This window comes from Priestia sp. D3YE.R1 (genome assembly GCF_049199565.1).
GTDB lineage: Bacteria > Bacillota > Bacilli > Bacillales > Bacillaceae_H > Priestia > Priestia aryabhattai.
In genome coordinates this window covers 1-57,671 of record NZ_JBLTHW010000006.1, presented here as the reverse complement: position 1 = coordinate 57,671, position 57,671 = coordinate 1, and the positions used below count along the sequence as shown (strand labels likewise).

Sequence of the window (57,671 nt, the reverse complement as noted above, 5' to 3'; positions counted from 1 at the left end):
TTGTACAACCCACATACTACATACTAGGCTATAAAAATGAATTAAAAGACCAGTTATACGATTTATATAAAAATTACAGCCAAGGCGGCCTTCCAATAACTGAAAAAGTACCTCAATTGGAAAAGCAGTTATTAAGTAAGGATGCTTCTCTGCAAGTTATTAACAACCAAGGCAAAGTTATCTCTTCCTTTCGAATGCCCAAAACAAAACAGCAGTATGAGCCTTTAGACATTATTTCCCGAAAAATTGAAAAAGACAAATATGAATCTACAGCTACAATTTTTCATAATTCAAAGAAAAATTATTCATGGATTTTTCATACCCCTAACAAACATCAAACTATTTCTGACTACTCAATTATTAGAAAACTAGTAATTGGCGCAGTTGTTGTTACTGCTTCAGTTCTTTTAGCAACTATATCTATTTCAATCTGGAACGCTTTTCGCTACGGCGGGCCCTTACTTCTCTTCACCAGCTGGCTCGGACGTATGGGAAGCGGAAACTATTCAGAAGTGCTAACAGAAAAAGAGCGGAAGCGCGTCTTTCGGAAGAATGGAAAAGTACGTTTTCAATATCGCCTCTATTCAGAAGTAATTACAGCCTTTTATGAGATGGCAGAGCAGCTTAGCTTGGCTGAAAAAGAACGAAAGCAGCTAGAGACCACTCGTGAAGAATGGATGACGGGAATATCTCATGATTTGCGGACACCTATTTCAACAATTCAAGGATATGGGCATATGCTGGAAAGCGGCCATTACAATTGGGACGAAGAAGAGCTAAAAGAAATTGGCCAAACGCTGCGTGACAAAAGTGAGTATATGGTGGGGCTTGTAGAAGATTTTTCACTGGCCTTTAAGCTTAAAAATAATGTCGTTGTCTTAGAAACAAAAAAAGTGGACGTTCATCAATTACTTCAGCATATTGTTTTAAAATTCGTTAACGATCGAACCATTAAAAATGTTCAATTCTCTTATGTGCCTGTTCATCTTCAACCTTTTATTCAAGCTGACACGCGCTGGTTTGAGCGAATGGTTGATAATTTAATTTTTAATGCTATTAAGCATAACCCTGATAACACCACTATTACAATTTCGACGGCCATAAAAAATGACCACATCTTAATTATGATTCAAGACGATGGAATTGGAATGGATGAAGAAACGCAGAAAAATTTATTTGACCGCTATTACCGCGGCACAAATACAACCGAAAAAACAGAAGGTGCTGGACTTGGCATGAGCATCGCAAAGGCCATTTGCGAACTTCATAAAGGGCATATCGAAGTGAAATCTACTCTTCACCAAGGAACTGCCATTACCCTGCATATTCCTCTTTCAACCAATCAGCAGCCGGACTAAACTCCAGCTGCTTTTATACACCTCAATCATCCCCGTGCTATAATGTACGCAACTATACATAGACACAAGGGGGAATTTTTTTGAGTAAAGGCAGAATTTTAATTGTAGAAGATGAGCGCAAAATTGCTCGTTTGATTCAGCTCGAGCTTGAACACGAAGGGTACGAAACGGGCATGGCTTATACAGGGACGGAAGGGTTAGCAGAGTTTCAAGAACACGATTGGGATTTGCTGCTTTTAGATGTGATGCTTCCTGAACTGAGCGGTCTCGAAGTACTTCGTCGTATTCGAACAAATGATGATCAAACGCCCGTTATTTTATTAACGGCTCGGGACGCCCTTCCTGATAAGGTAAGCGGACTAGATTTAGGAGCGAACGACTACATTACAAAGCCTTTTCAAATTGAAGAGCTTTTTGCACGCATTCGCGTATGGCTTCGCCATCCTGCATCAACATCGCCTGCTGAACAAGAAACGGCCGCTCTCCAACTAGGCAATTTAGTGGTTAACGAAAAAACGCGAGAAGTCACGCGTGAAAATAAAGCCATTGAGCTGACTCCGAAAGAGTATGATTTGCTTGTCTATATGCTTCAAAACAACAATCAAGTGCTAAGCTTTGAACAGCTTCTTACAAACGTATGGGGATTCGATTACTACGGAGACACGAATATTGTATACGTATACATTCGATATTTGCGCAAAAAAATTGATGCTCCATTTTCAATACCCTACATTCAAACAGTGCGCGGCGTTGGCTATATGCTTAAGGAGTAGCTCATGAAACTGCAAACAAAGATTATCCTTACATCAACTGCGCTGCTTTTTATTCTGCTAGTAATTGCAAACAGTTCGGTTTACTTTATTTTCAAGAAAACCATGGAAGACAATGCAATTGAACGTTTGCAAGCAGAAACAAGCAACGTAACAAATGGTCTCAAACAAACAAGTTCGACAGTTAAACAATCCAATTTGCTTCGTGCTTATTTGCCTCCTAACGGAATGATTCGTATTTTACCTAAGTCGGGCAGCCCTTTAGTTGTATCCGTTACTGATCAAACGAAAAAGCTTCAGGCCCTGCCTTATTCCTATTATTCAAATGAACAAACAACAATCAAAGAAGACGACGGCCATCTATACGCGATTTCACATACTCCCGTCATTTGGACGAACGGTGAAGTCGTTTCTTTGGAAGTCACGGAACAACTCGAAGACGTGGAACAATCTTTACAGACGTTAAAATTTATCTTGCTTATTGCCTCTCTTGTTATATTGATTCCAACTATATTTGCGGGACGGCTTTTAAGTAAAATTATTTTGCTGCCTATCAAATCTCTTATTCATACTATGGAAGAGATTCAAGTGTCTCGCACGTTCAAAAAAATTGACCTTTCTTCTTCTTCTAAAGACGAGTTAGATCAAATGGCCAATACCTTCAATAATATGATGGATTTATTAGAGGAAAACTATAAAAAGCAAGAGCAGTTTGTATCGGATGCTTCTCATGAATTAAAAACACCCCTTACCGTGGTAGAAAGCTATGCCAATATGCTAAAACGCTGGGGAATGAAGCGGCCAGACATTTTAGAAGAAGCCATCGAAGCCATTCACTCGGAGTCTTTGCGGATGAAACAGCTTACGTCTCAAATGTTGGTACTCGCGAAAGATGAATCTCAGTGGGAGCTTCACATGGAACACGTAGATGCGGCCGCCATATGTACACAAACAATCAAGCATCTAGAACAAGCCTTTGAACGAACCATTTATTTAAGCGTAAAAACTGATCATCCAATTGTAACAGCCGATGAAAAACGGTTAAAGCAGCTGCTATACATCCTGTTAGATAATGCCATTAAATATAGTGAAAAAGCGGTAGAAGTAACTATAGCAAGAAACGAAAGCTTTATGATTACGGTCACAGATCAAGGAATTGGTATTCCAAAAGAAGACTTATCAAACGTGTACGAACGCTTTTTTCGCGTAGATAAAGCAAGAAATCGAGAAACTGGTGGTTCAGGACTCGGATTATCCATTGCTCGAAAGATTGTAGAAGCCCATAGCGGACGTATTGAGATTAGCAGCGATGAAGGAAAAGGGACATCCGTAACGGTTTGCTTTCCTCTTTAATTTCTCACCGTTTCTTAGAGATTTTTAAGAATTGCCTGCTATACTACTTTTTAAGATACTGGAGGTGAATGTATGAAGAAAACGGTGCTTTTTATACTTATCTTTCTTGCCGTTGGCTCAGCTTGCTTTTACGGAATCGCAAAAGCAATGAATCGATCTGATACTATTTTATCCGAATCTGACGTCAGCAGTATGATTCAGCAGAAATACGGCGGCACGATTGAAAATGCAAGCTTTTCTCAAAAAGATGATGAACCGATTTATCGAATCACTTTGCTTAAAGATGATATTCCATACCACATCACAGTAAATGGAGAAAATGGAGAAGTCCAGTCATTAATCAAACAAAAAGTAGAGAAACAAACGTCTACTCAAACTAAAAATGATACAGAAGAAGAACAAAAAAAGAGCGAGCAGCCACCAGTTTCTCCTACATCCGACGAGCCTCTCATTTCAATGGAACAAGCAAGAGATATTGCTTTACAAAAAGTAAAAGGAACGTTTTCCTCAGTTGAAATAGAAGAGGAAGAAGATCAGACCTTCTACGAAGTCGAAATTGATCAGTCCAAAACAAGAGAAGCTAAAGTGATGATAAATGCTTACTCTGGGCATGTAGATTCCATCACCTATGAAAATGACGACGATTAAAAGTACAGCGGAAAGCTGTGCTTTTTTTATACACCTTTATTTATTTCTAAGAAAATTTTAAACTTCTTCTTCTTTTCCTTTAAAGTTCATTGGCTAAGATAGTCTTAACAACAAACTAAGGAGGCCGTAACATATGAAAGTTATTACAACCGTTTTAGCCAGTGCAGTATTAGTCGGTGGATTAGGTGCAAGTGCATATGCCATGACGGATCAGCCAAAAAGCAATGACAAGAAGCAAACCACAACGATTGAAGAAGCAAAGGCAAAAGACATTGCTCTTCAAAAAACAGACGGCGGTGACATTACAAATATCCAATTAGCCGTAGATGACGGCGTTAAACAATATGAAGTAGACATCACAAAAGGTAATAAAGAATACGATGTAGGTATTGACAGCAGCAGCGGTAAAATCATTGAATTTGATGAAGATCAAAAAGACGATGAAGATGAGAAAGAAGAGAATCTCCAAAACGCTTCCCCTGCTATTTCATTAGATCAAGCAATCAAAACAGCTTTAAAGAGTGCTAAAGGAACCGTCAATGAAACGGATTTAGACCAAGAAAACGACCGTTTAGTATATGAAATTGAAATTGACACAGCCGATAAACGTGAGGCAACTGTTTCAGTAGATGCCAAAAACGGTGAGGTAATCAGTGTAGAAATAGATGATTAATAGAAAAAGCACGCTCCAAAAGGAGCGTGCTTTTTTATACCGCTAATTTAATAACCGTTAACACAATACCAATCAAGAATCCACATAGAGCGCCGTTCACTCGAATCCACTGCAAATCCTTTCCGACATTGTTTTCCATCATATCAACAAGCGTTTCATCATCTAACTTGTCTAAGTTTTCTTGAACAAGCTGTCCAATTTTCGAATGATTATCTTCTACAAAGCTCATGATTTGCTTTTGAATGGCCGTATCAATTGCTTCTTGACGCTGTGCATCCGCTTCAAGAGCATTCAGCCAGCTCTCCACGTAAGGAACGGCGTAGCTTTTCATAAATTCAGGGCTTTCAATGAATGCCGTCACTTTCGCTTTCATTTTATCGACGATTTCTGTTAATTTATTCGTTACATTTAATTCATTAATCGTTTTTTGTTTCCATGCTTCTAATTTTTCAAGAAGTTCTTCATTCTGCTCCAAGCCTTTCAGCTCTTTTCTAATTCCATTTACCAAAGCAAGGCGGTATTCATCATCTTCGTTACGAAGACGACCTGTAATAGAAAGCAGTAGATTTTGCAAAATAGACCCTAGCTTCTCTTCGTTAATCATACTTTGAAATGATTTTAGAGCAAATTGTAAAATACCGTCAAGCTCAATATTATCCAGCGCTTTTTTAGCAATACTTCCGAGCTGATACTGCGTTTCTTCTTTTTGAATCCAGCTCTCTCCTTTATTCAAAAGAACATCAAGCGCTTTTTCATCATACTGATTTTTCACCACTTCTCCGACAATCGAATGCACGATAGGTTTTAACTCTATTGCTGAAAGCGATGATTTAAGCTCTTTTTCAATAATAGGAACTACTTTGTCTGTATCCACACGATTAATCGCATCAACAAGCAGTGCTGTTCCTTTTTGTTGAATCGTTTCCGAATGAACGCCTTTTCGAACAATCGGAAGCAAACGTTTTGTAAACGCAATTCTTTTTACTTTTTCTTGAATGCTTTCCTTTGACAGCCAGTCGTTTTCAAGCGTTGAGACTAACCCTCTTGTAATACGCTGTCTGTTTTTAGGAAGCAGCGCAGTGTGCGGAATAGGAATGCCTAAAGGGTGACGAAAAAGAGCCGTAACGGCAAACCAATCCGCTAAGCCGCCGACTAATCCAGCTTCGAATCCACCTTGAAGCAACCGACCCCAAATTGAATCACCAAAAGGCATTGTGGCAACGAAGCCCACTCCCATAATCGCCAAAGAAATCGTGGCTAAGTGCTTTGATTTCTTCTTTGAGTTTGTTTTTAATACATTATTTGATTCCATTGTAGTCCTCATCCTTTATTTATTTAACTAAACATTTCATCTAGAAATATGTAACGTGATGCAGAAATTTCCGCAAAAAAAGAAAGACAAGTTTTTACCCTCGTCTTTCTAGTATATTGCCTTTTTGCTATACTTCAAACTTTTTTTCTTTTCGGCTTTTATTAATAAATGAAAAAATAAGGAGTACGACTAAGATAACCGCACATACGCTTGATCCAATCACATTGTTTTTGTTAAACATGAACGATACAAAAATAACAAGCAGTGCCGCTGTTGCAAAAAGCGTTGTATAAGGGAACCACTTTAATGCGAAAAACGGCTTTTCTTTATACCCTTTACGCAGCTTTAATTGAGCTAAACAAATGCTTACCCAAATAAGAATAATCGTGAAGCCAGGAATAGTCATTAAATAACTAATTACATTATCCGGCGTTTTATAGGCTAAAAACACACCTATTAAAATACAAGCAGCTGTAATCATCAACCCATTAATCGGAATACCGTTTTTCGAAACTTTCAAGAAGCGCTTTGACGCTTCTCCGCTTTGAGCCATAGCATAGAGCGTACGAGACGTTGCATACATGCCTGAATTCGCTGCTGATAAAACGGCCGTCAATAAAACAAAGTTCATAATATGAGCCGCACCCGGAAGTCCGGTGATACTAAACACTTGCACAAACGGACTCTCTTGCCCTGATACAGAATTCCAAGGCATAAGGCCGCAAATAATTAAAATAGGCAAAATATAAAAACCAATTACTCGCCATACTGTGCCTTTGATTACTTTCGGTAACACATTTTTTACATCTTTTGTTTCGGTTACGGCCACACCAATTAGTTCAGCTCCGCCGTAAGAGAACATTACAATTAAAAAGGCACTTAGCACACCGCTCATGCCGTGAGGGAAAAAGCCTCCATGAGCCGTATAATTTGCCCAAGGGTTTTGCACTTCACTCGGAATCACACCGAATAAAATAAAAGCTCCCAAGATGATAAAAGCGGTAAGAGCAATTACTTTAATACCCGCAAACCAAAACTCAATTTCTCCGTAATACTTCACTTGAAATAAATTCATCCCTACAATCAGCACTGCACAGAGAAAGCTTAAGAGCCAAAGAGGTACAGAAGGGAACCAAAACTTCAAAAAGCTTCCTCCCGCAAGCAGTTCAACAACTGTCACGACAATCCAGTTCACCCAGTACAGCCATCCTACAATAAAAGAAGTTTGCGTACCAAATGCCTTATGCACTAAATTTTGTACGTTCATATTCGGATAGACAATTGCCATCTCCGCTAGTGCTGTCATTACAATAAATAAAATAAGACCGCCAAATAAATACGCTAGTACAACACTTGGTCCTGCAATACCGAGCGTATCAGCACTACCTTTAAAAATTCCTGTCCCAATCATACCGGCAAGTGCAATGAGCTGCACATGACGAGGCAACAGACCTTTTTTTAAATTTTGATCTTGTTTTTCCATGATGCCCGTCCCTTCTGGTTATTTTACGTGTTAGTTTAACCAAATCACTTCTTGCTCAAAAACCCCTACCGGATGTTCAGTAGGGGTTTTACCAACACTGTTTTTTTCTTCTATATAATGAATGAAAATGATTCCGTTTAACCACTGTTACTTTAGTCATTTTATGCGTTGAATCGATACATTGTCAATGTTATTTATTTTCCAAAAATAAAGTCAAAAGAGCCTCTATACTCTTTTGACTTCTAATTTTCGTGCAATGATTGATAAAGCATAATTCACAATAAAATACATCATGGCGATGATCAAAAACATCGGCACCACGTAACTTTGTTTCTGTCCGTAAATAATTTGAGCGTTGTGGAGCAAATCAGGAAGTGCGATGACCACTGCAAGCGATGTATCTTTTAATAATGAAATGAATTGACTAACTAAAGGAGGTACCATTCGTCGCAAAGCTTGTGGCAGCACAACGAAACGAAGCGTTTGATAATAGTTTAAACCGGATGAACGAGCTGCTTCAATTTGTCCTTTTTCAATTGATTTTAATCCGCTTCGGATAATCTCTGAAATCATAGCAGATTCAAATACAGTGAGGGCCACAATCGCTGCTGACGTAATTTCCATATCAATTCCGATCTCAGGTAAAGCAAAGTATGTAAAAAAGATGATTAAAAGCAGCGGCAAATTCCGGATAATTTCTACGATAAAAGCAAGCGCATGAGACAAAACGGGAATACGAGCATACCTTAAAATACCTACTATACTGCCAATAAGAAAACTTAATACAATTGAAATAAATGCTACTTTTAAAGTGACCCAAAACCCTTCCATTAAGAAGGAAAGGTGATCAGGAGAATAAGCACCCATAAAATCCATCACTTTCACTCCTTTCAGCTTATTTTACCAAGACGTTTCTCAAGATAACCAACTCCTAAACTCAACGGAATGGTTAAAACCAAATAGAACAGAGCCGCAAAAATATACACATCAAACACTACGTAAGTTCGAGAGGAAACGAGATCTGCCTGATACATTAAATCAAAGCCAGCAACAATCCCTAACACGGATGAGTTTTTTACTAAATTAATAAATTGATTCCCAAGAGGAGGAATGACGATTTTAATCGCTTGAGGTAATATAATGAACCGCATCGCCTGACCGTACGTAAGGCCAGATGAACGAGCCGCTTCAAGCTGCCCTTTCGGAACAGCCATAATTCCTGCTCGTATGGCTTCGGCTATAAAAGCTGCCGTATAAATAGTTAGTCCCAGCACTCCAGCTGCTGTACCGCTGATTCCTGCCACAATAAAAATAAAAAAGACGATAACCACGAGTGGAATATTTCGAATGAACTCTACATAGACCGTACCAATTACATTTACTATTTTGAGAGGGGCTATTCGCATTACCGCAATGATCGTACCAAGTACAAAACTGGCCACTAAAGCGATCAGACTGGCGATAATGGTGTACTTAAAACCTTCTAAATAAAGATCCATATTGTTCGTCAGAATTGAAAAATCCAACAATTTTCTTCCTCCTTTCAACTAAACAAGCAGGATGAGCATAATGCTGCTCATCCTGAGAAAAGAAAACTGTACGCTTATTGTTTGATCCACTTGTCGTGAATTTCATCATATTTTCCAGAGTCTTTCATCTTTTTAAGCGCATCGTTTAATGCATCTACAAGCTCTTTGTTTCCTTTTTTCACAGCAATGCCATAAGGCTCTTCTGTGAACGGCTTTCCTACTAACTCATAAGAAGGATCTTCATCAGCCATTCCATAAAGAATAGCATCATCAGTTGTTAAAGCATCTCCTTGTTTAGATTTTAAAGCGGTAAATGCTTCTGCATAGTTTTCAAACTCTAATACCGTTGTCTCTGGTGCTTTTTCGCGAATATTAATAGCTGAAGTTGATCCTTTAACAGCCAACACTTTAGTACCTTTCTTCAAATCATCGATGCTTTTAATTTTACTGCCTTTTTTCACAAGCAGAGACTGTCCGGCTTGGAAATATACATCCGTAAAATCTACTTCTTTTTTACGTTCGTCTGTAATAGTCATTGTCGCAACAACAGCGTCAATATCTCCTTTTTGAAGAAGAGGAACCCTTGTTTTGGACGTAACTTCTTTAAATTCTACCTTGTTTTCATCTCCTAAAATCTCTTTAGCCAGCTGCTTAGAAATATCAACATCAAAACCTTCTACTTCACCCGTCTTTGGATTCTTCAAGCCAAATAAACGCGTATCATTTTTAACTCCAATGACAATTTTTCCTCTGTCTTTGATTTCAGTGAGCGCATCTTTTTTAGCTGATGATCCACTCGTTTCTTCACTTTTCCCTCCACAAGCCGCTAACATCATAGCCGCTGCTAATGAAAGCACAGCTGCCTTTAAAAACGTTTTTGATTTCTTCATATTACTCCCCCTATTAAACAATTAATGATTTAAAATACGGCTAAGAAATAAACGTGCCCTTTCTTCTTGCGGGTTTTCATAAAACTCAGCCGGAGTTGCCTCTTCTAAGATTTTTCCTTGATCCATAAATACAATCCGGTCTGCTACTTCTTTCGCAAACCCCATTTCATGAGTTACAACTACCATCGTCATTCCTTCTTTAGCCAATGTTTTCATGACATCCAGCACTTCTCCAATCATTTCTGGATCAAGGGCAGAGGTAGGCTCATCAAAAAGCATAATCTCTGGTTTCATCGCAAGTCCCCTCGCAATCGCTACACGCTGCTGCTGACCGCCTGAAAGCTGGGATGGGTAGGCGTTGGCTTTTTCACCGATTCCTACTTTATCTAAATAGTATAGAGCTGTTTTCTTAGCTTCTTCTGACGACTGTCCCAGTACTTTCATAGGTGCTAAAGTAATATTTTCTAAAACCGTTTTGTGCGGATATAAATAAAAATGCTGAAACACCATACCTATATTGCGGCGCAGTTTATTAATATTTGTTTTTTTATCCGCAACCAATATATTATTTACCGTCAATTGTCCGTTAGATATTGTTTCTAAATAATTTATACATCGCAGCATCGTGCTTTTACCCGAACCCGACGGCCCAATTACGACGACAACTTCCCCTTTTTTAATCGTTAAATTGATATCTTTTAATACGTGAAAATCACCGTAATACTTGTTCACTCCGTCAAAAACAATCATTTTCCTCCTCCTAATCTGCGAACAACAATAAATATTTAAATTTTTAAAATATTTAAAATATGTTAAAAATTATATTCTTACCCTTAAAGCAAAGTCAACAGTTGACAAATTATCTCTTTTTTGTAATCAAAATGAACTATCTTCAAATAAAATATGCTAGAAAAATAAAAGGTTTTGTTGGCATTTGCCGATATGTAAGCATACGTTCGCTAGGCTGAAGGTACTTGTATAAGCTTAATCAATAGATTATATTAGTTAACGCATATCTTTATACGAATTGTCTTTCATTTTTATGGGGCAGTTCTCTCTAATCACCCCTCTTTCTAATTATTTACCTATAATTTTATTATATTGATATACCTAATTCCCTTAACGGTAAATTAATAAAAAAAGTAAATACAAGCTTCTATTCTTGTTAGAGGTTCTGACATAAATATAGTGAAATTATATTACCCCTCTAAAAAAACACACGCTTTATTAGCGTGTGTGGTCTTTTATATTTTCCGGACTCATTTGAAAATGCGGATAGTCTTTAAAACCTTGCCAATCTCCTCCCCATTCAAACTCTAAACCTTTTGCGATATCTACAACTTCCATCCAATCAGATTGATTGTTATGATTACCGTCATATTCCATGTCCCAAACAACTCGTCCATCTTTCAACCGAATAGCAAAATCAATAGCTAATCCATAGTTATGATAAGACTGCCCGCCCTTTGAATAAGTCACAATATTACCTTCTTCCGTTCTGCCTTTTGCATAAAGCTTATCTTGTTCTTCTTTTGAACGGAAACCTTCCGTAATTACAATCGAGATTCCTTGGTCGTTTGCTTGTTGAACAAGTTTATTTTTCTTTTCTTCTACGACAGGATGTAACTCAGTTGCTCCTGAAAAATCTTTTAACGTTGGACCCGGCTTCAACTCATCGCGAAACAAAAATAACAGGCTTACCGCTATCGCAACTATCAAAGCTATTGCCAATTTTTTACGAACGTTCATCTATATAAAATCTCCATTCTTTTTTGCTGTTACTTAAATAAAATCATATCGAATTTCATTTTGTTATCCAATAAAAGAGCCGTAGTGTTCAACAAACGTCTATATTTTTTCGTTTTTTATCTATTTTCACCATTTTTTCACTATTGGTGGTTACATTAACAATTGTGGACAGCTCTGTACCACACCCCTATAACTTTTAAGGAGTGACAACAGCATGAAAAAGAAACTATTCGGTTATATCATGGCAAGCGGTTTAACACTAGGAGTTATGGCCGCTGCAAACTCCACGGCATTTGCAGCAAGCAAAAATGAAACAAGCTCTTCAACAGTTGTAGAGCGAACAAATGGCATTACAACAAATACGGATGATGCAACACAACAAAAAGTTGATGATATTATGAAAAAAGCACAGGAAAATTTACAGAAACTCGGCGTAAGCTTACCTCAGCACAGAGAAGGCCCCTTCAGCAATTTAGATGCGGCTACAAAGGAAAAAGCCAAAGCTATCATGGATCAGCTTCGCGACGGCACCCTGACTAAGGAACAAGCTGAAACCAAATTAAAAGAACTTGGCGTTAATTTTCCTGAACATAAAGGCGGCCCTTTTAGCAATCTCGATGCAGCCACTAAGAAAAAAGCCAAAGCTATTATGGATCAGCTTCGCGACGGCACCCTGACTAAGGAACAAGCTGAAGCCAAATTAAAAGAACTTGGTGTTCAACTTCCTGCTAAAAAGAAAGATTTTCTCAATGGTTTAGATGCTGAAACAAAAGCTAAAGCCGAGACTATTTTAGAAAATGCAAAAAAAGAAATTCAAAAACTCGGTGTCACAATGCCGTTTGAAAAGAACGAGCACAAAGCTCAATAACTAAAAAAAGCTACTTGGCTGTTGAGAGCCAAGTAGCTTTTTTATGATGCAGTTTTCCGTCTGACTAACGTCATGTACACACCTAATGCTAATAAATCACAGACCATAATCACAATGCCCATCGGCAGAGCATTCTGCCCTCCTCCAAGTCCAACAAGAGGGGCTACGGCTGCTCCGAGCAAGAACGGCAGCAATCCTAGAAGCGCTGAAGCACTCCCTGCATTAGAAGCTTGATTTTGCATAGCAAGTGAAAAAACGGTTGTATTCACAATTCCTACGCTTGATACAACAAAGAAAAGCAAGATGCAGACCAAAATAACGGACGTGTGAGTAGCAATCACAGCCACTAAAAGCACGCTTCCAACGGCTGCTTGAAGCAATCCATACACAAGAAGAGTAGCTTCCTTTACTTTACCCGCTAAACGTCCTGTCACTTGAGTAGCTATAATGAGACCAAAACCGTTAATAGCAAAAACAAAGCTGAACATCTGCGGAGACAGTCCATAAATGTCTTGAAGAACAAACGTAGAACCTGAGATATAAGCAAACATAGCGCTCATAATAAAACCTTGCGCCAGCGCATATCCCACGAAGACACCATCTTTTAGCAATACGCCAAATGTACGCAGTACTTCTGTTAATCCACCTTCTTTACGGCGTTCAGCCGGCAGCGTTTCTTTCAAGCCAAATAAAACGGCAAAAAACATTAGTGCACCAATTACAGCTAACACGCCAAATACTCCGCGCCACGACATGACCGTCAGCAGCTGACCACCGGCAACCGGAGCCAAAATAGGAGCTAAACCATTTACGAGCATAAGCATGGAGAAAAACTTTGTTAAATCCGAACCTGAAAACAAGTCTCGCACACTTGCTCTTGAAATAACCATTCCTGCTGCTCCCGCCATGCCTTGAATAAATCGTAAAACGATAAAAATCCAAATAGAAGGCGCAAACACGCATAAAACAGAGGCAACCGCATAGGTGATTAATGCTGCTACAAGCGGCTTTTTCCTTCCGCGGATATCACTGAATGGCCCCATTACCACTTGCCCAAATGCCAAGCCCAATAAGCAAGCCGTTAGACTGACCTGTGCTAAAGAAGCTGAAGTATGCAATTCTTTCGCAAGCGTCGGCAGCGCTGGCAAATACATATCGATTGATAACGGCCCAAATGCGCTTAGTGAGCCCAAGATTAAAATAAATAAAATTCGATTTCCTCGGCTTAAAGACATTCCTTGGGAAATACTTTGCTGATTCATCTATTGTTGTCTCTCCCTTCAGCGGTTTTACAATAGTCTCATCTTAAACCCTCCAGCTACTGGATAGTCAAGACGTAATTCGAATTTGAATTTCCGTCAGCCGCTCTTCTTCATGATGAGAAATAAATGAATCTACAATCCGCCGAATTAAGAAAGGACCTTCTGCTTTGTATCCTTCCGCATGGATAAAGCTTAGTAACGTATCGTAATAGACTCCTGTGGTATCTCTCTTTTCTCTCATATAAATAGATGCGTAATCACCTTCAGGTATTAACGTAACGAGCTCATGCTTAAAAGAAATATCGCTTTCGACTAATAAAAAAATGCCATCGTAATCTGTAAATTGGTGTTTTTGGGTGTTTTCCACCGACAGCATAAATCCTACTTTTCCAATCATAATCGGAGTAATATGGCTGATTTTCTTTTTTAAATCACGGAGAACACTTTCAGTCCCATCTAACGTACCTACCTCCGCTTTTACTTGCACAACTTCACGAGAAGGAAGGTGTTTGATGAACGGGACTCCTATTTGGTTAATATGTCTCGTCTTTTCTAATTCCCTCATTCGAGTTGTTAACTGCGCATTCACTCTTTGAAGGTGACGAATTTTTTCTTTTGTTACCTTCTGATATTCCGCTAAGGTTTCAATAAATTCATCCAAGCTGCTGTGCTCCATCTTTCTTTTAATTTCTTTTAACGGAACTCCCATAAGCTTTAAATAGACAATAATATCTAATTTCTTAAATTGTTCTAACGTATAATAACGATATCCGGTTTGCGGATCAACTTCATGAGGCTCAAATAGACCAATTTCATCATAATAACGAAGTGTTTTAATCGGAATATCGTGCAGTCTGGCCATTTGCCCAATTGTAAATTTGTTTTGCACTATGAGTTCACCTTCTTTATGTAAAGCTGCTTGTACTTAAAACAAGCAACTCCGTAATTCTCATCATTTATTTAATTCTTGTACAAGCTCTTCCACAATAAGATGTGCCGGCAGTTCTTTTGCCATCCCAAACCCGGTTCCTGCCCACAAAGAAGTGTACTCTGGATTATTCATTCTTGTAGCTTTTGTTCGAATAGGCTTTGTCATGTAATGAATATGAGGGTAAGCGGATGGTGCCGATTTATCATAGGAAATAAAAAAAGAATTCACAAATCCTCTAGCACGCTTCCCTGTAAAAGCGCATGTGATACCTGTTTCATTAAAACTCTTTTGAAGAATGCTTTCTTTATGAAGAGCACTCGCTCCGCTTTCTGGACAACAAATAAAAGCCGTACCTAACTGTGCAGCAGAAGCTCCTTCTTGTAGCACGCGCTTGATGTCAGACCCCGTCATCAACCCTCCCGCAGCAATCAATGGCTTTTTAGTGATTGAGCGAACTTCTTTTAGCAAATTCATAAGCGGATAGTCCATCGAACTCTCTAAAAAAGTAGACCGATGGCCACCGGCTTCAATGCCTTGCAAACATAGCGCATCCGCTCCTGCTCTCAAAGCCACTTCGGCTTCTTGAGGTGTTGTAATCGTAACGAAAACACGGCTTCCAATTCCTTTTAAACTTGCTACAACCTCTCGATCCGGGCACCCAAATGTAAAGCTCACAGCAGGTACTCGATGTTTTTGAATGATGTCGAGCTTGGCGCTCCATTCATCATCATCATTCTTTGGTATACCAACTTGACACTCCAAATATTCAGCTACTTTTGACAGTTCTTTTTGATAACAATCAAGTGTATCAACTGCTACTTTTTCATTTGTCGGAACAAACAGATTCACTCCAAAAGGTTTTTTCGTAAGTGAGTGCATCTCTATAATTTCCTGCTCCAATTCACACGCATTTTTATATCCCGCAGCTAAAAACCCTAGCCCTCCGCTATTAGATACCGCTGCAGCTAGTTTAGGCGTCGAAACTCCTCCTGCCATGGGAGCCTGTACAATTGGATACTCACATATATTTTCCACACTTATCACCTCAGCCTTTCATGCTTTCTCTCTTCATTCTACTATAATCCCAGAAAAAAAAGCCCTCCAAAAGGGCTTTTCTTCCATATATAGATAGATTATAAAGGATGCTAAGAAACACACACTACCTGACTATTCCCTCAAAGGTTCACCTAAGCGGATGGCACTAAACCCGCAAGGGAAGTGACAGGCGCTTAGGTCTAGACAATAAAGCATAATCGTTCTTTGATTATGCTTTATTGTCTACATCGATTACTTATAATGGAGGAACTTTACGCACACAGCTTCTGGAACCGTAACGTTAGATTGAAGAAGCGTTAGCTTTCCACTTTCTTGGTCTCTTTCAAACAGCACCAAGTTTCCTGTCTCTTGATTAGACGCCACAATAAATTGTTCGGTTGGATCCAAAACAAAATCGCGCGGCCAGTCGCCTTCAGTGCCTGTCCATTCTACAAATGTTAACTGTCCAGAATCCTGATCTACTTTGAATGTTGCAATTGAGTTATGTCCGCGGTTTCCTGCATAGACAAAGCGGCCGTCTGAAGAAATGTGGATCGCACTCCCTTGATTATTTTCTGTAAAATCAGCCGGGATCGCTAAATTAGCTTGTTGTTGAGTAAAGCTTCCTTTGCTTTCGTCATAAGTTAAAAATAAAACTTCAGAGCTGAATTCTGTCATGGCATAGGCATAGCGGCCATTTGGATGGAACGTTAAATGTCTAGGGCCCGAACCAACGGATGTAGAAAGGCTGTTGACTTCTTTTAATTTATTCTCTTCCACTTCATATGTCACGATTTCATCAATACCTAAGTCCACAACGGCCACGTGCTTTTCTCCAGGAGTAAAATCGGCATAGTGTACGTGTGGTTTTCCTTTTTGTCCTTTTTTGAGGTCTGAATGAGGATGTTCCACTACGGATGCTACATATTCAATTTCTCCTGTTTCTTCATTAACAGAATACGTCTCAACGCTCCCTTTATGAAAGTTAGCAGATAAAACAAGCGTATTATCTTCATTCACTGAAACGTAGCAAGGAGGCGCGCCGTCTAGCAGCTGTTTGTTTACAAACTTTAGTTGCCCCGTGTTTGGATCAACCTTAAAAGCAGCTACTCCGCCTTTTTCTCCTTCTTTAATAACTGTATAAAGATGTTTGTTGTCTTTGCTTGCATTTAAGTATGTAGGATTTTCAATTTTAGCCACGGCTTTTACTTCTACAATCTTTTTAGCCTTCGTATCTAAAGTAAATGTATAGACACCTTCACTGCCTGCTTTTGTATATGTACCTGCAAATCCAATAAATTTTCCATGTTCACTCATTTTCCTATACCCCTCCTAAAGAATTGTTTTGTTTCATTTATTTTACTATATCATACCGCATTTGTTATAGAGAATGCTCCAATTCAACGTTCATTTATCAGTTTTCCCTACATGCCTATCGTCAAACCCTTCCTTTTTAAGCCTGCATCTTGCATTTTCCTACTATTGGGCGTTATGATTAAGGATGATTTTATATCGCCCAATAGCAGACGGTTCCTGTATTTCTTAGATTTTCAAATAAAGAAGAATCAACTGATGAATAGTCGACTTTCATCGCTATAACCGCTGCTCAACTTTTTTCTTAAAGTTACATCAAAAAAGGAGTGAACAACAATGATCACATTAAAAAGTGAACGCGAAATTAATTTAATGCACGAAGCAGGTAAACTATTAGCTTCTTGTCATAAAGAAATCGCTAAAATGATCAAACCAGGCATAACAACAATGCAAATTGATACATTTGTTGAAGAGTACTTAGCAAAGCACGGAGCAACGCCGGAACAAAAAGGATACAAAGGATATCAATATGCAACGTGCGCTTCTTTAAATGATGAAATTTGCCACGGTTTCCCAACAACTAAACCGTTAAAAGACGGGGATATTGTAACCATTGATATGGTTGTAAATTTAAACGGAGGCTTAGCAGATTCCGCATGGACTCATACCGTTGGAGACATTTCAGACGAAGCACAGCGTCTAGTAGATGTTACATACGAAGCGCTTTTAAAAGGAATCGAGCAAGCACAGCCAGGAAATCGTACAGGTGACATCGGCCACGCTATTCAAAGCTATGTAGAAGGTGAAAGATTCTCTGTGGTACGTGACTTCACAGGACACGGAATTGGAAATACCATGCACGAAGCGCCTACAATTCTTCACTACGGAAAAGCTGGCAAAGGTACACGTTTAAAAGAAGGTATGGTTATTACAATTGAGCCAATGGTAAACGCTGGTACATGGCATTCTAAAATGGATAAAAACGGTTGGACTGCTCGTACAACAGACGGTAAATTATCCGCTCAATTTGAACATACGCTTGCGATTACGAAAAACGGTCCTCTTATTTTAACAGCACATTAAAAAAACAGCCCTTTTGAGGCTGTTTTCTTAATGTAGAGGAAGTTTAATAACAAAAACTGTGCCGCGGGAAGAAGTAGATAATAATTTAATCTGTCCTCCGTGGCTTTCTAGAATACGCTGAGCAATTGGCAGACCAAGACCTGTTCCACTATCTTTTGAAGTGGAAAACGGCTGGTACAGCGACTGCTGCATATGCAAAGGAATTCCTTTTCCATTATCTTCAATATACAGATAATAATTATCATCATGAACCTGAGAGTAGATTGTAATGACTCCTTCTCCATCCATAGCTTCCATACTGTTTCGAATTAAATTATGAAGAACTTGTTTGATTTGTTTTTCATCTACCTTTAGTATATGCGGCTGCAGTTTCACATCAAAGATAAGCTTATCTTTTTCTGTAAATTTACTTGAGTGAGTAATCAAAGGCAATAGCTCATTAATAATATCCTGCATGCTGACTTTTTTCATTACCGGAGTCCCTGGTTTTGATAACAACAGCATTTCTTCAATGATGTAATTAATCCTCTCTAGCTCTTTCATAAGCAGAGGCAGGTAAAAACGCTTTTTCTCCTCATCAGAAAGAGACTGATTCATAAGAGATATAAATCCATGAATCACGGCAAGAGGATTACGAATCTCATGAGCAGCTCCGGCTGCCACTTCTCCAACCAGGGCAAGTTTCTCAGACTGATGCATTCGCTTTTCTAATTCTTCGGTATCCGATATATCAATAAAATAAAAAATTCTTCCGATGCTCTCGTTCTTCTCATTAAACAGCTGCGTTTGAGAGACTAAAAAGCAATAGCACGTCTTTTTCGTTCCAAATAACACTTTTTTATTTTCGTGAATTTCTCCCGAATTCAACATGCTCCAAAATTCAGTATTATATTCAGGACATTCCTCCATATACCCGCAAATATCCTTTTCGTCGAGATCTAAAAACTGCTTTGCTGAGGTATTGGCAAATATACTATTTGTCTCATCTTCCATTGTGATAATTCCAACAGGCAGTGAATTTAAAATCTGCTGGCGATACGCTTTATCTTTAATGATTTTCCAAAATGAATCTTCTAAACTAACCGACATTTGATTGATAGAAGCCGAAAGCTGCTTCAGCTCAATTTGCTTTGTGTCTTGAAGAACAAGACCGTATTCTCCGTCTGCAATGTCATTCACTTTTTCAATCATTTGTTCAATTGGTTTCGTAAGGCTTGCACTCATACGATAAGAAACATAAAGAGAAGCCACAATAGCACTTACTGTTAAAATCAATAGTAAAATTAATGAATCTTTAATAATGACAGACAGTGTATCTGATAGTGTATCAAGTGAATCAACCGTCTCTTCTTTTGAACTATTAATATCTTTTTTTATCTGATGCAGATCCGGCAAATAATTTCTATTAAGATACTCTTTTGCTCCCTCTATATCTCCGTACTTCAGCAGTCCCTGCACGTTATTAGAAATCTTAAAATCAAGCAGCTCAATTTTTTCCTTCAGTGGAATCAACGATTTTGGCACAGGCTGCTTATACTTTTCATTGTCTTCAATAACTCTTGTATCATATGATTGATATTCTTCTATCAAAGAGACAGTGGGGTTCTTTAGATTATTTTTCACAATGTATTCTTTTATGTTCAGCTGCTCTTCCCAATAAGAAAGCCACACCATTTGAGGAACATCTTCATCTTTAATTTCGTTGCTTACATGATTCATTTTATCAATGGCATGCACTAAAACTAAAGAGAACCCGCTTAACATAAATGTAATCAAAAGAAGAATCGTTAATATTTGGCTACGGAATGACATGTTGCGAAATAATTGATTCATAATCATCTCTTTCTTTTTCATAGTTACTTCGGCTGTGTAGACATTCTAACTTTCGAATATAAAATTTGTTTTTCCCGTTTACTGTACATCGGTCCAAAAGGCGCTAGTTTATAAACACCGTCCCTGGCGTCAAGTTTGACTTCTCCAGATGGAAGACCTTTTTTACTGAAATAGTCTTTCATAATCACGTTGTAAGCTTGAGGAACATCATTTATCACACTTGTTAAAATAACAGACCTACCCATGTACGCCTGATCATCTAAATACCCTATTACGTACATTCCTTGTGTTTTCGCTTCTTGAATAACTTCTTGATTATACGAATTTCCTTTAGCATAGACGATATCGACACCTTGATCTTTTAACTCACGGAGCAGCTTTACTGCTTTTGCTCCATCGTCTCGGCTGTTTACAACTCGATAATAAAAAGCAATCGATGAATCATACGCTTTGATTCCTTGTTCAAATCCTAGGTTTTTTTCTTTTGCAAATGTATCGAGTAATCCAATTTTTTTCGTTTTTGTCTTCATGGCAGCTGCCGTGCCTGCCAGGTGCTCTATTTTTGTTTGATCAAATGTATATACAGTTTGGTTTTTATACATTGAAGTACCGTGAATGGTGACGAAATGAACATGAGGATACTTAGGAGCTAGTTCTGTAAAAACGGTAGAAAATTCTCTTCCATGTCCAATTACGACTTTTGTCCCTTTTTGAATAACTTTTTCAGCAGCTTCTTTCATTTTTTGGTTCGTATTTACTTCGCTAATAACTTGAGCCGAAACAGGATACTGCTGCTCAATGTTGATTTTTCCTTTATAAGCTAGACTGCCCCAGCTTTGATCCGTCAGTACATCAGAGGTGAGAATTGCAACGCTTGTGTGTTCTACTTTTTTTGTCGTTTGCTGACTTATAATCCCATGTGTTTTCGAAATAATAATAATTAAAAACGAAGCGACAACAATCAGGGCAAGCAATAAAATCAGCCTTAACTGTCTTGATCGTTGCATAGACCTTCTCCTTTTTGTTTAGCATACTTTCATTATATAAAAAAAGCATCTAAAAAGACTACATCTTTAACGAAATTCCAACTTTTTTCGACATTTCTTTCATATCTTACCTTTTTTAACACCTTCACTCCAAAAGAAAAAAGCAGAAAACATCTGTTTTCTGCTTCTGCCTTCAATCTTCATCTTTTACGTCCATATCTTCAGGGATAGGCTCATTTAAGTATTCTTCAATTTGTTTTTTGTACTTTTCCATTTGCTCTAAATGGGTGTTAAACTGCTCTTTATTTAATAAGTAGTTTTCACCATCAAATATAGCTCGTACTTTTCCTTCTTGAATCAATTTCTGCACATATTCTTCAGGAAAAGATAGATACTCTGCTGCTTCTTTTATCGTTAAATACATCCTGCTCCACCTTTTATACGTTGTAGTGTACTTCTTCTGTAGCTTTAACCATTAACTCATACTGACGCAAGCGAAGCTGGAATAATGTTAACGGATCATAGTAAGCTTCAGGATTGGCTTTCATATGACTTAACACGTCTTGATTTTCATTAATATGCGCCTGTGTTTCTTCAATCGTTTCTTTTAAAACCTCTTTTGGCTTTTCAAAGAATAGTTCAATATCAACTTCTAAATTTTTCTCAAATAAATTAAACTGCATAAAAAACTTGGCCAGCATAGATTCTGTAATATCTTGATAGTCTTGACTTTCAATGTACTTTTTATATTGATTATAAAGCAGCGTTTGGTTTTGAAGAATGGAAGAAAACAGCTTTCCTGCTCCTTTTAACAAGAGCTGCGTTGGATTAACGCGAAGTAAAATATTTTCTTCATCCAGCTGAACCCGATTAGCCATACGATTAACGTCGCGGCGCCAGTCGTCCAGCACTTTAAAATCGCAGGCTAACGTTAATTTTTGCTCATTGTACATCTTATTTAATGACTCTGCTACTTCTTCAATATCTACTTGACTCGCAATCAGCTCTTCATTTGATGTAGCAATCCAGTCCTTTAAAGAAATGCGGAACTTAGGTAGGACATCTTGCTGCAAGTGCTCTTCCACGCGCATATTCATTTGTTTATTCAGCTCAATATGAACCGTACTAAAATCACTGTCTTCCTTCACTAATTCTGAAGACTTTTTGAGTAAACGAGGAATTTTATTTTTTAGCTTTTTGCTAATATCCTCTTTGATGCCGTGATAAGCCGAAACAATACTGCTTGCTTTTTCTTGTTCTAAGTCATCCACTCGATGCAAGAAGCCATTTAATCGCACAAGCATATCTTCGTTCCATTTAATACTTTCGATCAAATGATTTTCTGTTTGATTTCTCTTCTCCACTAAGCTCTTTAGCATGTTTTGAATGAAGAACAGCAGTCTGCGCGCACGCTCTTCTACTCCAACGTCGTTTGGATCATAATAGAAATTAGCTTTAATAAACTGAGCCAAGTCTCCGTGGTGCTGACTCGAGACGTAGTGAGGCGTATAGGCTAATACATGTGCCTGCGGGAAATCAGCTCCAATGCTTGCTTCAAATTCTTTTGTAATTCGCTCAATTGTTGCTTGATTATAAAGACTGTCCATATTGTTAATGACAAAATGAACGGGCGTATTTGGCGCATGCTCTTTAATCTCCAGCAATAATTCTCTTTCTTCATCAAGCAGCGATTCTTTTGCATCAAGCACAAACAGTAAACCATCTGCTAAAGGAGCATATTTAAATGCATCCTGCTCACGTGCCTCTTGTTCTGTAAAGCTTGGCGTCACAATGCATGAACAATTATGCTTATCAAGGAACGCAAAAGGTTTTTTCACTTCTACAAGTGCATGATCAGGAGATTGTTCCGCTCCATCAATCGTTTCCATCGGAATGATTTCTTGATCAGCGATTTGCTGGATGGATTCTTCATCATCATGAATGAACACAAAGGTTGTTTCGTGATTTTGCGGTACCTTTTCTTCTGTAATCGATCCCACAAATGACGAAGTTGCGGCATTTGTTCCTGTAATTAATAAGTGTGTCGTATGAGCATCTAATAGAAAATCTACCCACCATTTAAATGTGTGTCCCACTTCTAAGCCATTTTCATTGGCCCATTTAATAATGCCATGGCAAAGCTTGTAGTGATATTCGAGACCATCAATGTCGTTACGCGCCTCAAAAATTAATCTGCCCGCATTTTCGATGGTGATTGTATCGATAGTTGATGGAAATTTTTCATTCCATGAAAGCACGGCTGCAGACGGAAATAATGCACGTGACTTATTTGTAATTTTAAGCCAATTTGTCAATACGTTTGGAATGACTTCATGCAATTCTTTTACAGAATGGTCACTTTCCATTAAGTCGGTGTACGTTTCTTGATAAAGAGTTGAAATCTCTTGCCAATAATCATAGAGGCCAACTTCAATATTCAAGAAAATATCATTGATGGTTTTAATCCAAGCAAGATAAGGAGGCTGGCTCTTATATTGTTTCCATAAAGCTGAGACAAGCTGTTTGAAATACACTTGATCTACTTTGTAAAATGCAATCATCACTTGATAAAAATAGTTCGGGATAAAGTTTGCTGTATATCCTTTATCTACATAAGTCTTTAATATCGCAAACCAATTCAGCGATTCCGTACGAATACACTCATCTACCGCAAGCTCCACTGCGCTGTTAAAATCTTCTTGCTCTTCATAAAATCTGCGTGCAATCGCCGTGACGTTTGGATAATCCGGCTGAGAAGCAACCAGCTCGTTAATGACTTCATAAGCTCGTCCAATATTATTATGATCCGTATAAAGTAAAAACAGCTTTAGCGCTATTTCAGCTTTCAATACTTTTGAATCTGTTTCAATGGATAGGTAAAGCTCTTCAGCTTGAGTAGACAACCCTAATTCATAATGCGCGTCGGCTGTATTTTTCTTCGCCCACAGCTTAAATTCACCATCTACATTCTCCCACTTATAAATCGCGGACTCGAAATCTTGATTATGGAAGTATATTTCTCCCTGTGCTAAGCGAATGAGCGATAAGTCGTACCACTCTTTTTGCTGCTCTTCGTAGTAAGCTTGTCCAAGGACTTTTACAGGCGGCTGATTTTCATTTTCTTGCATAAACGTTTCGTAATATTTCTTTTTCGTTAACTGATATTCTACCGTCATATAGTCTCTCCTTTTTGATGTCAATATTTTATGTACTCTATCAAATTCCCTTTTTTATACTTTTCATACACGATATTTTCTTACTCATATTTTACGCAAAAAAAGCCTCAAGAACTACTCTTAAGGCTTTTTTTATAACTTTTATACTATAAAAATGGCTATTTATCATAAATCGGCGCTGAAATAACAAATATATTAATAAGCATCCCGTCGAAACAGCCCCATTACTTCTACCGTTTCTGTAATATTTACGAAAGCTTCAGGATCAACCGATTGAATTAACTGCTTGAGGTTTGCAAGCTCATAGCGTGAAATCACCGTCATTAATATTTTACGGTCTTCTCTTGAATAAGCTCCTTCACCGTTCATTAACGTCACGCCGCGCACTAAATTGGTAAGAAGCTGCTGCTTCATTTCTTCGCCTTTTCTCGTAATAATGGTTAACGTGAGCTTAATATGGCGAGTATGAATCGCATCCACTACTTTTCCTGTGACGAAAATCGAAAGCATCGTATATAAAGCCGCGTCCCAATTCACAAAGAAGCCTGAAACAAATACAACTACGGCATTCATCGCTGATAATATAGCGCCAAGAGGAAATTCTTTTTTATGCGTAAGAAGCATCGCAATAATATCAAATCCACCTGTCGAAGCTGACTGACGAAAAACAAACCCTACGCCAATTCCAGTTAAAACTCCTCCAAAAACAGCTGACAGAATAGGATCTGTACTAACAGCTCTCAAGGGAATCACGTATAAAGCAATTGATAAAGCCACAACGGACAGCAGCGTATGTAAGACAAACCGCTTTCCTAACTTCATAAAACCAATAATTAAAAGGGGTAAATTCAACAAAAAATTCATTGTTCCCGTGCTTGCAGGCGTTAAAATTCCTATAATCATAGCAATACCGCTAATACCGCTGCTTAGCACTTTATGGGGGATTAAAAACCAATTGTATGCAAATCCAATTAACACAGAACCTGCTATAATAGCAATTGCTCTATACATGATGTCCCTTCACCTCTTACCACAAATATAATGTTTTCATTTATTGCTTCTTTATTATAATTCCTAAAATATTGAAAACCTTAAAAAAAGTATATTCAGAAATTTGCTGTGTTGGTGGGGTGGACAAACGGCAAAATAAAACGGACATACAAGCGGATAATGCTTTTATATCAAGCTTTTGCTGCTTTTGGTATAGAAATGCTAACTTTACCTTTTCCGTACTTATTTAACCTAAAAGAGGTTGAGACATCATAATGAAATGAATCTAAATTAAAGGCGAACAACTAGTATAGATGAGCTTGTATGGAACCGCAGTTGATTTCCGTGCAAGACTTCGCTTTCCGCGGGCGGCCGCTGAGCCTCCTCGTCGCTTGCGCTCCTGCGGGGTCTCACCTGCTCCGCTTTTCCCGCAGGAGTCTTCGCCTTGCCCTCCAATCAACTGCTAGAAGGAACGAAACAGACGACACTTATTTGCCCTAACAAAAAAATAAACCACGAATCAAACATGTTGATTAATGGTTCGTCTTTTACTTGGGTTAAAATACTTTTGTCCCAGCCTCTTGATGGAAAGTTATTTTAATTTTATTCTTCTTCATATAGACCATTAATAAATTCTTCAAGTGAATGGGCGACGAAAAACATACCGCTTTCAGGATTCTCTTATGCTAGTTCATGATCTATAAAAACGATAATAGGCCGCTGAGAGTTAGAACGGTAGTCAAAACATACATGATTATCCGCTATGTCATCTCCAAATGGGTAAATACCATCAACTAGCTAGTATTTAATATCATGATACTTTGTTACACATTCAATAAAGTCGATTGGAAATAATACATCCCATGCTTTTTCTACATCAAATGGTTTCTAAACTTACCTCTTTTTCATCCGTTTCCCACGTAATCAATTTGCTTCCTCCATTTTGCCTTATGTATATTTAGGAATCTTTTTACTCCCATTTATATTTGCTTTTATTTGTTTCTCTATAAATTTTTTAGCAGATTCCGTACTGTATTAAAAATAAAAGCCAATATAAAACCCACTACCATTCCCAGTGATAGTGGGTTTTATAAAGTCCTCTTATTTTAATGTAAGCACCGCCACATTCTCCACATGCGTCGTATGCGGGAACATATCAACAGGCTGAACTTCAACCGTCTCATAGCCGCCTTTTTCTAGAATAGCTAGATCACGCGCAAGAGTTGCTGGTCCGCATGAAACATAGACAACTTTTTTCGGTTTCATGTCAATGATGGTATTCAAAAGAGCTTCGTCGCATCCTTTTCGCGGCGGGTCTACGACGATGACGTCCGCTTTGATGCCTTGTTTGTACCAGTTTGGAATGACGACTTCAGCTTCGCCTACTTCGAATTCTGCATTGTGAATACCGTTTAGCTCAGCGTTGCGCTTTGCATCTTCAATCGCTTCAGGCACGATTTCAACGCCATATACTTTTTTCGCTTTTTGAGCGAGAAATAACGAGATTGTTCCAATTCCACAATACGCGTCAATGACCGTTTCTTCTCCTGTTAAATCTGCATACTCAAGCGCTTTATCATAAAGCACTTTCGTTTGCTCAGGGTTTACTTGATAGAATGATTTTGCTGAAATGGCAAATTTAACATCGCCGATATAGTCGTAAATATATTCTTCTCCCCAAAGTACGTTCGTTTGGTTCCCTAAAATGACGTTCGTGCGCTTGTTGTTTACATTTTGAACAATTGATTTCACGTTCGGCACGGCTTCAATAATGTCTTCTATAATACGCTTTTTGTTTGGCAGCTCAGCTGTACGAGTCACAATGACAACCATGATTTCACCCGTTACAAGTCCGTAGCGCGCCATGATATGACGAAGCGATCCTTTATGCTTTTGTTCTTGGTAAGGAGAAACCCCATGCTTTTCACAGATTGATTTAACAGCTTGAACAACATCATCATTTGCCTGCTGCTGAATCAAACAGGCATCCATGTTAATGATGTCGTGGCTTCGCTGCTGATAAAACCCAGCGACCAACCCGCCTTCTCGCTCTGCTACGGGAACTTGAGCTTTGTTTCGATAGCGCCAAGGATCGTTCATTCCTAACGTCGAATGTACCGGAACGTCAGGTAAATGACCAATTCGCGCCATGACGTCTTTTACTTGCTTTTGCTTGAATTGCAGCTGCCCTTCATAGCTTACATGCTGCAGCTGACAGCCTCCGCACTGCTTGTAGACCGGACAGGGTGCTTCAACACGCTGCTCACTAATTGTATGGTGCTTAATGAGCTTGCCAAATGCATAGCCTTTTTTTACTTTAATGATTTTTACTTGGCCGCTTTCGCCAGGCAGCGCATTTTGAACAAAAATAGGAAATCCGTTCACTTTCGCTACACCCGCTCCGTCATGCGTTAAATCTTCAAACGCAACATCTATATATTCATTTTTTTCTACAGGTGGTTTTAATTTTTCCATTTATCGTTACATCCTTTTAGTCATTTGAAAATGCTGAACTGATTGTACCATAAGAGCGAAAGCCAAACAAAGAAAAGCATGAAAAAAGATCGCAATTAGGCGATCTCATTTTTTTCCATCAATTCAGCTGTTGCTTTTGGAACAAAGATTTCTACATGGCGATATAAGTTTACAAATTCCCCAGGCAATAACCCTCCGTACTCGCCATCTAGATTTAGCTGCATTTTATCATTCGTATGAATTTTAACACGGTTCGCTTTTGTATAAATAATGTGAGGATCATTGATATGTTCTCCTCGCAGCGCAAGTGTCGCAATTCGAATAAATTCAGCTAAATTTGCTTTCTTTAAAATAATTAAATCAAACATGCCGTCATCTAAAGAAGAATCTGGTGCCAGCTTTTCAAAACCGCCGACTGAGTTCGTTAAGGAAACGAGGAAGAACATAATCTCGCCGCCAAAGAATTTTCCATCATACTCAATTTCAACAGATGTTGGTTTAATAGAAGGAAGCATTTCCATACCTTTTAAATAGTAAGCTAGCTGTCCAAGCATTGTTTTTAACTTGCTTGGCACTTCATACGTTAACTCAGTTAAACGGCCGCCTCCGGCGATATTTACAAAGTAATGCGTTTCTCCGTCGTTTGTTACACAGCCTAAATCAATTGGCTTCGTTACGCCTTCTACAATAACATCAACAGCGCCTTCAATTGTACGCGGAACATTAATGGCACGAGCAAAGTCATTGGTTGTTCCAACAGGAATAATACCTAGCTGCGGACGATAGTCCTGTCCGGCAATACCGTTTACGACTTCATTGATGGTACCGTCTCCACCGGCTGCGATTACAACGTCAAAGCGGCGCTCTACTGCTACTTTGGCAGCTTCTGTTGCATCGCCAGCGCAAGTTGTAGCATGACAAGATGTTTCGTATCCTGCTTGCTCTAGCTTTTGCAAAACTTCCGGTAAGTTTTTCTTAAAAATTTCACGGCCCGATGTCGGGTTATAAATAATTCTCGCTCTTTTCATATTCATCATCCTAATAATGATAATTTGTCACAAATCTTTGCCTACTTTTATCAGTGAAAGAATGCCCCCTCACATTACATCATCAACAAGAGGGGGCATGAACAAACATATTATAAAGAAATTAACCTTGATATACAATATTCACGTTTCGGTTTTTATTCATACCTTCAGCGCGATCGCCCTTACTCATAATAAATGTGAGATGGATACCCACCTCACATTTAGTTATCAAATTTAGCGTTTATTAATTTCTTCTAAAAGAATTTTATTAACCATCGGTGGGTTCGCTTGGCCTTTTGAAGCTTTCATAATTTGACCAACTAAGAAGCCAATTGCACGATCCTTACCATTTTTGAAATCTTCAATAGATTGAGGGTTTGCATCTAATGCATCTGTTACGAATTTACGTAAAGTTGCATCATCAGAAATTTGTACAAGACCTTTTTCTTTTACAATTTTCTTTGCATCTCCGCCATTTTCAATTAACTCTTTGAATACTTTTTTCGCAATTTTAGACGAAATTGTACCTTCTTGAATTAATTGAATCATACCAGCTAGGCCTTCAGGTGTTAATGCTACATCTGAAAGTTCTTTTTGGTTTGAGTTTAAGTAAGCAGAAACTTCACCCATTAACCAGTTAGAAGATAGCTTCGCATCTCCGCCCGCAGCAAGCGTTGCTTCAAAGAAATCAGACATTTCTTTTGTTAGCGTTAATACCATTGCATCATAAGCAGGTAAGCCAAGCTCTTCTACATAGCGCTTTTTACGAGCATCTGGAAGTTCAGGAATCGAAGCACGAACGCGTTCTTTCCACTCTTCGTCGATGTATAATTCTAATAAATCAGGCTCTGGGAAGTAGCGGTAGTCGTCAGATCCTTCTTTTACACGCATCAGAATTGTTTCACCCGTAGACTCATCAAAACGGCGTGTTTCCTGCTCGATTAAGCCACCAGACAATAACACTTTTTCTTGACGAATTTCTTCGTGTTCAAGACCGCGGCGCACATAGTTAAATGAGTTTAAGTTCTTTAACTCAGCTTTTGTACCAAACTCTTCTTGTCCAACTGGACGTAAAGAAATATTGGCATCACAGCGAAGTGAACCTTCTTCCATTTTACAGTCAGATACGCCTGTATATTGAATGATTGATTTTAGTTTTTCTAAATAAGCATATGCTTCTTCAGGAGAACGCATATCTGCTTCCGATACAATCTCAATTAGAGGTGTACCTTGACGGTTGAAGTCTACTAGTGAATAGCCATCGCCTGTATGCGTTAACTTACCAGCATCTTCTTCTAAATGAAGTCGGTTGATACGAATGCGCTTCGTTTCACCTTTAACTTCTACTTCAATCCAACCGTTCTCACCAATTGGTTTATCAAATTGAGAGATTTGATAAGCTTTTGGGTTATCCGGATAGAAATAGTTTTTACGATCAAACTTTGTATCTGTTGCGATTTCACAGTTTAGCGCAAGCGCTGCTTTCATTGCAAAATCAACTGCTTCTTTGTTTAACACAGGTAGTACGCCAGGATAACCTAAGTCAATTACACTTGTGTTAGCATTTGGAGCCGCACCAAATGCGTTTGGACTTGCTGAGAAAATTTTAGATTTTGTCTTAAGCTCAACGTGTACTTCAAGACCAATAATCGTTTCAAAGTTCATCTTTATCTCACCCCTTACAGTGCTGGTTTCGCTTTATGATGCTCAGTTGCTTGTTCGAATGCATGAGCAACACGATAGATTGTGCGTTCGTCGAAATGCTTACCGATAATTTGTAACCCTAATGGCAATCCATTTGATAAGCCGCAAGGCACAGAAATACCAGGTACTCCAGCAAGGTTTACTGGGATTGTTAAAATATCGTTTGCATACATTGTTAATGGATCATCTGTTTTCTCACCAATTTTGAATGATGGAGTTGGTGTAGTTGGTCCAATGATAACATCATAGTTTTCAAATACAGACTCAAAGTCTTGCTTGATTAACGTACGTACTTGCTGTGCTTTTTTGTAGTAAGCATCATAATAACCAGAGCTTAACGCAAATGTTCCAAGCATGATACGGCGTTTTACTTCGTTTCCAAAGCCTTCGCTTCGAGACTGCTTGTACATTTCGATTAAGTTCTCAGCATTATCTGTACGGTATCCGTAGCGAACGCCGTCAAAACGAGATAAGTTAGCAGACGCTTCAGAAGAAGATAATAGATAATACGTAGCTAATGCGTATTTAGAGTGTGGAAGCGATACCTCTTCCCAAGTCGCGCCTAGTCCTTCTAACACTTTTAGTGCATCTAAAACAGACTGGCGAGCTTCTTCGCCCACACCTTCGCCTAAGTATTCTTTTGGAACAGCAATTTTAAGACCTTTTACGTCACCTGTTAAAGCAGATACATAATCCGGTACATCAACATTAGCAGAAGTAGAATCCATTGGGTCTACGCCTGAAATTGCTTGAAGTAAGTATGCATTATCTTCAACAGAATTTGTGATCGGTCCGATTTGATCTAAAGAAGATGCAAATGCTACTAATCCGTAACGAGATACGCGACCATATGTTGGTTTTAATCCGACAACACCGCAGTAAGCAGCTGGCTGACGAATTGAACCACCTGTATCAGAACCTAAAGAAAACGGAACTTCGCCTGCTGCTACAGCTGCAGCTGAACCACCGCTAGATCCACCTGGTACATAATCTAAATTCCATGGGTTGCGCGTTAACTGAAGACCTGAGTTTTCAGTTGAAGAACCCATTGCGAATTCATCCATATTTAATTTACCGATTGTTACCGCTTCAGCTGCCTGCAATTTTTGAACAACTGTTGCATCATAAATCGGATCAAAGTTTGCTAGAATTTTACTAGAGCAAGTTGTACGTAAATCTTTTGTGACAATATTATCTTTTACACCGATCGGCATACCAAATAATAGGCCAAATTCATCTTTTGTTTGTAATGCTTCATCTAGCTCTTTTGCATAAGCACGAGCATTGTCTTCATTAAGCGCTAAGAACGCACCTACTTTATCATCTACTTCATTAATACGTTTGTATGATTCGTCTACTAAATCTTGTACACGTACTTCTTTCTTGTGTAAAAGGCTATGTAGTTCTGAAAGTTTACGATCGAATAAAGACATCGTAAAGCCTCCTTCCTTATTCTAAAATAGTTGGTACTCGAATGTAGCCATCCTTGTGGTCTGGCGCATTTTTTACTACGTCTTCAATTGGTAAGCCTTTAGCTGGCTTATCTTCACGCATTACGTTTTTCATATCCAATACGTGAGAAGTTGGTTTTACATTTGTAGTATCTAACTCATCTAATTGTTCTGCATATGTAATAATAGCATCTAATTGTTTTGTAAATAGTTCTGCTTCGTCATCCGTCACCGCAAGTCTCGCTAAGTTTGCAACGTGTTTCACTTGATCAACAGAAATTCTTGACATGTTCCTTCACCTCCGAATATTCGTCCCACTACAATATACTGATAATACCAAACTTCACTAGCAACAGGCAACATTTCTGAGACTAGTTCCTAAAATATTAAAAACCCCGCCAGACAAGACAGGGCTTACATTTATCACTTCTATTTTATACCAAATCTATTTCATTCAAACAACATTCCATACTTTTCCTTCGTCATAAAATATTTCTCTCTTGCATAGGTATAAAATAACCTTCTTTTTAGAAAAGATAGATAGAAAGAGAAACATGCTTCAGATGAACACACCACCATGTTTTAATTTCACTAGTCTTTGGGAAAGTAAAGAAAACGAATAACTACTTTACCGTAAAAGAGGTGCTATAAAAATTGAATAAAATACTTATACAGTCAGTCATCCACCAGCGCCCTGTGTATCAGCAAAACGGAAGATGGTTTGTATTAGATGAAGAATTCAAGTGGGATTTGCCCACCTTGCAAAAAGATGTTTTTGCTTGTTTAAATAAAGCCTTTCATATTCCTATAATTTTTTGTGATTCATGCGAAGCCAATAAAATTGTCTCTGCTCTTGGAGAAGAAGAAGCAGAATACCTTCAGTTTGCATCAGGCGTCTACTGGCGAGAAGTCGGCATTATATTTATTTTTAAGTTTGATGACTACCTCCCGCTTGTCGAAACCATTTTTCACGAGCTGCGTCATTATATTCAAGATCACATCCCTTATTATCAGAAAGAGTTTGAGCTGGATAAAAAGCGCCCGTATGAAGAGCGGACAACCGAACAAGATGCATTTGCATTTGCTGCTTATTATCTTGCTAAGTTTACAAGACAAAATTCTCACGCCATTCCTTCATAGGAGGCAATTTAATAGAATTAGAAAAAGACACTGCTTGAGCAGTGTCTTTTTTGCTTACTCTTCGTAAATATGAACGAACGGCTTGTCTTCATCTGCTTTTCTAACAATGAGAGCTTCCGGTCCGCTTACTGAGTTAATAGAAATACTCGTTTCCATATATGAAGGGAAATGATCAAGCATTAAACCAGCAACGTACTGAGTAAATCCTACAATTTCACCTTTTCCGTAAAATTGTACGGGAATATCAATCGTCATTTTTTGAAGCTGTCCATCTTTGTAATACCCCTTCCCTACTACGCTTGTAAAGTTCGGGAAGTAGTCTTCGATTTGTGCTTTAAACTCATCAAATTTCATCGCATCATCTCGGTGATCTTTTGTTGCATCTGATGATGGGAATAAATAATATTGCTCATCTAAATTATCCCAGCTGCCAACGGCCGTATCATTTGAACCTGCATTTCCGACAGCTATAAAGTTACCCGGTGTTAAAGAGGACTTAGCACTTTGTTTGAATAGCGCTACTCGAACTGGCACATTTTCTAAGCCTTTGATGTCGCGCATACGCTTAACAATCTCATCTGCCATTTGCTTTCCTTGGGCTTCAATCTCTTTATTCGTAAGCTTCACTTCACGAGCATAGCCATTTTCTTCTGTATAATAATGAACAGAATTCATCGCCAGGCCAATTGTGACGCCTCCAAGTTTTACCTTGTCGTCTCCGTCTTGAATAAGGTAGTCTTGCTCAGTAATGTTCGCTAAGTACATTGGACTTGTTTCGTTGCGAGTTTTCAAATCGCCTTTTTCTGTATCGATTGGGTTTAACCCATTGTTTTTAAGCTTCTTTTTCGCCGTATCATCTTTTGCTTTGCTTTGAAGATCTTTAAACTGTTTATCACTCAGCTTACGGCTTAACCATGAGCGAATAGTATCTTTATCAAGGTACTGGCCTTCTTGATACACATATTTTTTCGGAGAATAGCTATCTGTCGATAAGCGCATTAAGCCTGTTTCAAATTCTTGCGCATCCAAGCGATTGTTTAAGTTTGCTGCGACTAAGCCTCTTGCCACTCCCGCTTTAAATGGAAGAATTGTTCGGTAATAATCATCTGAAATACTATACTTCGGAATAACTGCTTTTTCTTTCTTGTTGTTGGTTTGTTGAACAGTCTCTTTATCGTCCGAAAGATTCGGTGCACACGCTGAAGTTACAAGCATGACCGCAAGAGAAAGTAACAATATCTTTTTCAACTACACACACCTCTTATTTATTTAATTCCGTAAGTAGCCTTGCTTCATCCCATACTTCAATTTCAAGCTCGTTAGCTTTTGTCAGTTTGGAACCAGCCTCTTCCCCTGCCACAACAAGGTCTGTCTTTTTACTTACGCTTCCTGTGACTTTACCGCCAAGTGCTTCAATTTGTGCTTTTGCCTCATTGCGAGATAGCTGTTCAAGCTTACCTGTTAATACAACGGTTTTACCAGCAAAAACAGAATCTACATTTTCTACACTTACAAGCTTGGGTCCCTTGTATGTAAGGTTTACTCCATACTCTTTTAATTCATGTATAAGTTCTTGAACCTCTTCTTGTGTAAAGTAAGCGACAATAGCATCAGCCATTTTGGCACCAATTTCATTAATTGCCACTAATTCATCATACGTTGCTTTTGTTAACTTGTCTATGGTTTCAAAGTGCTGAGCTAACGTCTTTGCAGCTTTTGCTCCGACATGACGAATGCCCAAACCAAAAAGCAAACGCTCAAGCGAATTTTCTTTAGAGGCTTCGATGGCCGCAATCAAATTATCAGCAGATTTCTCACCCATGCGCTCAAGCTCGATTAACTGCTGTTTTGTCAGCGTATAAATATCCGCTACATCTTTAATTAACTGTTCGCGAAATAATTGTGATATAACTTTTTCACCAAGTCCATCAATGTTCATCGCATTGCGGGACACGAAATGAATAAGTCCTTCACGAATTTGAGCAGGACAGCTTGGATTAATGCAGCGAAGCGCCACTTCTCCTTCTAAACGTACCAGTTCACTTTCACATTCCGGGCAGTGAGTAGGCATCGTAAATTCTTGCTCTTCTCCCGTTCGCTTCTCTTCAATCACATTCACTACTTCAGGAATAATATCTCCTGCTTTTTTCACCACGACATAATCGCCGATGCGAATGTCTTTTTCACGAATTAAATCTTCATTGTGAAGAGACGCACGCTGTACCGTCGTACCTGCTACTTGAACGGGCTCCAAAATAGCTGTTGGCGTAATGACACCTGTCCGGCCTACCGTCAGCTCAATATTTACAAGCTTGGTTACAACTTCTTCAGCAGGAAACTTATAAGCAATAGCCCAGCGTGGACTTTTGGCCGTTGTGCCAAGCTCAGCCTGCTGATCAAATGAATCTACTTTTACAACAATGCCATCAATATCATAAGATAATTCTGGACGTTTCGTTTGCCAGCTTTCGATATAAGCAATTACGTCGTCAATGGTTTCACACGTCTGTCTTTCTTTATTTGTTTTAAATCCAAGATCATCGAGCAGATTTAAACTTTCGCTGTGGGAGTCGATTTCTAATTCTCCTGTATCAGTCATGGCATAGACAAAGATATCTAAATTACGTTTTGCCGCAATCTTAGGATCTAGCTGACGCAGTGAGCCAGCAGCTGCGTTACGGGGGTTAGCAAACGGCACTTCATCTCTTTCCATTTTTGCTTCATTAAGTGCTTCGAATGATTTCCTCGGCATAAATGCTTCTCCGCGAACTTCCATTGATAACGGTTCTTTAATTCGCAGTGGAATCGATCGAATTGTTTTTAAGTTTTCAGTAATATTTTCACCCGTCGTACCATCTCCGCGCGTAGCACCCAGCACTAAGTATCCATCTTCATAGCGAAGAGATACAGCAAGGCCGTCAATTTTAAGTTCACATACATAAGAAAACTCGTCTTCAACGGCTTGGCGCACTCGGCGATCAAAATCTCGAAGGTCTTCTTCATTAAATGCATTTCCTAAACTTAGCATAGACGTTTGATGCTGAACCTTCTCAAACGCATCGAGCACTTGGCCGCCGATGCGCTGAGTAGGTGAGTCAGCTGTTTTTAATTCTAGAAATGATTCTTCTATTTCAATTAACTCATTCATTAATTTATCGTATTCTGCATCTGGAACAGATGGCTGATCTAACACATAATATTCATAGCCATATTGATTTAATACGTCACGTAATTCTTGAACGCGTGATTTTGCTGTTTCAAACTCCATATTCTAGCTCCTTTTCACGATTACACTTTCGTAACCGGGGCAAATTTAGCAAGCAGTCTTTTTACACCTGTAGGACTAGGAAAAGCAATGTCTAATTCTTTTGAATCTCCTTCTCCTTTTACACTTACAACTGTACCAATTCCCCATTTTTTGTGCTCGGCCTTATCTCCAACGCTCCATCCAATTGATTCACTGCCCGTTGATACAAGCTTTGTTTTTGCCACGGCCGCTTGTCGGCGCGCTGCAAACGGCGAAGCTGAAGCCCCTGAACGACCAGCAGCAGGTTTGCGCATCGTTTCATTTAAAGATTCCACAAGTTCACTTGGGATTTCTCCAATGAAGCGCGACTTTGGATTAACGTTGGTTTTACCAAATAGTGTACGCATTTGAGCATTTAATAAATACAATTCTTGTTCAGCACGTGTAATTCCTACGTAGGCTAAGCGTCGCTCTTCTTCCATTTCATTATCTTCAAATAACGATCGGCTATGAGGGAATACACCTTCTTCCATACCCATTAGGAAAACAACCGGGAACTCTAGACCTTTTGCTGAGTGAAGCGTCATAAGAATCACTTGTTCGTTCTCTTCTTCTTCCTCGTCGTCAAGCTTATCGATATCAGCAACAAGGGCTAAATCCGTTAAAAATGCTACTAAACTTTTATCTTCGCTTGCTTCTTCAAACGTTTTTGTGACAGATAAAAACTCATCAATATTCTCTAAGCGGCTTTGTGCTTCAATTGTTTTTTCCACTTTAAGCGCTTCACGATACCCTGTTCTTTCTAATACCTGTTCCACAAGCTCTGTTACAGACATATAGTCTTGCATTTGAGCTAAGTTCGAAATCATCGATTGGAAATCACGAAGGGCCTTTGTTGCTTTTCCTGTTAACCCCATTAATTCTACTTCATCCAGCGCTTTGAAAATAGAAATGTCATGAACGTTTCCGTAATTGGCCACTTTATCGACTGAAGTAGCTCCAACTCCGCGCTTTGGAACGTTCACAATACGAGCTAAGCTAATGTCATCATCTTGGTTGGCAATTAAGCGCAAGTACGCAAGCAAATCTTTAATCTCTTTGCGGTCATAGAACTTAATGCCGCCGACAATTGTATAATTAATATTGGATTTTAACAGCACTTCCTCCATCACACGAGACTGTGCATTTGTACGATACAAAATGGCAAAATCGCTGTATTTACGCTTTCCGCTGTCTACTGCTTCTTTAATTTTACGTGCTACAAACTGTGCCTCATCATGCTCACTCATTGCTTGGTAATGATAAATCTTTTGGCCTTCATCGTTTTCCGTCCATAAGTTTTTCACTTTACGATTCATATTATTTGCAATGACGCCGTTTGCCGCAGCCAAAATCGTTTTCGTTGAACGATAATTTTGTTCAAGCAAAATGGTTTTGGCTTTTGGGTAATCTTTTTCAAATGACAAGATATTTGTAATATCAGCTCCGCGCCAGCGGTAAATAGACTGATCTGAATCCCCTACTACGCATACATTTTCAAATCGTGCAGCTAGCAAGCGAACCAACATATATTGTGCATGGTTTGTATCTTGATACTCGTCCACATGAATATATTGAAACTTGCGCTGATAGTAAGTTAACACTTCAGGAACTCGTTTAAATAGCTGAATCGTTGTCATAATCAAATCATCAAAATCGAGCGCTTGGTTTTTCTTTAAACGCTTTTCATACTCTTTGTAGACTTTGCTTACAACTTCTTCATATGGTCCCGCTGCTGTTTTATCAAATTCTTCCGCTACTTTCAGTTCATTTTTAGCTGAACTAATGCTTCCTAATAGCGAACGCGGATCGAATTTTTTTGGATCGATGTTTTGATCTTTTAAAATGTTTTTAATAACGGACAGCTGATCCGTTGAATCTAAAATCGTAAAGTTACGATTAAAACCAATACGATCAATATCTCTTCGTAAAATACGCACGCACATCGAGTGGAACGTTGAAATCCAAATGTCTTCTGCCACTCCGCCAACGATACTTGCCACACGCTCTCTCATTTCACGAGCTGCTTTGTTTGTGAAGGTAATCGCTAAAATATTCCAAGGTGCAACTTCTTTTTCCGCCATTAAAAACGCAATTCGATGCGTTAATACACGTGTTTTTCCACTTCCTGCACCGGCCATAAGTAATAATGGTCCGTCAGTCGTTTTAACTGCCTCTTGCTGCTGAGAGTTTAATCCTGTTAATAATTTTTCACTTAAAAAATTCACGTTTTCACCGCCTATATCGAACATATATTCTCTATTCTACTTTATTTATTTTTCATTGTGCAATATTCTTTTTTACCGCTTTTACAGTTTTTAATGCTTCCGATAAATTTGTATAAATAACATTTCCTACAATAACCGTATCGGCAAGCTCCCCCATCTCACTCGCTTGCTCTTTTGTCTCAATACCCCCGCCGTAAAATAACTTCGTCTCATTTAGCGAATTTTTCACTTCTGCCACTAATGCAGGGTCTCCATATGTTCCGCTGTATTCTAGATAGAAAACGGGCAAATGAAACATGCGTTCAGCCATGCGAGCATACGCTACAACATCTTCTGCGTCCAAATCAGTTTTCGCTTCCGTTAGCGCAGCCACTTTTGCTTCAGGGTTAAGTACGCAGTATCCTTCTACAAAAATTTCATCCCAATCCATAATCTCTCCGTATTCCTTCATCGCCGCATGATGTAAGTCAACAATCCACTTTGGATCCTTGCTGTTCAAAACGGTCGGAATGAAATAAGAATCAAAACCAGGTGTTACAGAGTCAATGGTTGATACTTCTAGCGCACACGGCACCGTGTAGCGGCGAATACGCATTAACAGCTGCAGCACATTGTCTAGAGTCACTCCGTCAGACCCTCCGACAAGAACCGCATCCGTGCCAGATTCGCAAATTTTCTCTAAATCTGCATCTGAAATCTCTTTATTAGGATCTAATTTAAAGACATGTCTCCACTCTTTAATATCATACATATATGTTCCTCCATTTCTTTACACTTAAAAGTTCGCGCTCGTCCATTTGTTCATTATAACAAAACTAGGAGGGTGAAATGAAAGGAAAACCGAACTTTTCATCACGTTTTTTGTTTTCAAAAAATATGTATAAAAGATGCGGTTTTATCCTCAAATTCTGAAAGAAAACATCACAAAAAAAGCCCATTTTGCACAAGGTTATTGTTTCTCTGCATAGGATATGCTAATATATAGCTACTAAAATTCATATGATATACGCTGAAGGATCAATAGTACTTAAATCCTCTTCACAAAGCGAACTAGGGACGGTGGGAGCCTAGAGAATGGTTTAAGGAAAAGGCAATCTGGAGTATATACAGACGAAGGTGGATACATTTTGTATCAACCAGGGTGGAACCGCGGGAAAAACTCTCGTCCCTGGGCATATTGTTGATATGCCCAGGGACGAGAGTTTTTTTGTACCCGCTCTTTTTGTTTCGCTTGAATTACTACCATTTACAGGAGGAATTAGAATGTCAAAAACAATGGATCAAATCGTATCTCACGCCAAACATCGCGGCTTTGTATTTCAAGGTTCTGAAATTTACGGCGGTCTTGCAAATACATGGGATTACGGCCCGCTTGGCGTAGAATTAAAAAACAATATTAAAAAAGCATGGTGGAAAAAATTCATTCAAGAATCTCCATACAACGTTGGTTTAGACGCGGCGATTTTAATGAATCCAAAAACATGGGAAGCTTCTGGTCACTTAGGAAACTTTAATGACCCAATGATCGACTGTAAGGATTGTAAAGCTCGTCACCGTGCCGATAAATTAATTGAAGAAAAACTTCAAGAAAAAGGCATTGAAATGATCGTGGACGGTCTTTCATTTGATGCAATGGCTGACTTAATTAAAGAACACGAAATTACGTGTCCTGAGTGTGGTTCAGCTAACTTCACTGAAATTCGTCAATTTAACTTAATGTTCAAAACGCACCAAGGTGTAACTGAAACATCAACAAATGAAATTTACCTTCGTCCTGAAACAGCTCAAGGTATTTTCGTAAACTTTAAAAACGTTCAGCGCTCAATGCGTAAAAAGCTTCCATTCGGTATCGGCCAAGTGGGTAAAAGCTTCCGTAACGAAATTACACCTGGTAACTTCACATTCCGTACGCGTGAATTTGAACAAATGGAACTTGAATTCTTCTGTAAACCAGGCAATGAATTAGAGTGGTTTAACTACTGGAAAGAAACATGTAACAAATGGCTTCTTTCTCTTGGTATGAAAGAAGAAAACGTTCGTCTTCGCGACCATGATGATGATGAACTTTCTCACTACAGTAATGCAACAACAGACTTTGAATATAAGTTCCCATTCGGCTGGGGCGAACTGTGGGGCGTAGCTTCTCGTACAGACTATGACTTAAAGCAGCATATGGAACACTCTGGAGAAGACTTCCAATATGTTGATCAAGAAACAAACGAACGCTATGTACCTTACTGCATCGAGCCTTCTTTAGGCGCTGACCGTGTAACATTAGCTTATATGATTGATGCGTATGAAGAAGAAACGTTAGAAGACGGCTCTTCTCGTACAGTGATGCAGCTTCACCCTGCTTTAGCACCATTTAAAGCTGCTGTATTACCACTTTCTAAAAAGCTTTCTAACGAAGCTCGCGCTGTCTTTGAAGATTTAGCAAAATACTTTATGATTGACTACGATGATGCTGGTTCAATCGGTAAACGTTATCGTCGCCATGATGAAATCGGTACGCCGTTCTGTATTACATTCGACTTCGATTCATTAGAAGACAATCAAGTAACAATCCGTAACCGCGACACAATGGAACAAAAACGTGTAGCAATTAGCGACCTTAAAAATATCATTGAAGAAGCAACTCAATTTTAATTAAAAAAATAAGCGTATGGCTGCTTCAGCCATACGCTTTACTTTTGATTTGAATCTTCTTGAAGGCGTTCTAACACCATTTGATACGCATCGCTTCCATAATTCAAGCAGCGTTTAACACGGGAAATAGTCGCTGTGCTTGCTCCAGTTTCCGTCTCAATTTTATGGTACGTGTTGCCTTCTCTTAGCATTCTTGCCACTTCTAAGCGCTGTGCTAATGATTGAATTTCATTAACTGTACATAGGTCATCAAAAAATTGATAGCATTCTTCAATGTTTTCTAATGATAAAATCGCTTGAAATAGCTGATCTAATTCTTTTCCTCGTAGTTTGTTGATTTGCATCGTATCGAACTCCTTTATCATTGGCTTTCTTTACTGGTTATTTCTATCTATAAAATACAGCTTCTATATTTATTTGCACATACATTCATTCTGTATGAAGACAGCCAATTTCATACAAATTTCAAATTCCTTTGATACTTTTATATTTTAACGCATTATAGACGGAAAAAGTACTTTTTTATTCATAACGTCATAAATTCCTACTGGCGTGATACGAATATAAGGCAAATGTGTAGACGAAAAGAATAGCAGTGAATAGACAGGATCATCGTGTTTGTATCCTCGCTCACCCAGCACTTTCTTGAGTTCCACCTCTCGTTTACTTAGCTCTTCCATCGGCAGATTCGACATGACTCCTTTTAACGGAAGATCCAGTTCATATACTACTTTCTCACCTTCTGTAATAACGATACCGCCGCCAATTTCTTTCATACGTTTGAATGCACACATCATATCTTTTTTCGATTTTCCAATTAAAATAAAATCACCTGTATTTGAAAACGAACTCGCCATTCCCGATACATTTGTCGCAAATCCTTTTAACAGCGTATTGATGCGCCACTTGCCTTCTCGGTCCACCAGCACTAAAAAGCTTTCATCATGATCAGAGGTTAATACATCTCCGCTTACATTTAAGTGAATTGAATACGGCTCCATAATAACAGCATTTTTCATTTTGACGCCTACTGGCATTGAAAATTGAAAATCGTCCATCGTTAAATCAAAGTCTAACTTTAACGGTGAAAAACCAAACTTTTCCCAAGGAAATTCTACCGAGGCTAATGCTTGTTCTTTGCCTTCTTTTTTCATCCACTTTCCTTTTGCTAGTACAGATACCGGGGTAGGCCGCATAGGATCTTCTAAAATATTAATATTAGCCACACAGCCTGTTGCTACATGCCCATGCAAATGTTCCATGTTGTAATAGCGGGCAATATTTACAGACACCATATTATAAGCATCTAACACGGGAACTCCTTCTGAAATAGCTAATGTAATTAACATATCTGACACGCCGTTTCGGTAAAAAGAAGGCGGAGAACCGTCTGTATTCATCGTAATATGGTCAAAATAATCTACCTGCAGCTCTTTTAACTCCTGCAGCAATTTTGGCAAATCTGGCCGAATTGAAGAGTGGCGCAAAGCAACGTCATAGCCTTGCGTTAACCGAGCAACAACATCTTCCCCTGTCATAGACTCATGATCGCTGTCTGCCCCGAGCAATTTCATTTTTGCCAAGGTAAATGCTGACGCTCCCGGGAAATGTCCTTCAATATGCTTCCTCATCCGCTTTGTCTCTTGAACCCAATGAAGCATTAAATCATCTCCGTCTAAAAGCTTCGGCCAACTTGTCAGTTCGCCTCCTTGTAAGACAGCTTCATTTTGTAGCCAAGAAGTAATGTTTGTATGTGAGAAGATATCAGCCTCTTCATCAATTTCTGTCTGCGAATCAAACCTGCACCACCAATACAGTGATTGTGGTAACGTTTTCATTTCTTCAATCAATGAAAATGCCGTTTTTTGTTCAAGCTGTAAAGCAAGAATTAAATTATCATTAAATAAAGTCGTTGTTCCGTGCTTGGCTGCATATTGGGAAAAAGTCTGGGGATTATATAACTGAAACGGGTGAACATGCGGCTCAATATACCCAGGAACCACATATTTCTCACTGCAGTCTATAATCTCTGTAGAAGCGTCTGTGTGCTTAGGCATCTCTGAGCCAACGTATACAATACGATCTTGGTAAACCCAAATATGTGCTTTTTTCCACTGCTTCATTCGAGCGTTCAAATATGTTGCATCTTTTAAGACAATAGTTGGTGCTTTTTGACCGTTTAATACTAAAAGCTGCTGTCTAATATGTTTGCTTTTCCAGCGGTATCTTTGTTCTGGCATGCTAAATTCCCCCTAATTTACTATGTATTTTTATCGTAACACATCCGTGATGTAAACGCATTCAGAAACTGTTATTAATTTTATGAATAAAGGTGATAAAACATGAAACCAAATATCGGCATTGTTAACGCATTAATTCGACTTACGCTGGGCTTTACCCTTCTTTCTTGGACAACATCTCGTTTATCTCGCAGACCGTACAAAGATTCATACATCTTCTTAGGGTTAATGAGCGCTTTAAAAGTTGCAGAAGGCATCACGCGTTTTTGTCCCCTTACGTACGCATATGATTCATGTCAAAAACATGATGAACATGAACACCATCCAAACGGAAACGAAGAAACGTATAATCCTTCATAAAGTAAAAAGGAGAGCCGGAGCTCTCCTTTTTTATTTTAAAGCTGCTTTTGTTAATGCACGATGGCCGATGTCTTTGCGATAGAAAAAGCCTTTTTCTACATCGATATGAGCCATTTGTTTGTATACTTCTTGCTGCGCTTCTTGAAGGGTTGCTCCTTTGGCACCTACTAATAGAACGCGGCCGCCGTTTGAAACGTATGTGTCGTTTTCTAAAGCTGTACCAGCGTGGAAAACAAGCGCGTCTTCACTAATCGCATCCAACCCGTTAATTGGCGCACCTTTTTGATAATCTTCTGGGTAGCCTGCTGCTGCTAATACAATTCCGATAGCCGCTTCGTCATCCCATTCAATTTCTACTTTTTCTTCTTTCAAAATGCGAAGAAGCACATCGACTAAATCGCTTTTCATACGCGGCAGTACAACCTGTGTTTCAGGATCTCCAAAACGCGCATTAAATTCAATCACTTTTGGTCCTTTTTGTGTTTGAATCAGACCAGCATATAGAATTCCTGTATACTCGCAGCCTTCTTCAGCTAATCCTTTAGCCATTGGAAGTAAGATGTTTTCTACAGCCTCTTGTACTTCTGCATCACTGATTTGCGGAACAGGAGAGTAAGCTCCCATGCCTCCTGTGTTCGGACCTTGATCGCCGTCAAAAGCACGCTTATGATCTTGTGCAATTACCATTGGATATACATTTGTACCGCGTACAAATGCCATTAATGAAAATTCTTCACCATCCAAAAATTCTTCTACAACTACTTTTGCACTTGCTTCTTTAAATTTTTGGTCAACTAGAAAATCACGTAATGTATCTACGGCTTCTTCTACTGTTAGAGCAACAGTTACACCTTTACCAGCTGCTAAGCCGTCTGCTTTAATAACAATTGGAGCGCCTTGCTTTTCCACATATGCTTTTGCTTCCTCGTAAGACGTAAATGTTTCATACGCTGCGGTTGGAATATCATACTTTTTCATGAGCTCTTTTGCAAAGCTTTTGCTTCCTTCAATCATCGCTGCTTGTTTGCGCGGTCCAAAGACTGGAAGACCTTCTTGTTCAAATCGATCAACAATGCCTTCAATTAGCGGATTTTCTGGTCCAACAATTGTTAATCCAATCTTGTTTTCTTTTGCAAACTGCACAAGCTCTTCTTGGCTGCTTTCATCGATTGGTACAATCGTTGCCACATCTCTCATGCCTGGGTTTCCTGGTGCTACAAACACTTCGTTAACAAGTGGACTTTTTGAAGCTTTCCATGCAATTGTATGCTCTCTTCCGCCTTTTCCAATAACTAAAACATTCACGTTCTTCACCTCATTAATGTTTAAAATGTCTTACGCCTGTAAATACCATTGCAATGCCGTATTCATCTGCTTTTGCAATTGACTCTTCATCACGAATTGATCCGCCCGGCTGAATAATAGCTGTGATTCCTGCTTTAGCTGCTGCTTCTACTGTATCGCCCATTGGGAAGAACGCATCTGAACCTAAAGCTGAACCTTGTGCTTTTTCACCAGCTTGTTCAATTGCAATTTTTGCAGCGCCTACACGATTCATTTGACCAGCCCCGACGCCAATTGTCATGTCATCTTTTGCAAGTACAATAGCATTAGACTTAACATTCTTAACAACTTTCCATGCTAATTTTAAATCTGCCCACTCTTTTTCTGTTGGCTCACGTTTCGTTGGAACAGTAATCGTTGCATCATCAAATCCAAATACGTCTTCATCCTGAACAAGCACGCCGCCTTTTACAGATGTTAAGAAAGCTTCTTTTTCTGCTTTTTCATCAAGCTCTATCGTTAGTAAACGAAGGTTTTTCTTAGCTGTTAATACATCTAATGCTTCTTGATCGAACGCAGGAGCAATGATGATTTCTAAGAAGATTTCTTTTAACTGAATAGCCGTTTCGCGGTCGATAGGACGGTTAGCTGCTACGATGCCGCCAAAGATAGATGTAGGATCCGCTTCGTATGCTTTTTGATAAGCTTGAGCAATTGTTTCACCCACACCTACACCGCAAGGATTCATATGTTTGATCGCTACGATAGCCGGCTCTTTGAATTCTTTTACGATTTGAAGAGCTGCGTTTGCATCGTTGATATTATTGTATGATAACTCTTTTCCATGCAGCTGCGTAGCTGTTGCAATAGAACCTTTTTGTGTTAATGGCTTTTTATAGAAAGAAGCTTGTTGGTGAGGGTTTTCTCCGTATCGTAAGCCTTGAACGCGCTCATACGTTACTGTTAATTTCTCAGGAGTTGTTTCACCTGTAATGTTTGTTAAGTATTCAGCGATTAATGCATCATAAGCTGCCGTATGACGGAATACTTTTGCTGCTAATCGTTGGTTGGTTTCAAATGAAACATTGCCATCCGCTTTTAACTCTTCTACTACGGTTGCGTAATCGCTTGGATCTACTACAACTGAGACAGAACGATAGTTTTTCGCAGCTGAACGAAGCATTGTAGGTCCACCGATGTCAATATTCTCAATCGCTTCAGCAAGCGTTACATCCTCTTTTTCAATTGTCTTTTTAAATGGATATAAGTTTACAACTACAAAGTCGATTGGCGAGATATTATGCTCTTTCATTTGAGCTTGATGCTCTTCATTATCGCGTAACGCTAATAAAGCACCGTGAACGTTAGGATGCAATGTTTTTAAACGGCCGTCTAAAATTTCTGGGAAACCAGTTACTTCAGAGATTCCGATAACGTCAATGCCGTTTTCTTCTAGGGTACGCTTCGTACCGCCAGTTGAAATAATTTCTACTCCTAAGTCCTTTAATTCTTGTGCAAATGAAACAATACCTTCTTTATCAGATACGCTAATAAGCGCGCGTTTTGCTGTCATTTTGTAAACTCCTCCTGATCCGATCTCTCATTTAAAATCTTTCTTCCACTACTACTCTACCATAGTAAAGGATTAAAACTTTTTTGACAAGGTTCCATCCTATTTATTTAACTGCGGCTTGTTCAAATAATTCATTCAGTACCGCGGGATAAAATTGATGTTCAATTTCATGAATACGGGCCTCAACTGTTTCCCTTGTATCGCCTTTTTCAATGCGAATAGCCTGCTGGTCAATAATTGGTCCTGTATCCATGCCTTCATCTACAAAATGCACGGTAATTCCAATCACTTTTACTCCTGCATCAAAAGCTTGACCAATAGCATCAATCCCAGGAAATGCAGGTAAAAGCGAAGGGTGAATATTAACAATACGATTTTTGTATGGCTTAAGCAACGTCGAACCAACTAATCGCATATATCCTGCTAAAACAAGAAATTCTACTTTAGCTGATGTAAGCTCTGCAAGAATGGCTGCTTCATACGCTTCTTTATTTTCATAGTTTTTAGGCGAACAAACAAAGCATGGTATTCCACATGCTTTTGCTCGTTCAATTACGTATGCATCCGGTTTATTACAAACAACAAGCGCAATATTTGCTTTTAATCGACCTGACTGAGTTGCTTCATAGATGGATTGAAAGTTACTGCCGTTTCCAGAAGCAAACACTGCAATATTTATCATGCAAACGTCCCTCCAGCAAATTCAACACCTGTTCCTTCGTTTACACGTCCGATAACAAATGCTTTTTCGCCTTCGTTTTCAATTGCTTCAATGACTTTATTCATATCTTCAGGTTCAACAGCTAAAACAAATCCGATTCCCATGTTGAATACTTCAAACATTTCTTTACGATCTAGCTTGCCTTGCTCTTCAAGGAAATCAAACACGTATGGAATTGGCCAAGAACCGTAATCAATTTCTACACCTAAACCTTCAGGAAGCATACGAGGGATATTTTCAACAAATCCGCCTCCAGTAATATGAGCCATACCTGCAACTTTAGCTGCATGTAATGCTTTTAGGACTGGCTTCACGTATATTTTTGTTGGCGTTAATAACTCAACTCCGAGCTTTTCATTAAAACCAGCGTAAGTTTCGTGAAGATTTAATCCTTGATCATCAACAATTTTACGTACAAGAGAGTAGCCGTTGCTGTGAATACCGCTAGATGAGATACCGATCAACAGCTGTCCAGCTTTAATCTCATCTCCAGTAATAATTTCTGACTTTTCTACTGCTCCTACTGTAAATCCTGCAAGATCATATTCATCTTCTTCGTATAAACCTGGCATTTCAGCTGTTTCTCCGCCAATTAACGCACAGTTGGATTGTTCACAGCCGTCTGCAATTCCTTTTACAATCGATTCAATTTTTTCAGGAACTGCTTTGCCGCAAGCAATATAATCTAAGAAGTAAAGAGGCTCTGCTCCTTGTGCTAACACGTCGTTTACACACATGGCCACCGCATCCACACCGATTGTGTCATGCTTATCCATTTGAAAAGCAAGTTTCAATTTTGTTCCTACTCCATCTGTACCAGAAACAAGAACAGGCTCTTTTAAATTCAATGTAGATAAATCGAACATTCCGCCAAAGCCGCCGACTGTTCCCATAATACCTGCACGAGCAGTGCGTTCTACGTGCTTTTTAATACGTGAAACAGCTTCGTATCCTGCTTCTAAGTCAACTCCAGCTTGTTTATATGAATATGACATGTTGTCACTCCTTTTTTACGTTAAAACTAACAAGTTACCTTTTCATGAGGGTGTACAGTATCTGGGTAAATTTCAGTTGGATACTTTCCAGTGAAACATGCCATACACTGTCCGCCGTTGCCTTCATACTGTCTGCCGATTGCATCTACTAACCCTTCGTTGCTTAAGAAAACAAGTGAATCAGCTTCAATCAATTCACGAATTTCTTCAACAGAGCGCGTAGCAGCAATTAGCTCAGAGGATGACGACGTGTCAATTCCATAAAAACATGGATTTTTAATAGGTGGTGAACTGATACGTACATGTACTTCAGTTGCTCCTGCTTCTCGAAGCATACGAACAATGCGACGGCTTGTTGTGCCGCGAACGATAGAATCATCTACCATGACAACACGCTTACCCTCTACAATTTTACGTACGGGAGACAGCTTCATTTTTACACCTTGTTCACGCAGTTCTTGTGAAGGTTGAATGAATGTACGGCCTACGTATCGATTCTTAATTAAACCTAATTCGTATGGGATCCCGGACTGTTCTGCAAAACCGATTGCTGCTGAAATACTTGAATCCGGAACGCCTGTTACAACGTCTGCTTCAATTGGTGACTCAACTGCAAGTTGTTTCCCAAGGTTTTTACGAGCAGAGTGAACATTGATTCCATCAATATTGCTATCTGGTCTTGAGAAATAAATATATTCCATACTGCAAATGGCGCGGTTTACGTTTAATGTGAAACGTTCTGATTGAATACCTTCATCGTTAATAATGAGTAATTCACCAGGCTCTACATCACGCTCATGAACTGCTCCAACAATATCAAATGCACATGTTTCAGAAGCTACTACATAAGCATCACCTAATCGTCCAATTGACAACGGACGCAGTCCGTGAGGGTCGAGTGCAACCATCATTGTATCTTCTGTTAAAATAACGAATGCATATGCGCCTTTAACCATAGATAAAGCATTTTTCACTTTATCTTTCATATCTTCATAGCCGCTTCGTTTAATTAAATGAGCCAGTACTTCTGTATCAGATGTTGATTGAAAAATACTCCCTTGGTTTTCCAGCTGATGCTTTAATGCATTTGCATTAACCAAGTTTCCATTATGAGCTAACGCAAGGCTTCCGCTATGAGAGCGGAAGTGAAGGGGTTGAACATTTTCAAACCCTCCGCCTCCAGCTGTTGCATAACGAACGTGTCCAATTGCTGCTTTACCGTTTAGTTGCTCTAACTCTCCGTGGCCAAATACTTCGTTAACAAGACCAACACCTTTCATTACTGTTACTTTTTCACCGTCTGTTACAGCAATACCAGCGCCTTCTTGTCCGCGGTGCTGCAAGCTATGCAAACCGTAATAAGCAATTTGGCTTGCATTTTCATGTCCCCATACACCGAATACGCCACATTCTTCGTTTAAGCCTTTGATTTCAGCAAGCATGGAAGCGCTCCTTTCCAAGCAGTAGTTAATTCTTCAACTGATAATTGAACAAGAACATTTTCTTGATGTTTAACAGTTAATGTTGCGTCTTCTGTTACGCGTCCTACTAATGTTGCATCTTGTACAAGCATTTCGAATTTTTCTTTATTCTCTGGTGAAACCGTTACGACAAAGCGTGATTGTGTTTCACTGAATAGTTCTGCTGTTGCTTCACCGTCTACCGTTACGTTTACGCCTAACCCGCTGCCGTTCATCACTTTTTCAGCTAGGGCTACTGCGAATCCTCCTTCTGCAATATCATGAGCAGATTGAACTGCACCTTCACGAATTGCTTGAAGAAGCTGATCTTGACGTGTTTTTTCAACTGCTAAATCTAATTTAGGTGAACGGCCGAATACCGTACCGTTTTCTAGTACTTTTTGAAGCTCAGTACCTGCAAATTCTGCTTCAGCTTTACCAATAACATAGATTAAGTCATCTTTTTGCTTCGCATATTGAGTTGTAATATGGTCGATATCGTCGATTAGACCAACCATTCCGATAACAGGAGTTGGGTAAATTGCTTCACCTTTTGTTTCATTGTACAGAGATACGTTACCACCGATAACCGGAGTCGATAGCTCACGGCAAGCATCGCTCATACCGTCTGTTGCTTTTTCAATTTGCCAGAAGATTTCTGGTTTTTCAGGGTTACCGAAGTTTAAGCAGTCTGTAATCGCAAGAGGCTGTGCACCTGAACATACAAGGTTACGAGCAGCTTCTGCCACTGCAATGCGGCCGCCTACTTCAGGGTCTAGATATAAATAGCGAGAGTTACAGTCTGTTGTCATCGCTAATGCTTTATTTGTATCACGTACACGAACAACCGCCGCGTCAGATCCAGGAGATACAACTGTGTTTGTACGCACTTGATAGTCATATTGGTTGTAAACCCACTCTTTGTTTGCAATAGTAGGCTGTTTTAAAAGCGTTACTAACATATCACTGTGATTTTCAACAATAGGAGCATATGCTGATTGCTCTTGGAACTCACGATAGTATGCTGGTTCTTGAGATGGCTTGTGGTATACCGGTGCATCTTCTGCTAATGCATCTACAGGAACATCTGCTACTACTTCTCCGCTATGAGTTAGACGAAGGCGCTTATCGTCGGTTACGTGACCAACTGAAACAGCTTCTAATCCGTATTTTTCAACGATTTCGACGATTTCATTTTCACGGCCTTTTTCAACAACGATGAGCATGCGCTCTTGAGATTCTGAAAGCATCATTTCATATGGTGTCATACCTGTTTCACGCTGAGGTACAAGATCAAGGTTCATTTCAATACCAGAACCTGCTTTACTTGCCATCTCTGCTGAAGAACTTGTTAAGCCCGCAGCACCCATATCTTGAATACCAACTAAAGCGTCACACTTGATAAGCTCTAAACAAGCTTCAAGAAGAAGTTTTTCCATAAATGGATCTCCTACTTGTACAGCAGGGCGCTTTTCATCTGACTGATCAGATAGCTCTTCAGAAGCAAATGTAGCGCCGTGGATACCGTCGCGTCCCGTTTTTGCTCCTACGTACATCACCGTGTTGCCGACGCCTTTAGCTTGACCTTTTTGAATGTCTTCGTGGTTAATTAAACCAACACACATAGCGTTAACAAGTGGATTTCCTTCATATGAAGCTTCAAACTGAATTTCTCCGCCTACTGTTGGGATTCCTACACAGTTACCGTAACCTGCGATTCCCGCTACTACTTCCTCAAACAAATGACGAACCTTTGGAGATGTTAATTCACCAAAACGTAAAGAGTTTAAAAGTGCAATCGGTCTTGCTCCCATTGAAAAGACGTCACGAATGATACCACCTACACCAGTTGCAGCTCCTTGATAAGGTTCAATCGCTGATGGATGGTTATGACTTTCGATTTTAAATACAACGGCTTGGTTGTCACCAATATCAACGATACCAGCTCCTTCACCAGGACCTTGTAATACTTTTTCACCCGTGATAGGGAATTTTTTCAGTACAGGCTTAGAGTTTTTATAGCTACAGTGCTCTGACCACATAACAGAGAATAAGCCTGTTTCTGTATAGTTAGGAGTACGACCAAGCAGTTGCTCTACATTTGCAAACTCTTCGTCTGTTAATCCCATATCTCGATATAACTTTTGTTCTTTAATTTGCTCTACATTTGGTTCAAGAAGTAACGACATTTTGTTCCCTCCACTGCTTTACGATTGATTGAAATAATTTAAGTCCGTCCGCGCTTCCTAAAAGATCGCTTACCGCTCTTTCTGGGTGAGGCATCATTCCTAATACGTTGCCTGTTTCGTTCGTAATCCCTGCAATATCTTGAAGACTTCCGTTTGGATTATCACCTGCGTATTGGAAAAGAATCTGGTTGTTTTCAATCAATTTTTGTAACGTGTGTTCATCACAATAGTAGTTGCCTTCACCGTGTGCCACTGGAATAGCAATTACTTCATCTTTGCCATAAGCATTTGTAAACATTGTTTCGTTATTAGCTACTTTCAAATTCACTGTTTTACAGATGAATTTTAAGTTTTCATTACGGCGCATAGCACCTGGCAGTAATCCTGCTTCTAATAAAATTTGGAATCCGTTACATACACCTAGTACTGGCTTTCCTTGACTTGCTGCTTTTTTTACAGCGTCCATTACATTTGAGAAGCGAGCGATAGCACCTGAACGAAGGTAATCTCCATATGAGAAACCACCCGGAAGTAGGATACCATCATATTGATCTAATGATTCTGTATCGTGCCAAACGTAATCTACTTCTTCACCAAGCTCATCTTTGATAGCATGATACATATCTACGTCACAGTTTGATCCTGGAAAAACAATTACAGCAAATTTCACTGTACGACAACCTCCTCAACCTCGTAACGGTAATCTTCAATTACTGTATTAACTAAAAGCTTTTCACACATTTCTTTTACGCGTTCATCTAATGAATCTGTGCTGTCGATTGTTAGCTCTAAAAATTTACCGATGCGTACTTCTTGAACTTCTTCATAAGACATACGGTGCAATGAATTTTTAACGGCTACTCCTTGAGGGTCTAATACACTTTCTCTTAATGTGACAAATACTTTTACTTTATACATGGTTGGGTTATCCTCCGATTCGCTGTAAGATTTTTTCGTATGCTTCTGTTAAACCGCCTAAGTCTCTGCGGAATACATCTTTATCTAATTTTTCGTTCGTATGAACATCCCAGAAGCGGCAAGTGTCAGGTGAAATTTCATCCGCTAAAATAATGTCGCCTTGAGAAGTACGGCCGAATTCTAATTTAAAATCCACTAAGAAAATATCTTTATCTTTGAAAAATTTCGATAATATTTCGTTGATTTGAAGTGCTTGTGCCTTTAAACTATCAATCTCTTCTTGAGTTGCAGCCTTAAGGAAAATCGCATGTTCTGCAAGAATTAATGGATCACCAAGCGCATCATCTTTGTAGTAAAGTTCAACGATTGGCTGTTCAAAACGAATACCTTCTTCTACGCCAATTCGCTTCGCAAGGCTTCCTGCTGTAGCATTTCGTACAACAACTTCAAGTGGAACAATTTCTACTTTCTTCACCGCTTGTTCATGATCTGAAAGCTGCTTCACAAAGTGAGTTGTAATCCCTTGCTCATGTAACATTGAAAATAGTAAACTACTAATTTGATTGTTCAACTGTGCTTTTCCGCTAATCTCTGCTTTTTTCTGACCGTTGAATGCTGTAGCTTCATTTTTATAAGCAACCCACAATACATCTTGCTCATCAGTAGCGTAAATTTTTTTCGCTTTTCCTTCATAAAGTAACTCTTGCTTTTCCATGCTGTCACCTCTACATACAGAATATTCAGATACACGTTCTTAGATAAAGGCAAGGACGTGCCTTGCCTTTTTTATTAAAGACCTAAACGTTCAAAAATCATATCTACATTTTTTAAATGGTGCTTATGATCGAAGCAATCTTCAATCTCTTCTGGTGATAAGTGGCGAGTAATGCGCTCTTCGCCTTCAATTAAAGAACGGAAAGGAACTTGCGTTTCCCATGCTTCCATTGCTTTTGGCTGTACTAAGTCGTATGCTTCTTCGCGTACCATGCCTTTATTGATTAGTGTTAACAGTACACGCTGTGAGTAAATTAGCCCTAGTGTACGATCCATGTTGCGCTTCATGTTGTCAGGGAATACTGTTAAGTTTTTAACAATATTTGCAAAACGATTTAACATGTAATTTAAAGCAATCGTTGCATCAGGTAAGATGACACGCTCTGCCGATGAATGAGAGATGTCACGCTCATGCCAAAGCGGTACATTATCATAAGCTGTAACCATATAGCCGCGAATTAAGCGAGCAAGTCCCGTTACGTTCTCAGAACCGATTGGATTACGTTTATGAGGCATTGCAGATGATCCTTTTTGACCTTTTGCAAAGTACTCTTCAACCTCACGTGTTTCACTCTTTTGAAGACCGCGAACTTCTACTGCAAATTTCTCAATAGATGTCGCAATTAACGCTAGTACTGACATATAGTGTGCATGACGGTCACGCTGTAATGTTTGTGTAGAGATTGGTGCTGGTGAAATTCCTAACTTCTCACATACGTATTTTTCAACGAAAGGATCGATGTTAGCGAACGTTCCAACTGCTCCTGACATTTTACCGAATTCTACTTCAGCTGCAGCACGTTTTAAACGCTCTAGGTTACGCTTCATTTCTTCATACCATAATCCCATTTTCAAACCAAATGTCGTTGGCTCAGCGTGTACACCGTGCGTACGTCCCATCATAACCGTATACTTATGTTCTTGAGCTTTTTCCTTTAGTACTTCTACAAAGCGCTCTACGTCACTTAGCAAGATTTCATTAGCTTGCTTTAATAAATAAGATAGAGCTGTATCAACTACGTCAGTTGAAGTCAAACCGTAGTGTACCCACTTGCGCTCTTCACCAAGCGTTTCAGATACTGCACGAGTGAAAGCTACTACGTCATGACGCGTTTCTAGTTCAATTTCATTGATGCGGTTAATATCAAAAGATGCATTTTGACGAATTAACTTCACATCTTCTTTCGGAATATGTCCTAATTCTGACCATGCTTCACAAGCTAGAATTTCAACTTCTAACCAAGCTTTAAATTTATTTTCTTCTGTCCAAATAGCTGCCATTTCTGGTCTCGTATAACGTTCAATCATGTTGTTACTTCCTCCGTTCTTTCCCAAATTCCTAGAGATTCGGCTTTTTCTATCGCCTCATCTATCTTATCAGCTAATACCGTGATATGTCCCATTTTTCTCTTCTCTTTTGCAACTTTTTTTCCGTACAAATGTAAGTGCATATCATCTAAACATTCGATTTTTGCCATTGTGTTCTCAATATGTTCCCCTAATAGGTTAACCATAACAGCAGGTTTTAATAAAGTCGGCTGTGCTAGGGTCCAGTTACAAATGGCTCTTACATGCTGCTGAAATTGAGAAAGATCACAAGCATTGATTGAATAATGACCTGAATTATGAGGTCTAGGTGCCATTTCATTTATATAAAGCTGACCTTCTTCAGTTAGGAACATCTCAACTGCTAATGTACCAACTAAATCTAATCCTTTTGCTATTTCTTGCGCATACTGAAGAGCTTTCGCTTCTTGATCTGCTGTAATACGTGCCGGAACAATCGTTTGGTGCAAAATATGATGCTTATGAATGTTCTCAGCTACTGGTAAACATACCGTTTCGCCTTTTGCATTGCGGTGTACAATAACTGATACTTCTTTATCTAAGTTCATCCACTGTTCTACAATACATTCCGACTGTGCTAATAGCTCAGCTGCTTCACGAATATTATTCTCATTTTTCACTAGAACTTGCCCTTTACCGTCATATCCGCCTCGGCAAGTTTTTACGACACATGGATAACCAATTGTTTCGACAGCTTTTAAAAGTTCTTCTTCAGTCGTAACGATTGCGTAATCAGGAACATCTAGATTAAGGTTTGTAATCATTTCTTTTTCTAAACGACGATTTTGTGTAACGGCTAGTAAATGACTGCCCTGTGGCACGTAGCATTTTGTTTCTAGCCATTTCATCATCTCAACATCAACGTTTTCAAATTCATAAGTGATGACATCTGACACTTCAGCAAGCTGTTCAACCGCTTTTCTATCATCATAGTTGCCAATGACTTTAATATCTGCTACTTGACCGCAAGGAGAATCCTCTGTTGGTTCAAGCACTGCAATGTAATAACCCATTTCTTTAGCAGATAGTGCAATCATTCTTCCTAGCTGTCCACCGCCTACGATTCCAATTGTTTTACCAGGAGGTATAAGTAAATTAGACAAGTTGATCACTACTTTCTAACACAGATGATTTAATAGACTCTCTACGATTTTCAAGTTGATCACTTAACGTTGGATCCTGTGTTGCTAAGATTTGTGCTGCTAGCAACCCAGCGTTCGTAGAACCAGCTTTTCCAATAGCTACTGTAGCTACCGGTACGCCGCCTGGCATTTGAACAATCGATAAAAGTGAATCTAAGCCGTTTAAGTTACTTGATTTAACGGGTACACCTATTACAGGTAAAATTGTCTTTGCAGCAATCATACCAGGTAAGTGAGCAGCGCCACCAGCGCCAGCAATAATAACTTTAATCCCTCGTTCTTTAGCAGTTTCAGCATAATCAAACATATAATCCGGCGTTCGATGTGCTGATACAACTTTCTTTTCATATTCAATATTTAATTCATCTAAAATGTCACACGCATATTTCATAGTGCTCCAGTCTGACTGACTGCCCATTACAACAGCAACTTTTACATTCATGAATAAAAGCTCCTTTTTCACGTTATAAAAAAACCTAGGGTAAGTTATGGCTCACTAAAGGAAAGCCACAACTACCCTAGGTTTCATGTATCAACATTCCTTTTGAAAAGGAATCATGTTTACCTATTTAGTAATTGTACTCTCCTCATAGTCCAATGATTTACGGTCATCGGGTAGAAACTCGTGGGCCATATTCCCACTATTATATGAGGTTTCGGATATCTCAATTGACAACTTAATAATAACAGCCAAACTAGAAAAAAGTCAACCTAAAAATCGAATGTTTACTATTTTTATCATTAAAATGTTCGTATTTAGAGACTTTTCCCTTCGAAAACAATCTGTTGCTTTACCGGAACATAGTCCTTTTTACCATTTATTTCTTTTTCTTCAAAAATAGGCTTTTCCATTCGTCGAACGGGCATATACCCATCTTTTTTCATCCGATCTAAACAACTTGCGATTGTTTCATTTTCTTGTAATTCATACAGTACTTTTTTTGATTTCTTACCCAAAATGCAGCCTCCAGTTCGAAAAAAGTTTCTTACAACGTCAAAAAGAACTTTTATAACAAAAATTAAATGAATCCACTATAGTGTAACATAATTTAAAAGTTAAATTCACGCTGTAATTTTTAGAAACAAAAAAGACTAGTCATTGAATGACTAGTCTTTTTAATTGCCTGGCAACGTCCTACTCTCACAGGGACAAAGTCCCAACTACCATTGGCGCTAAAGAGCTTAACTTCCGTGTTCGGTATGGGAACGGGTGTGACCTCTTCGCTATCGCCACCAGACAAGAGATTGTTCTCTCAAAACTAGATAACTGCTTGCTGAGTAAAGCTTACGCTTTTAAAGTTTGGTTAAGTCCTCGATCGATTAGTATCAGTCAGCTACACATGTCGCCATGCTTCCACCTCTGACCTATCAACCTGATCATCTTTCAGGGATCTTACTAGCTTGCGCTATGGGAAATCTCATCTTGAGGGGGGCTTCATGCTTAGATGCTTTCAGCACTTATCCCGT

General features: G+C 39.0%; 51 protein-coding genes, 2 rRNA genes and 1 riboswitch (1 of these 54 running past the window's edge). Of the genes, 10 read left to right on the top strand and 43 right to left on the bottom strand.

Annotated elements, in window-relative coordinates; translation table 11 throughout:
* The 5 genes from ACOZIR_RS24575 to ACOZIR_RS24555 all read left to right on the top strand — a co-directional run.
* Nucleotides 1-1,358, top strand: partial view of a sensor histidine kinase gene (locus tag ACOZIR_RS24575; protein WP_421536005.1) — the 3' portion only. The gene continues 238 nt to the left of window position 1, outside the view; the window shows 1,358 of its 1,596 coding nt (coding positions 239-1,596); the start codon falls outside the window, past its left edge; it ends in the stop codon at nucleotides 1,356-1,358.
* Between the two features lie 80 nt (nucleotides 1,359-1,438).
* The gene (locus ACOZIR_RS24570) at nucleotides 1,439-2,131 is read left to right on the top strand and encodes a response regulator transcription factor (RefSeq protein ID WP_045292023.1); all 693 of its coding nucleotides are present in this window, start codon (nucleotides 1,439-1,441) and stop codon (nucleotides 2,129-2,131) included.
* 3 nt (nucleotides 2,132-2,134) lie between these two features.
* Nucleotides 2,135-3,481 (top strand): HAMP domain-containing sensor histidine kinase, encoded by a 1,347-nt coding sequence (locus tag ACOZIR_RS24565; protein ID WP_045292024.1) that lies wholly within the window; start codon nucleotides 2,135-2,137, stop codon nucleotides 3,479-3,481.
* A 72-nt stretch (nucleotides 3,482-3,553) separates the two neighbouring features.
* Nucleotides 3,554-4,129 carry a PepSY domain-containing protein gene (locus tag ACOZIR_RS24560; RefSeq protein WP_045292025.1) on the top strand — a complete coding sequence of 192 codons (576 nt, stop codon included), beginning with the start codon at nucleotides 3,554-3,556 and terminating at the stop codon, nucleotides 4,127-4,129.
* A gap of 133 nt (nucleotides 4,130-4,262) precedes the next feature.
* Nucleotides 4,263-4,802 (top strand): PepSY domain-containing protein, encoded by a 540-nt coding sequence (locus tag ACOZIR_RS24555; RefSeq protein ID WP_340141630.1) that lies wholly within the window; start codon nucleotides 4,263-4,265, stop codon nucleotides 4,800-4,802.
* 34 nt (nucleotides 4,803-4,836) lie between these two features.
* On the opposite strand, the gene ACOZIR_RS24550 is transcribed toward ACOZIR_RS24555, so the two are convergent.
* The 7 genes from ACOZIR_RS24550 to ACOZIR_RS24520 all read right to left on the bottom strand — a co-directional run bounded on the left by ACOZIR_RS24550 (nucleotide 4,837) and on the right by ACOZIR_RS24520 (nucleotide 11,765).
* Nucleotides 4,837-6,114 carry a DUF445 domain-containing protein gene (locus ACOZIR_RS24550; RefSeq protein ID WP_340141631.1) on the bottom strand — a complete coding sequence of 426 codons (1,278 nt, stop codon included), beginning with the start codon at nucleotides 6,112-6,114 and terminating at the stop codon, nucleotides 4,837-4,839.
* Nucleotides 6,115-6,241: 127 nt separating this feature from the next.
* Complete coding sequence (locus ACOZIR_RS24545) at nucleotides 6,242-7,597, bottom strand: amino acid permease (protein ID WP_221779188.1); 1,356 nt, start codon at nucleotides 7,595-7,597, stop codon at nucleotides 6,242-6,244.
* A 225-nt stretch (nucleotides 7,598-7,822) separates the two neighbouring features.
* Complete coding sequence (locus ACOZIR_RS24540; RefSeq protein ID WP_045292029.1) at nucleotides 7,823-8,473, bottom strand: amino acid ABC transporter permease; 651 nt, start codon at nucleotides 8,471-8,473, stop codon at nucleotides 7,823-7,825.
* A gap of 14 nt (nucleotides 8,474-8,487) precedes the next feature.
* Nucleotides 8,488-9,126, bottom strand: a complete 639-nt coding sequence (locus tag ACOZIR_RS24535; RefSeq protein ID WP_045292030.1) for an amino acid ABC transporter permease — start codon at nucleotides 9,124-9,126, stop codon at nucleotides 8,488-8,490.
* A 74-nt stretch (nucleotides 9,127-9,200) separates the two neighbouring features.
* A complete protein-coding gene (locus ACOZIR_RS24530; RefSeq protein ID WP_025752892.1) occupies nucleotides 9,201-10,016 on the bottom strand; it encodes a transporter substrate-binding domain-containing protein in 816 nt (271 codons plus the stop codon).
* A gap of 21 nt (nucleotides 10,017-10,037) precedes the next feature.
* Nucleotides 10,038-10,766: an amino acid ABC transporter ATP-binding protein gene (locus ACOZIR_RS24525; RefSeq protein ID WP_028410185.1), complete on the bottom strand. Its 729-nt coding sequence runs from the start codon at nucleotides 10,764-10,766 to the stop codon at nucleotides 10,038-10,040.
* A 477-nt stretch (nucleotides 10,767-11,243) separates the two neighbouring features.
* Nucleotides 11,244-11,765 (bottom strand): M15 family metallopeptidase, encoded by a 522-nt coding sequence (locus tag ACOZIR_RS24520; RefSeq protein ID WP_411306062.1) that lies wholly within the window; start codon nucleotides 11,763-11,765, stop codon nucleotides 11,244-11,246.
* Nucleotides 11,766-11,979: 214 nt separating this feature from the next.
* On the opposite strand from ACOZIR_RS24520, the gene ACOZIR_RS24515 reads away from it, so the two are divergent.
* The gene (locus ACOZIR_RS24515; RefSeq protein WP_421536004.1) at nucleotides 11,980-12,633 is read left to right on the top strand and encodes a hypothetical protein; all 654 of its coding nucleotides are present in this window, start codon (nucleotides 11,980-11,982) and stop codon (nucleotides 12,631-12,633) included.
* A 41-nt stretch (nucleotides 12,634-12,674) separates the two neighbouring features.
* Here the strand turns inward: ACOZIR_RS24515 and ACOZIR_RS24510 are convergent, their stop codons facing one another.
* The 4 genes from ACOZIR_RS24510 to ACOZIR_RS24495 form a co-directional block, all read right to left on the bottom strand.
* Nucleotides 12,675-13,895, bottom strand: coding sequence for a multidrug effflux MFS transporter (locus tag ACOZIR_RS24510; protein WP_114897156.1), 1,221 nt, complete (start codon nucleotides 13,893-13,895; stop codon nucleotides 12,675-12,677).
* Nucleotides 13,896-13,962: 67 nt separating this feature from the next.
* Nucleotides 13,963-14,784 carry a MerR family transcriptional regulator gene (locus tag ACOZIR_RS24505; protein WP_310879044.1) on the bottom strand — a complete coding sequence of 274 codons (822 nt, stop codon included), beginning with the start codon at nucleotides 14,782-14,784 and terminating at the stop codon, nucleotides 13,963-13,965.
* Nucleotides 14,785-14,847: 63 nt separating this feature from the next.
* Nucleotides 14,848-15,861 (bottom strand): nitronate monooxygenase, encoded by a 1,014-nt coding sequence (locus tag ACOZIR_RS24500; protein WP_421536003.1) that lies wholly within the window; start codon nucleotides 15,859-15,861, stop codon nucleotides 14,848-14,850.
* Nucleotides 15,862-16,113: 252 nt separating this feature from the next.
* Nucleotides 16,114-17,178, bottom strand: coding sequence for a lactonase family protein (locus ACOZIR_RS24495; protein ID WP_045292036.1), 1,065 nt, complete (start codon nucleotides 17,176-17,178; stop codon nucleotides 16,114-16,116).
* Nucleotides 17,179-17,511: 333 nt separating this feature from the next.
* On the opposite strand from ACOZIR_RS24495, the gene map reads away from it, so the two are divergent.
* The gene (gene map, locus ACOZIR_RS24490) at nucleotides 17,512-18,258 is read left to right on the top strand and encodes a type I methionyl aminopeptidase (protein WP_045292037.1); all 747 of its coding nucleotides are present in this window, start codon (nucleotides 17,512-17,514) and stop codon (nucleotides 18,256-18,258) included.
* A 27-nt stretch (nucleotides 18,259-18,285) separates the two neighbouring features.
* On the opposite strand, the gene ACOZIR_RS24485 is transcribed toward map, so the two are convergent.
* The 11 genes from ACOZIR_RS24485 to gatC form a co-directional block, all read right to left on the bottom strand.
* Entirely contained in the window at nucleotides 18,286-20,091 is a 1,806-nt protein-coding gene (locus ACOZIR_RS24485) for an ATP-binding protein (RefSeq protein ID WP_045292038.1), read from the bottom strand.
* Nucleotides 20,092-20,114: 23 nt separating this feature from the next.
* Nucleotides 20,115-21,098: a BMP family ABC transporter substrate-binding protein gene (locus ACOZIR_RS24480; protein WP_411306185.1), complete on the bottom strand. Its 984-nt coding sequence runs from the start codon at nucleotides 21,096-21,098 to the stop codon at nucleotides 20,115-20,117.
* A gap of 172 nt (nucleotides 21,099-21,270) precedes the next feature.
* Nucleotides 21,271-21,501 carry a helix-turn-helix domain-containing protein gene (locus ACOZIR_RS24475; RefSeq protein ID WP_013055062.1) on the bottom strand — a complete coding sequence of 77 codons (231 nt, stop codon included), beginning with the start codon at nucleotides 21,499-21,501 and terminating at the stop codon, nucleotides 21,271-21,273.
* Nucleotides 21,502-21,514: 13 nt separating this feature from the next.
* Complete coding sequence (locus tag ACOZIR_RS24470) at nucleotides 21,515-24,253, bottom strand: GTPase domain-containing protein (RefSeq protein ID WP_421536002.1); 2,739 nt, start codon at nucleotides 24,251-24,253, stop codon at nucleotides 21,515-21,517.
* Nucleotides 24,254-24,448: 195 nt separating this feature from the next.
* Nucleotides 24,449-25,264: a YitT family protein gene (locus tag ACOZIR_RS24465; protein ID WP_013055060.1), complete on the bottom strand. Its 816-nt coding sequence runs from the start codon at nucleotides 25,262-25,264 to the stop codon at nucleotides 24,449-24,451.
* 265 nt (nucleotides 25,265-25,529) lie between these two features.
* Complete coding sequence (locus ACOZIR_RS24460) at nucleotides 25,530-25,703, bottom strand: hypothetical protein (RefSeq protein ID WP_169746662.1); 174 nt, start codon at nucleotides 25,701-25,703, stop codon at nucleotides 25,530-25,532.
* A gap of 641 nt (nucleotides 25,704-26,344) precedes the next feature.
* A complete protein-coding gene (gene rlmD, locus ACOZIR_RS24455) occupies nucleotides 26,345-27,718 on the bottom strand; it encodes a 23S rRNA (uracil(1939)-C(5))-methyltransferase RlmD (RefSeq protein WP_045292041.1) in 1,374 nt (457 codons plus the stop codon).
* 95 nt (nucleotides 27,719-27,813) lie between these two features.
* Entirely contained in the window at nucleotides 27,814-28,746 is a 933-nt protein-coding gene (locus ACOZIR_RS24450; protein WP_028410196.1) for a diacylglycerol kinase, read from the bottom strand.
* A gap of 234 nt (nucleotides 28,747-28,980) precedes the next feature.
* On the bottom strand, nucleotides 28,981-30,411 hold the full coding sequence (gene gatB, locus ACOZIR_RS24445; protein WP_045292043.1) for an Asp-tRNA(Asn)/Glu-tRNA(Gln) amidotransferase subunit GatB: 1,431 nt from the start codon (nucleotides 30,409-30,411) through the stop codon (nucleotides 28,981-28,983).
* Nucleotides 30,412-30,425: 14 nt separating this feature from the next.
* Nucleotides 30,426-31,883 carry an Asp-tRNA(Asn)/Glu-tRNA(Gln) amidotransferase subunit GatA gene (gene gatA / locus ACOZIR_RS24440; RefSeq protein WP_216143161.1) on the bottom strand — a complete coding sequence of 486 codons (1,458 nt, stop codon included), beginning with the start codon at nucleotides 31,881-31,883 and terminating at the stop codon, nucleotides 30,426-30,428.
* A gap of 16 nt (nucleotides 31,884-31,899) precedes the next feature.
* Nucleotides 31,900-32,190, bottom strand: a complete 291-nt coding sequence (gene gatC / locus ACOZIR_RS24435; RefSeq protein WP_013055055.1) for an Asp-tRNA(Asn)/Glu-tRNA(Gln) amidotransferase subunit GatC — start codon at nucleotides 32,188-32,190, stop codon at nucleotides 31,900-31,902.
* Between the two features lie 365 nt (nucleotides 32,191-32,555).
* On the opposite strand from gatC, the gene ACOZIR_RS24430 reads away from it, so the two are divergent.
* Nucleotides 32,556-33,041: a DUF3920 family protein gene (locus tag ACOZIR_RS24430; protein ID WP_045292045.1), complete on the top strand. Its 486-nt coding sequence runs from the start codon at nucleotides 32,556-32,558 to the stop codon at nucleotides 33,039-33,041.
* 54 nt (nucleotides 33,042-33,095) lie between these two features.
* Here the strand turns inward: ACOZIR_RS24430 and ACOZIR_RS24425 are convergent, their stop codons facing one another.
* From ACOZIR_RS24425 to ACOZIR_RS24410, 4 genes are read right to left on the bottom strand one after another with little or no spacing between them, the layout of a single operon-like run.
* Nucleotides 33,096-34,289, bottom strand: a complete 1,194-nt coding sequence (locus tag ACOZIR_RS24425; protein ID WP_045292046.1) for a CamS family sex pheromone protein — start codon at nucleotides 34,287-34,289, stop codon at nucleotides 33,096-33,098.
* A 13-nt stretch (nucleotides 34,290-34,302) separates the two neighbouring features.
* Entirely contained in the window at nucleotides 34,303-36,309 is a 2,007-nt protein-coding gene (gene ligA, locus ACOZIR_RS24420) for an NAD-dependent DNA ligase LigA (protein WP_310879040.1), read from the bottom strand.
* A gap of 20 nt (nucleotides 36,310-36,329) precedes the next feature.
* Complete coding sequence (pcrA, locus tag ACOZIR_RS24415; protein ID WP_375156337.1) at nucleotides 36,330-38,579, bottom strand: DNA helicase PcrA; 2,250 nt, start codon at nucleotides 38,577-38,579, stop codon at nucleotides 36,330-36,332.
* A gap of 28 nt (nucleotides 38,580-38,607) precedes the next feature.
* Nucleotides 38,608-39,306, bottom strand: coding sequence for a heptaprenylglyceryl phosphate synthase (locus ACOZIR_RS24410; protein WP_033580830.1), 699 nt, complete (start codon nucleotides 39,304-39,306; stop codon nucleotides 38,608-38,610).
* Nucleotides 39,307-39,818: 512 nt separating this feature from the next.
* Between ACOZIR_RS24410 and ACOZIR_RS24405 the strand changes: the two genes are divergently transcribed.
* Nucleotides 39,819-41,201, top strand: coding sequence for a glycine--tRNA ligase (locus ACOZIR_RS24405; RefSeq protein ID WP_421536001.1), 1,383 nt, complete (start codon nucleotides 39,819-39,821; stop codon nucleotides 41,199-41,201).
* 38 nt (nucleotides 41,202-41,239) lie between these two features.
* Here the strand turns inward: ACOZIR_RS24405 and ACOZIR_RS24400 are convergent, their stop codons facing one another.
* Both ACOZIR_RS24400 and ACOZIR_RS24395 read right to left on the bottom strand, forming a co-directional pair.
* Nucleotides 41,240-41,545 (bottom strand): YerC/YecD family TrpR-related protein, encoded by a 306-nt coding sequence (locus tag ACOZIR_RS24400; RefSeq protein WP_013055048.1) that lies wholly within the window; start codon nucleotides 41,543-41,545, stop codon nucleotides 41,240-41,242.
* 147 nt (nucleotides 41,546-41,692) lie between these two features.
* The gene (locus tag ACOZIR_RS24395) at nucleotides 41,693-43,441 is read right to left on the bottom strand and encodes an adenine deaminase C-terminal domain-containing protein (RefSeq protein WP_340141635.1); all 1,749 of its coding nucleotides are present in this window, start codon (nucleotides 43,439-43,441) and stop codon (nucleotides 41,693-41,695) included.
* Between the two features lie 102 nt (nucleotides 43,442-43,543).
* Here ACOZIR_RS24395 and ACOZIR_RS24390 point away from each other — a divergent pair, with 102 nt between their 5' ends.
* Nucleotides 43,544-43,801 carry a DUF2892 domain-containing protein gene (locus tag ACOZIR_RS24390; protein ID WP_310879203.1) on the top strand — a complete coding sequence of 86 codons (258 nt, stop codon included), beginning with the start codon at nucleotides 43,544-43,546 and terminating at the stop codon, nucleotides 43,799-43,801.
* Between the two features lie 30 nt (nucleotides 43,802-43,831).
* On the opposite strand, the gene purD is transcribed toward ACOZIR_RS24390, so the two are convergent.
* From purD to ACOZIR_RS24315, 15 genes are all read right to left on the bottom strand, one after another.
* Nucleotides 43,832-45,106, bottom strand: a complete 1,275-nt coding sequence (gene purD / locus ACOZIR_RS24385) for a phosphoribosylamine--glycine ligase (protein ID WP_034654678.1) — start codon at nucleotides 45,104-45,106, stop codon at nucleotides 43,832-43,834.
* A 13-nt stretch (nucleotides 45,107-45,119) separates the two neighbouring features.
* Entirely contained in the window at nucleotides 45,120-46,658 is a 1,539-nt protein-coding gene (gene purH, locus ACOZIR_RS24380) for a bifunctional phosphoribosylaminoimidazolecarboxamide formyltransferase/IMP cyclohydrolase (protein ID WP_025752921.1), read from the bottom strand.
* A 103-nt stretch (nucleotides 46,659-46,761) separates the two neighbouring features.
* A complete protein-coding gene (gene purN / locus ACOZIR_RS24375) occupies nucleotides 46,762-47,340 on the bottom strand; it encodes a phosphoribosylglycinamide formyltransferase (RefSeq protein ID WP_014461934.1) in 579 nt (192 codons plus the stop codon).
* Nucleotides 47,337-48,374 (bottom strand): phosphoribosylformylglycinamidine cyclo-ligase, encoded by a 1,038-nt coding sequence (purM, locus tag ACOZIR_RS24370; RefSeq protein WP_045292052.1) that lies wholly within the window; start codon nucleotides 48,372-48,374, stop codon nucleotides 47,337-47,339. The genes purN and purM overlap by 4 nt, the downstream gene beginning before the upstream one ends.
* Nucleotides 48,375-48,400: 26 nt before the next feature.
* The gene (purF, locus tag ACOZIR_RS24365; protein WP_013055041.1) at nucleotides 48,401-49,816 is read right to left on the bottom strand and encodes an amidophosphoribosyltransferase; all 1,416 of its coding nucleotides are present in this window, start codon (nucleotides 49,814-49,816) and stop codon (nucleotides 48,401-48,403) included.
* Entirely contained in the window at nucleotides 49,792-52,023 is a 2,232-nt protein-coding gene (gene purL, locus ACOZIR_RS24360; protein ID WP_310879205.1) for a phosphoribosylformylglycinamidine synthase subunit PurL, read from the bottom strand. The genes purF and purL overlap by 25 nt, the downstream gene beginning before the upstream one ends.
* Entirely contained in the window at nucleotides 52,007-52,693 is a 687-nt protein-coding gene (gene purQ / locus ACOZIR_RS24355) for a phosphoribosylformylglycinamidine synthase subunit PurQ (protein ID WP_013055039.1), read from the bottom strand. Before purQ ends, purL begins: the two co-directional genes overlap by 17 nt.
* Nucleotides 52,690-52,941 (bottom strand): phosphoribosylformylglycinamidine synthase subunit PurS, encoded by a 252-nt coding sequence (gene purS / locus ACOZIR_RS24350; RefSeq protein WP_014461938.1) that lies wholly within the window; start codon nucleotides 52,939-52,941, stop codon nucleotides 52,690-52,692. The genes purQ and purS overlap by 4 nt, the downstream gene beginning before the upstream one ends.
* 7 nt (nucleotides 52,942-52,948) lie before the next feature.
* Nucleotides 52,949-53,656, bottom strand: a complete 708-nt coding sequence (gene purC / locus ACOZIR_RS24345; protein ID WP_013055037.1) for a phosphoribosylaminoimidazolesuccinocarboxamide synthase — start codon at nucleotides 53,654-53,656, stop codon at nucleotides 52,949-52,951.
* 74 nt (nucleotides 53,657-53,730) lie between these two features.
* Nucleotides 53,731-55,023, bottom strand: a complete 1,293-nt coding sequence (gene purB, locus ACOZIR_RS24340; protein WP_013055036.1) for an adenylosuccinate lyase — start codon at nucleotides 55,021-55,023, stop codon at nucleotides 53,731-53,733.
* Nucleotides 55,020-56,165: a 5-(carboxyamino)imidazole ribonucleotide synthase gene (gene purK, locus ACOZIR_RS24335; protein ID WP_016762770.1), complete on the bottom strand. Its 1,146-nt coding sequence runs from the start codon at nucleotides 56,163-56,165 to the stop codon at nucleotides 55,020-55,022. The genes purB and purK overlap by 4 nt, the downstream gene beginning before the upstream one ends.
* Nucleotides 56,158-56,646: a 5-(carboxyamino)imidazole ribonucleotide mutase gene (purE, locus tag ACOZIR_RS24330; RefSeq protein ID WP_045292055.1), complete on the bottom strand. Its 489-nt coding sequence runs from the start codon at nucleotides 56,644-56,646 to the stop codon at nucleotides 56,158-56,160. The genes purK and purE overlap by 8 nt, the downstream gene beginning before the upstream one ends.
* Before the next feature lie 128 nt (nucleotides 56,647-56,774).
* A riboswitch (purine riboswitch) is annotated at nucleotides 56,775-56,876 on the bottom strand.
* Between the two features lie 84 nt (nucleotides 56,877-56,960).
* The gene (locus ACOZIR_RS24325) at nucleotides 56,961-57,161 is read right to left on the bottom strand and encodes an NETI motif-containing protein (RefSeq protein WP_016762769.1); all 201 of its coding nucleotides are present in this window, start codon (nucleotides 57,159-57,161) and stop codon (nucleotides 56,961-56,963) included.
* A 165-nt stretch (nucleotides 57,162-57,326) separates the two neighbouring features.
* Nucleotides 57,327-57,442: ribosomal RNA gene (rrf, locus tag ACOZIR_RS24320) — 5S ribosomal RNA — on the bottom strand.
* 62 nt (nucleotides 57,443-57,504) lie between these two features.
* A 23S ribosomal RNA gene (locus ACOZIR_RS24315) occupies nucleotides 57,505-57,671 on the bottom strand; the annotation flags it as partial.

Coding starts and splice junctions, on each gene's coding strand:
- ACOZIR_RS24565 (WP_045292024.1), top strand. CDS start 2,135: ATGAAACTGCAAACAAAGATTATCCTTACATCAACTGCGCTGCTTTTT.
- ACOZIR_RS24560 (WP_045292025.1), top strand. CDS start 3,554: ATGAAGAAAACGGTGCTTTTTATACTTATCTTTCTTGCCGTTGGCTCA.
- ACOZIR_RS24555 (WP_340141630.1), top strand. CDS start 4,263: ATGAAAGTTATTACAACCGTTTTAGCCAGTGCAGTATTAGTCGGTGGA.
- ACOZIR_RS24550 (WP_340141631.1), bottom strand. CDS start 6,114: ATGGAATCAAATAATGTATTAAAAACAAACTCAAAGAAGAAATCAAAG.
- ACOZIR_RS24545 (WP_221779188.1), bottom strand. CDS start 7,597: ATGGAAAAACAAGATCAAAATTTAAAAAAAGGTCTGTTGCCTCGTCAT.
- ACOZIR_RS24540 (WP_045292029.1), bottom strand. CDS start 8,473: ATGGATTTTATGGGTGCTTATTCTCCTGATCACCTTTCCTTCTTAATG.
- ACOZIR_RS24530 (WP_025752892.1), bottom strand. CDS start 10,016: ATGAAGAAATCAAAAACGTTTTTAAAGGCAGCTGTGCTTTCATTAGCA.
- ACOZIR_RS24525 (WP_028410185.1), bottom strand. CDS start 10,766: ATGATTGTTTTTGACGGAGTGAACAAGTATTACGGTGATTTTCACGTA.
- ACOZIR_RS24520 (WP_411306062.1), bottom strand. CDS start 11,765: ATGAACGTTCGTAAAAAATTGGCAATAGCTTTGATAGTTGCGATAGCG.
- ACOZIR_RS24515 (WP_421536004.1), top strand. CDS start 11,980: ATGAAAAAGAAACTATTCGGTTATATCATGGCAAGCGGTTTAACACTA.
- ACOZIR_RS24510 (WP_114897156.1), bottom strand. CDS start 13,895: ATGAATCAGCAAAGTATTTCCCAAGGAATGTCTTTAAGCCGAGGAAAT.
- ACOZIR_RS24495 (WP_045292036.1), bottom strand. CDS start 17,178: ATGAGTGAACATGGAAAATTTATTGGATTTGCAGGTACATATACAAAA.
- map (WP_045292037.1), top strand. CDS start 17,512: ATGATCACATTAAAAAGTGAACGCGAAATTAATTTAATGCACGAAGCA.
- ACOZIR_RS24485 (WP_045292038.1), bottom strand. CDS start 20,091: ATGAATCAATTATTTCGCAACATGTCATTCCGTAGCCAAATATTAACG.
- ACOZIR_RS24480 (WP_411306185.1), bottom strand. CDS start 21,098: ATGCAACGATCAAGACAGTTAAGGCTGATTTTATTGCTTGCCCTGATT.
- ACOZIR_RS24475 (WP_013055062.1), bottom strand. CDS start 21,501: ATGTATTTAACGATAAAAGAAGCAGCAGAGTATCTATCTTTTCCTGAA.
- ACOZIR_RS24470 (WP_421536002.1), bottom strand. CDS start 24,253: ATGACGGTAGAATATCAGTTAACGAAAAAGAAATATTACGAAACGTTT.
- ACOZIR_RS24465 (WP_013055060.1), bottom strand. CDS start 25,264: ATGTATAGAGCAATTGCTATTATAGCAGGTTCTGTGTTAATTGGATTT.
- rlmD (WP_045292041.1), bottom strand. CDS start 27,718: ATGGAAAAATTAAAACCACCTGTAGAAAAAAATGAATATATAGATGTT.
- ACOZIR_RS24450 (WP_028410196.1), bottom strand. CDS start 28,746: ATGAAAAGAGCGAGAATTATTTATAACCCGACATCGGGCCGTGAAATT.
- gatB (WP_045292043.1), bottom strand. CDS start 30,411: ATGAACTTTGAAACGATTATTGGTCTTGAAGTACACGTTGAGCTTAAG.
- gatA (WP_216143161.1), bottom strand. CDS start 31,883: ATGTCTTTATTCGATCGTAAACTTTCAGAACTACATAGCCTTTTACAC.
- gatC (WP_013055055.1), bottom strand. CDS start 32,190: ATGTCAAGAATTTCTGTTGATCAAGTGAAACACGTTGCAAACTTAGCG.
- ligA (WP_310879040.1), bottom strand. CDS start 36,309: ATGGAGTTTGAAACAGCAAAATCACGCGTTCAAGAATTACGTGACGTA.
- pcrA (WP_375156337.1), bottom strand. CDS start 38,579: ATGTTCGATATAGGCGGTGAAAACGTGAATTTTTTAAGTGAAAAATTA.
- ACOZIR_RS24410 (WP_033580830.1), bottom strand. CDS start 39,306: ATGTATGATATTAAAGAGTGGAGACATGTCTTTAAATTAGATCCTAAT.
- ACOZIR_RS24405 (WP_421536001.1), top strand. CDS start 39,819: ATGTCAAAAACAATGGATCAAATCGTATCTCACGCCAAACATCGCGGC.
- ACOZIR_RS24400 (WP_013055048.1), bottom strand. CDS start 41,545: ATGCAAATCAACAAACTACGAGGAAAAGAATTAGATCAGCTATTTCAA.
- ACOZIR_RS24395 (WP_340141635.1), bottom strand. CDS start 43,441: ATGCCAGAACAAAGATACCGCTGGAAAAGCAAACATATTAGACAGCAG.
- ACOZIR_RS24390 (WP_310879203.1), top strand. CDS start 43,544: ATGAAACCAAATATCGGCATTGTTAACGCATTAATTCGACTTACGCTG.
- purH (WP_025752921.1), bottom strand. CDS start 46,658: ATGACAGCAAAACGCGCGCTTATTAGCGTATCTGATAAAGAAGGTATT.
- purN (WP_014461934.1), bottom strand. CDS start 47,340: ATGATAAATATTGCAGTGTTTGCTTCTGGAAACGGCAGTAACTTTCAA.
- purM (WP_045292052.1), bottom strand. CDS start 48,374: ATGTCATATTCATATAAACAAGCTGGAGTTGACTTAGAAGCAGGATAC.
- purF (WP_013055041.1), bottom strand. CDS start 49,816: ATGCTTGCTGAAATCAAAGGCTTAAACGAAGAATGTGGCGTATTCGGT.
- purL (WP_310879205.1), bottom strand. CDS start 52,023: ATGTCGTTACTTCTTGAACCAAATGTAGAGCAAATTAAAGAACAAAAG.
- purS (WP_014461938.1), bottom strand. CDS start 52,941: ATGTATAAAGTAAAAGTATTTGTCACATTAAGAGAAAGTGTATTAGAC.
- purC (WP_013055037.1), bottom strand. CDS start 53,656: ATGGAAAAGCAAGAGTTACTTTATGAAGGAAAAGCGAAAAAAATTTAC.
- purB (WP_013055036.1), bottom strand. CDS start 55,023: ATGATTGAACGTTATACGAGACCAGAAATGGCAGCTATTTGGACAGAA.
- purE (WP_045292055.1), bottom strand. CDS start 56,646: ATGAATGTAAAAGTTGCTGTTGTAATGGGCAGTCAGTCAGACTGGAGC.